The organism is Moorena sp. SIO1F2, assembly GCF_010672755.1.
Lineage (GTDB): Bacteria > Cyanobacteriota > Cyanobacteriia > Cyanobacteriales > Coleofasciculaceae > Moorena.
In genome coordinates this window covers 1-43,921 of the sequence record NZ_JAAHFV010000026.1, presented here as the reverse complement: position 1 = coordinate 43,921, position 43,921 = coordinate 1, and the positions used below count along the sequence as shown (strand labels likewise).

Below are 43,921 nucleotides of genomic sequence, written 5' to 3'. Positions count from 1 at the left end.
GGCCATGCCTGGTGTTGGATACCACGACAAGTAGCATACAAGGACAAGTAGCACAGATGGGAAGCCAGTCAGCTGATCATAAGTGAGTTAATCGCCCAGGCTTAAAAGCATTGGCGGTGTCAGGGAGCAAACTGATCCCGTTCTAGTTGAACTTGGGAATCCTCTAAACAGGGTGAACATCCCCCAGCAAGAAGAAGCTACCAGTTGCTAAAAACCACTCGAAATCAAAAGAAATAGAAGGATAGATTGTCAACAAGGGACAACATTTTTCAAAGAAGTTGTTACCTGATTCTATTTACCGAAAATAGTTACGGAAAACAGTTATTATCGTCAGTTTTCCTGATTCTTGTTGTCCTCACCTAAGGAGTATTTGTCACCCATGACCAAAAGCTATGTTAGGAGATACGGTGGCCTTAGCCCCTGAAAGTGGCTGGTCTGGACATCCTTTGCCTGATGCCTCTAGACCCACCTTAGTGATCAATGAATTTTCCGTCGTTATTCCATTTAGACAACTGAAGGAGAGTCAATGACCCTAGCCATTCCCAAAGAGGCTGAAACGTCAGATTTACAGCCAACCAAAACTCGCATGAAGGTTGGTATCCCGAAAGAAATTTACCCAGGTGAATGCCGGGTAGCTGCTACACCGGATACAGCGAAGGTGCTCCAGAAACTTGGCTTTGATGTGCTGATTGAATCGGGAGCAGGAGAGACAGCTAATTTTCCTGACAATGCTTACGAACAAGCAGAATGCCAAATCATCCCTGATGCGAACAGCCTTTGGTCAGAGGCAGATATTGTCTTAAAAGTGCGTCCCCCTGAGATGCATCCAACTCTAAACAAGCATGAGTCTGAGTTGCTATCGGAAAATGGCACTTTAATCAGCTTTATCTGGCCAGCCCAAAACCAAGAACTGCTGGAACAACTGTCAAGCCGTAAGGCTACAGTGTTGGCTATGGATGCGGTACCCCGGATCACGAGGGCGCAAAAGATGGATGCCCTCAGTTCTATGGCCAATATTGCTGGTTACCGGGCTGTGATTGAGGCAGCCAATAACTTTGGTCGCTTCTTTACTGGGCAAATTACTGCAGCAGGGAAAGTTCCCCCAGCTAAAGTGTTGGTGATTGGTGCTGGGGTAGCTGGACTAGCTGCTATTGGTACCGCTAAAGGTCTGGGTGCTGTTGTGCGCGCCTTCGATACCCGCCCCGTGGTTAAGGAACAAGTGGAAAGCATGGGGGGAGAGTTCCTGGAACTGGACTTCAAAGAAGACGGTACAGGATCTGGGGGCTATGCCAAGGTGATGAGTAAAGAGTTCATCGAGGCGGAGATGGCATTGTTCGCTGCACAGGCTAAAGAAGTGGACATCATCATCACTACTGCCCTGATCCCCGGTAAAAAAGCGCCGCTGCTGATCACTGAGGAAATGGTAGCGAGTATGAAAGAAGGCTCAGTGGTTGTAGATATGGCAGCTGAGCAAGGGGGTAACTGTGAGGTGAGCAAAGCCAATGAGGTCTACAAATACAAAGGTGTGACCATCATTGGATTGACTGACTTACCCAGCCGTATGGCTACTCAATCTAGCCAACTCTATGGCACCAACCTTTGTCATCTCCTCAAGGACATGGGTGGTAGTGAAAATTACCGTGTCGATATGGAGGATGAAGTGGTTCGGGGAGCCTTAGTGCTACACGCTGGGGATGTAACCTGGCCCCCACCCAAGCGGCCTACACCTCCAGCACCTCCCAAACCCGCACCGGAACCCCAGACTGCGGTAACTAAAGAGGAGTCTGTGCCAGAGACTAAGAAATCAAAGGGTATCATGGGCTTGCTCTGGCCAGTGTTAGTGGGACTGGCTCTAATTGGCTTGGGAATCGGAGCACCACCTTCTTTCCTCTCCCACTTCACAGTATTTATCCTGGCCTGCTTCGTAGGCTGGCAAGTGATCTGGAACGTAAAACCAGCCCTGCACACACCCTTGATGAGTGTTACTAATGCCATTAGCGGCATCATCATCATTGGTGGAATGCTGCAAATTTCCGGCGCAGCCACCTCACCTACTACTATTCTGGGTGCGATCGCAATTTTAGTTGGAACCATCAACATCTCCGGTGGCTTCCTAGTAACCCAACGCATGCTCAAGATGTTTCAGAAATAGGTTAGACCCTTGAAGGTTTGAAGGTTGAAGGTTTTGAGGTTGAAGGTTTTGAGAAGGTTTGAAGGTTTGAAGGTTTGAAGGTTGAAGGTTGAAGGTTGAAGGTTTGAAGGTTTTGAGAAGGTTGAAGGTTGAAGGTTTGAAGGTTGAAGGTTGAAGGTTACAGGTTGAAGGTTACAGGTTGAAGGTTACAGGTTGAAGGTTACAGGTTGAAGGTTACAGGTTATCTTATGAACCTACCCTTCACCGAAGGCCAAAGGCCAACAACCAAACCACCTACCCTACACCGAACGCCAAAGGCCAACAACCAACTAACCTTGGCCTATTGGCCACGCTACGCGAACATTCAACATTCAACATTCAACATTCAACATTCAACATTCAACATTCAACATTCAACATTCAACATTCAACATTCAACATTCAACATTCAACATTCAACATTCAACCAACTAACCTTGGCCTATTGGCCACGCTACGCGAACAACATTCAAGTTGAACACCATAAAACTAAGGAGACTATGTCAAATAATCTGTTGACAGTTGCCTATATTGCAGCTAGTGCTTTGTTCATTCTCAGCCTGGGGGGATTATCTAACCAGGAAAGCGCCCGTAAAGGTAATATTTACGGGATTCTTGGGATGCTGATTGCCTTTGTTGCCACTGCCCTAAGTAGCAATGTAACCGCATACCTCACTCTGGGAGGGATGATTTTGCCAGGAGTGATAATTGGTGCGATCGTGGCATCTCGGGTAGCCATGACCTCCATGCCAGAACTGGTAGCAATTCTCCATAGTTTTGTCGGTCTTGCAGCTGTACTGGTGGGTATTGCCAATTACCTGCAAGGGGGGGAATCCCTAACGGGTGCAGAAGTAACTATTCACCAGTTAGAAATTTATATTGGTGTGTTCATTGCGGCAATTACCTTCACCGGTTCAGTGATAGCCTTTGGGAAACTACGAGCTATCATCAGCAGCAAACCCCTAATGTTACCAGCACGCCACGTACTCAATCTGGCTATGCTTGGGGCTGTGATCGGGCTGGGTTACCAGTTCATGACAGCAGAGGGGACGGCTGGTCTGCAACCCCTGTTGATTATGGCTGCGATCGCATCAGTGTTAGGCATCCACCTAGTAGCTGCGATTGGGGGTGCTGATATGCCAGTGGTCATCTCCATGCTCAATAGTTATTCCGGATGGGCGGCTGCTGCTGCAGGCTTTATGCTGTCCAATGACCTGCTAATTATCACTGGTGCGCTGGTAGGTAGTAGTGGTGCTATCCTCAGCTACATCATGTGTCGAGCCATGAATCGCTCCTTCTTCAGCGTGATTTTAGGAGGCTTCGGCGAAGGTGCAGGAACTACAGCTAAAGCGAAAGCTGGTGATCAGCCCGAAGGTCAAGTCACCGAGACCACAGTAGAAGATACCGTAGAGCTGCTACAAGGGGCCAAGAGTGTTATGATTGTTCCCGGTTACGGCATGGCAGTAGCTCAGGCTCAGCATCCGGTGTCCGATATTACCAAGATTTTGAGGAATGCTGGTATCAATGTTCGCTTTGGCATTCATCCAGTTGCTGGACGACTACCAGGACACATGAACGTGCTGCTAGCTGAGGCAAATGTGCCTTATGATATCGTTCTAGAAATGGATGAGATTAACGAGGACTTCCCAGAAACCGATGTAGTACTCGTGATTGGTGCTAATGATACCGTTAACCCTAGTGCCATGGAAGACCCCAGTAGCCCAATTGCTGGGATGCCAGTCTTAGAGGTTTGGAAAGCTGGTACCGTGGTGGTTATGAAACGGGGAATGTCCAGTGGCTATGCTGGTGTTGGCAATCCCTTGTTCTTCAAAGAAAACACCAATATGCTCTTCGGTGATGCCAAGACTAACGTTAGCGCTATCCTAGGCAAGCTCGTAGAATCTAGCCGGGACAGTGCAGCATCTAGCTCAGGAAAAGTCTTAGCTACATCCTCTGCGGGCTGAGTAAGGGTTAGAGGGGAATGACACCCTCGTTAAGGCTCAAACCTTGACTTGATGTCGAGTGTGGCGGAAGGTAGGAGTGTGGAAAGGGGATATTTTATGGTAAAAATTCCCTGCGATTCTCTCCTCCTTCTTCTTCCTCTTCCCTATCTTCGTAAGCATTAGCTGTTGGCGTAGCCTGCGCGTAGCGCATATGCTTACATTTTATCTTTGATTTCAACAGCAAGATAACGGAAATAATTGATATGGGTTTTTCTGTAGACGTTACTAGCAGCAACTACGCCACTGAAGTTTTAGAAAAGTCTTTTGAGAAGCCTGTATTAGTAGACTTCTTTGCTACGTGGTGTGGCCCTTGTCAACTCCTAAAACCAACCTTAGAAAAACTAGCTAAAGAATACGACTTTGTTTTAGCCAAAGTTGATATTGACCGCAACCAAGATTTAGCAAATAACTTTCAAATTGAGGGAGTACCCGATGTCCGAATTGTCACCAATGGTGATATGATTCCTGGTTTTGTGGGGGTTTTACCAGAGATTCAGTTGCGGGAAATGTTAGCTAGGTTAAATCTGAAGTCTGAGCTAGACATTGGACTAGAAGAAGCTCGGGTTGCCATGGCAACTGAGGATATATCCCGAGCCAAACAGCTGTTTGAACAGCTAATTGCCAAGTATCCAGAGAATCAAAGTTTAGTCATTGAAGTGGCCAATTTTTTGGTTCACATTAATGAGCCAGAAGAGGCAACCATACTCTTAGAAACCATTCAATACAATGATCGAGAATATTTCCCCAGAGCTCAGGCAATCAGAGCATTGATTCAATTTAAGCAGCAGGCGAATCCTATTGGGGAAAGTGAATTAGATCAGTTATTTGCTCAGGCATCTCGGTTAGTTGTAGAGGGAGACTATGAAGCAGCACTCAAAATCTTTTTAGAAATTGTCAGTAAACATCGTAACTATAGAGATGATGGTGCAAGAAAATCCATGATTGCGGTGTTTGATGTGCTGGGTAATGACCATCCCCTGACGAAAAAGTATCAGCGGGAGTTGATGCTATCCCTATATTAGTTTTGGCTAAGGGTTTAATAGGGAAAATCGAAAATAAGAATGCTCTTCCGTAATTGTTATGCTAAATAAACAGTCTGTAATAGGGAACAGGGAACAGGGAATAGGGAACAGTGGGAAGAGGCTGTATTCAGTAACTTTTGTTAGTTGAATAGCATAATTTTCCTTGTACAGTAAGCTTTATGAGTTTTTTTAACTGGAACTTTAGCATAAAAGGTACTGAAGAACCAATAAAAAAAATAAATCTCTTATCAAGTAACAAGTTACCAGTAACTTGTTGCATGTAACTTGTTTTAACCTGAAATATCAGTAGGGTAATCTGTATGAGCAGCTTCTAACTTCATCAAAATCTTTGGCTTCAGCTTTTCAAACTCTTGCTTAAGTATGCGTTTGCTCAACATTGCTTGATTAGTTGAGTTTATTGTCTTAGACGAATTCGCCCAATCAATGAATAGCTGGCGTTGGGCAGGAGCAATGGTTGAGGTCATGACATTAGCACACTTTTCTGGTTTTGATTGATCAAAAAACAAAATACTGTAATATCCAGTATCTCCCAAAAGTCTGATTATGTTCTGACCCTGATTTGTTTTGAGGTCTAAGTAGCAAGGAAGCCAACAAGCACCGTGGTAGCGATTATGCACTGCGGTAATCCATAGCACCATTGGATGAGGTAGAATAAGATACAAGAATTGGTTGTAGCGTGTACTAACCTGACGGTTCTCAATCTCTTCTTTAGTCAGCATCACCCAGAGGGTAGGAAAGGTTTGGCTTGTGGTACGAATTATCTTAGAAAAGACAATAGATGCTTTAGGCTTGTCATCGGGCCAGGAGGTTTGCCGACAAATATCATTCCCTGATACGGGAAGTATTTGTGTTACCTTACTCAGAGGCTTCTCGGATAGTATTGTTTGAATCCGATGACCCAGATAGCGACCGCGATCATGACCTTCGTTTAATGAATCCAATGTTCGTAGGATAATCCCGACATTTTGAGGACGATCAGATACCTCTTTCGCTATACAGGTCATGATTAGCTTCTCTAGGGACTTCGGCAGCTTTAGCTTGGGGTTAATCGATGCAAATGATTTAGGTGGGCTGAAGTGATGAGCTTTGTACCAACTACCAAAGGAATGATCTTCTGGAAGAATGGGCATGTGACCAGTTAACATCTCAAACATCATCACCCCTAGACTATAGATATCAGAGCGTTTATCCAGTTCCTTTCCCTCCATTTGTTCCGGTGAACAATAGGCTAGGGTACCCATAAAAGAATGGGTTTGAGCACCATCAAACTGAAGAAGCTTAGCAATGCCAAAGTCAAGGATTTTGATCAGTTCACCGAAGGAGGAATCTTCGACAACGATAATGTTACTGGGTTTAATATCACGATGCACAATTGGAGTGAGTGTGCCTTTAAATACAATGCCTTGGTGAGCACATTGTAATCCCAGACAAATTTGACGGGCAATATGCAAAAATCGGGGTAAGGATAGGGTTTTAGTGTGAATTATTGCGCTTAAATTTCCCCCTGCCAAGTATTCCATGACGTAGAAGGAAATATCGTTTTCATCTATGCCATAGTCCCTAACTCGCACGATGTGATTGCTTTTCTCACCAAGCAAAGCGCAAATCGTTGCTTCCCGCTCAAAGCGATCGCGCATTTTTTGGTTCAATAATGTATGGGAGAGAAACTTGACAGCAACGGTTACACCTCCGAGGAGCATATCTTTGGCTTGATACACTTGACCCATAGCACCTTTGCCGATCAACTTGACCAGTTGATAGCGATTGGCGAGTAGACGACCTTTGTTAGGGTCTGTGATCATAAGTTCCTTGGTGAAATCTGGAAAATAACGTGTTCATGAATCATTAGTCTCTAGTCATCGCTCATTGGTCATTGGTCATTGGTCATTGGTCATTGGTCTTTTGTAAATACCAGCAGACTTAATGTGGATCACAAAAAACTAAGGACTAAAGACTAAGGACTAAACTGACTAAGGACTAAGGAAGATGAACTAAATAGCAACGGTCACAGGTGTACTGCTATTAAAACTCCCTTAATTCCAGAATACTTCTATTGTGGCTGACGTTCCAAAGTTGCTTCCATTGTGCTACTCAGATAATGACCTGCCATAATGCTACTGGAGAGGTAGTATATATTTTCATTACGTTGATACCGGGTTTCAAAACCACTGCGTCGTTGGGGATCCCCTAATACCCAATACCGTTGCACAATGGATTCTCGAGCCACCCAGCCTTCTCCCTCGACACGACCTAGGAGGCTATGCTGTAAGACAAAGGTATACTTCTGGTCGCCAGTATCGAGACGCCCTAGATACTGGCAAGAGATATCCTCCCGTTCACGATTGGGAAAAACCAGTCTTGTGACCATGGTAAACCAGTTTTCCCGACTCCAGGTAACCATCGTCCCACCTCTGACTACAATTAATTTTCCATTGCGTTCCAGCCAATTGCCCCGAAGTCTCCAGCATCCTGCCTCCAATAAAAAGGTGTGAGCCACGGTGTTACTCTTTATCTGTTACTGAATATTACCCTCTGACGTTCCCCACTCATTTTAGCTGCTATCCTTAAGGTTGTGGGGTTTACCCCCTCAGGTTATCCCATTGGCAAACTTCCGGGAGTAGCCCGACTCCTACGGAGTAACAGACAAACTAGTTGAACTCTCCCACAGTCTCAGCCAACGGGGATTCTAAGCTGATATGGCAAGAGCAGCTTATTAACTGCATTTGACAACGCATAGGAACCCTAAAATACCCAGTTTTAGGATGAGTGGTGTTGCGATCTCGGAGAATACAGGTTTCCTAGACATACAGCCTCTGAAGCACCGGTTACTTGAGGGAGATTGCCGGGAATACCCAGGTTACGCCAATGAGCCAAAACAGCAAATGCGATCGCTTCTTTAAAATCCCGACTTAACCCAACCTGGTCAGTGGTTAATACTGGCACCGAATCTAGTCTAATTTGCAACCGTTGCTTCAAGTATAAATTGCTTGCCCCTCCACCACACAATAGTACTTGATCTGGCATTTGAGGCAAGAAGTTGCGATAGCTCTCAACAATAGAGGCAACAGTGAGTTCTGTGAGTGTTGCCAGGAAATCAGCAGGAGCAAGGTTATAGGCTTCACTTTCTACCAAACACTGCTTGAGATAATCTCGACTAAACAACTCTCGTCCGGTAGATTTTGGGGGCGGTATCTTGAAGAACTCTTGAGAAAGCCACTGTTCGACGAGAGCCTCACAGGGAGTGCCACTTGCTGCCCACTCTCCATTGTAATCATAGGTTTTTCTACCGTTGGTAAAATACTCGACAGCCAGATCTAACAGGGCATTCCCCGGACCAGTATCCCAGCCATATACCTGTTCCAACCAGTTCCCTTCACTAACTGGCAAGTAAGTAACATTACCAATACCACCAATATTTTGGATACATCGGTTATGGGTAGATGACCGGAGCAAACAGGCATCTATCTTAGGAACCAGAGGCGCACCTTCTCCCCCAGCAGCAATGTCAGCCACACGGAAATTGCTGATGGTCTTGATACCGGTAATCTCAGCAATCACCTCTCCCCGTCCCAGTTGAAGGCTATATCCCAGAGTCGTTAGAGGTTGAAGGTTAGCAGGTTGAAGGTTAGCAGGTTGAAGGTTAGCAGGTTGAAGGTTATCAGGTTGAAGGTTAGCAGGTTGAAGGTTAGCAGGTTGAAGGTTAGCAGGTTGAAGGTTAGTAGGTTGAAGGTTATCAGGTTGAAGGTTAGCAGGTTGAAGGTTAGCAGGTTGAAGGTTATCAGGTTGAAGGTTATCAGGTTGTTCGCGTAGCGTGGCCTTTTGGCCAAGGTTAGTTTCCGTTGCAGGTTGTTCGCCTTTGGCGTTCGAGAAGGGTAGGTTACCAGCTTGAAGGTTATCAGGTTGCAGGTTGTCTGGAAAACCTTGGCCAAAAGGCCACGCTTTCGGCAAAGCCGTTCGCGTAGCGTGGCCTTCGGCCTCCGCTGCGCGAACGCGAACAACATTCAACCGGCCAACTTTCAACTCGGAAGAACTTTCAACATTCAACCTGTCAACTTTCAACTCGGAAAAACCTTGGCCAAAAGGCCACGCTACGCGAACACCCTTGACCCCTAATGGTCGATGGTATACTGTTTGACCATGGGAACCAATTAACTCAGCGGGGGGTAACCCAGTCCCAATTGCCAATGCTGCTTGGGCAAATTGAAATGCGATCGCATCATCCAATGCTGCCAATTCTGCCATGGATAGGGGAGTTCCAGCACAGACGGCTAGAATTTTCTCCCTGAGTTCAGTGGGGTAGCCATAGGTAGCACCAGCCAGTAGCTCAATCTTTAAATCTAAGTCTGAGCCAGAAATTTCTACTAGTGCAGCATCGATGCCATCTACAGATGTACCGCTCATTAAGCCAATTACACGGGTCATCTTAAAATTGTGTTGGGTTAAGGTAAGCTAAAAGTACCAATATAGGATAAATACTGCAACTGATGGGTAACGGATGTAACGGATAGGAGGAGAGGGAAAATAAAAACAGGTTTATTTTTAGCCTTATGTTAGCTACTGACTAGTAATTAATGTTTAGTTAGTCTATCGCTAACTATTTATTGTTCATTTCTAATATTACCACCTAACAATAACAAAACCCCTAAGACTTTAAGCGCAGGAATCAAAATAAGTTGCTAATAACTTTAGCTGAGCTATTTTAAGATTTGGGTAATCGTTGGATTTTGGCGGAAAGTGCAGCAAAAAAACCCTAAGCCCGAAGGAACGGCTCAGGGTGGTAATTAAATTTCATCTACTTCTTTTAACTCCACCATTTCTGCCACTGTATCCGGAAAACAGAAACTCAAATAGTCCTTTTCCTATTCCCGTCCTACCCTGCACCGAAGCGCTAGCGCGTCTATGGGCTTTTGGAGTTTCATCAAAAACTATTAGCCCCATAAAGCACACGAGCATTATCACACAAAATCCCCATAGCAACTGACTCCGCCTCCTTAGCAGTCAAATCCCCATCCTGAATCGCTCCCTCCAAAACCTGTGCCAATACTATCCGTGCCCACTTGGCTCCCAAGTAATATAATTCCGGGATATTGTGAGCATCAGAAGAATACATCAGTTTACTGGTTGGCACAAATTCCAATTAGCAGCAGCTTCAGGAGTTAGCAGGTTGTGAGCGTGTTGGTCAATAGCGGTGATAGTCCACAGCTTAATCATTTCACATTATTAGATGCTAGAGATAATTGTCTGGTAGTTAACGTAAAAAAAAGTTTATTGAACTACGAAGGCAGGAAGTACCCGAAGACCCCTAGGGTCTGTTTGGAGGATTGGTAGCGATCGCTTTAGTTGTTGGTGGGGTAAACCATTTGGATGGTGATACCTCTAACTGTGTATTTGGTAACTGTGTCTTTGCTAAGATTGCTGGTAATATTATGACAGTAATCCCTAATTTTAATTCAACTAGAATACTGCTTAACCACCAAAGATGAAAAATTTCCCGTTTAAAGTAGTAGTATCCCTAGCTACTTTGCTCACGACAAGTATGGCTAGTGGTAATGCTCAAACTGTCGTTGCTCAGATGGATTTTGACCGCCGTAACGCCTCGACAGAGAAACTTGTGGCACAAGGGAGAATAATCAATGAGTTGTGGCAACAAGCCAGTCAGTTACGAGGAATTGGTAAGTATAGTGAAGAGATAACGATACGGTCGCAGATTGTAAAACTTCAGCCAGACTCTTTCTTAGCTTGGTATTGGCGAGGGGATACGTTGAGTAGCTTGGGCAAGTACGAAGCCGCGATCGCTTCCTATGATCAAGCGATTAAAATTAAGCCCAATTACCTTTTAGCGTGGTTTGAGAAAGGCAAGGCAAACCATGAACTCAAACGATACGATGCGGTGATTACTGCCTGGAAGCAAGCACTTTCAATTCAAGCCACATCAGAATTTGAACAGCAGTTGGTACAGACAATTATTCCTAAAAAAATTGCCAGTGTGCTGCTTTATGATTTAAAACGGTATTCTGAGGCGATCGCATTCTACAACCAAGTACTGGAACTGGATGCCAAGGCTGCTTCAATTTGGATTGACCGAGGCACGGCTTTTTACAAACTTGGTCGATATGAAAAAGCAATCACGGATTTTGACAAGGCGATTCAACTTGATGCTCGAAACTCTTTGGCTTGGAAACAGCGAGGATTTGCCCTCTATCGCATCGGTCACTACGAACATGCGATCGCTTCCTTTAAAAAAGCAGCAAAATACGAGCCTGACGATGTGGAAGTAGCTGGATTACTGACAGTTTTACAAACTTCAGGAGAATCTCAAAGGGAGTTACAAACCTCACAGCAAAGACTCGTTGCGGTTCGCACTGAGATCAGCACGGCTGAAGAAAAACTCCTTCTCCTTAGCAGTGAAACCCAGGCAGCAACAGCACAGCTTGAATCTTCTCAAGCCCAAGTGCGTCAATCTCAGCAGCAGTTAGTGGCTCTCAGAGACAAAATTAAAACCGCACAGTCACAACTAGAATCTTCTCAAGCCCAAGTGCGTCAATCTCAGCAGCAGTTAGTCGCTTTCAGAGGCAAAATTAAAACCGCACAGTCACAACTAGAATCCTCTCAAGTAAAAGTGCGTCAATCTCAGCAACAGTTAGTGGCTCTCAGAGGCGAAATTAAAACTACCCAAGAACGGTTTAAATCCTTCAAGGCAGAACGCCAAAGTTTAGACCAGAAACTAGTGGGTATGCGAGGGGAAATCAAAACTTCCCAAGAACGGCTAGAAGCCTCTCGCCGTGAACAACGAAGCTTAGACCAGAAACTAGTGGCTGTGGGAGGGGCAATCAAAACTTCCCAAGAACGGCTAGAAGCCTCTCGCCGTGAACAACGAGGTTTAGACCAGAAACTAGTGGCTGTGGGAGGGGAAATCAAAACTTCCCAAGAACGGCTAGAAGCCTCTCGCCGTGAACAACGAGGTTTAGACCAGAAACTAGTGGCTGTGGGAAGGGAAATCAAAACTTCCCAAGAACGGCTAGAAGCCTCTCGCCGTGAACAACGAGGTTTAGACCAGAAACTAGTGGCTGTGGGAGGGGAAATCAAAACTTCCCAAGAACGGCTAGAAGCCTCTCGCCGTGAACAACGAGGTTTAGACCAGAAACTAGTGGCTGTGCGAGGGGAAATCAAAACCCTACAACAACAACGAAACACTTTCCGCACTGAAGTACAGACATCACAAGAACGTTTCGTTGCTCTTCGAGGAGAAATACGCAGTTTGGAAGAGAAAATAAATGTATCTCAGGGAAAATTACGTCAATTAAACGATAAAAAGCAAGTTGCAGCCGAGAATCTACGTGTTGCAGAAATTCAGTACTGTGGTTTACAAAAAAAGCTGAGTGAATTGGAGTTAGGAATAAGCGGAATCAGGGGGACACAACAGGCATCATACAAAGTGAAACGTTACCCTCTTGCCAATTAAAGATAGGGACGGTTGCGATTAGATCAAGTGTAAGCATTCAGCCGTCAGCTATCAGCGTGTCGCGTATCAGCTAATGGGCTACGCCCACGCTACACCGAACAGCTAAAGGTCTGTGGCCACGCTACGCGAACAGTTTATGCCCATAGCTTAGGCTACTAATGGTGCTTGTGAATAAAATAAGCTGACAGCTGACGGCTGATAGCTGAATGCTTACGATCAAGTGGGATTTTTTATCCTATCACGTCCCCTTTCTAATTTAAAATATAAACAAGTATGCCTAAGCATTCAGCTATCAGCTTTAAGCTTCTGCTAGCTGTTCGGTGTAGCGTGCGCGTAGCGCATTAGCTGACGGCTGAATGCTTACCAATATCAATTGATTCAATATCGCTCTAATAAAAGCTCTACTTCCTCCTCCAACTCAAAATCTTTCATTGCCTCCCACTCGGCTTTCCTTACCGCTAGATAGGCTTGAGCCAATTCTACTCCTAAGGCATCCAAAAGTACTTGATCAGCACTTAAGTTACCAATCGCTTCCCCTAAATTAGTTGGCAATAACTCAATACCCCTCTGACTACGTTCTAATTCTGTCAAATGTCCTGGATCTACCGCTACGGCTTCTCCCAATTCCAAACTGTTACGAATTCCATCCAAGCCAGCCGCAATTACTGCTCCCAAGGCTAGATAAGGATTAGAAGAAGCATCAACAGTTTTCAGTTCAAAATTGGTTGGACTCTCACCGTCTGGGTTACTCGGTACCCTGACCGCAGCCTCTCGGTTATCGATTCCCCAACAACGGAACGCGCCACTCCAACAATGAGGGCGAATCCGTCGATAGGAATTAGTACTGGGTGTGGTTAGTGCCATTAAAGCAGGTAAATGGTGTAAAATTCCAGCAATAAACTGACAGGCGACTTGGGAAAGTCCCCCATCCCCTTCTGGATTGAGTAACAGGTTTTTGCCATCCCGCCATAGGCTGAGGTGGAGGTGACAACCATTACCAGCTTGGTCAGCTAGGATTTTGGGCAGAAATGAGGCAACCAGGTGATGTTGAAATGCGATCGCTTTTACTGTCTCCCGAAAGGCTATTTGTTGATCTGCCGCTGGTAGGGCTTGGGTGTATAGTATAGAAATTTCCTGTTGACCAGGACCACATTCTGGGTAATACTGCTCTACGGGCATGCCTTGCTCGACCAAGGCTTCAGCAATGTGGTCAATCACCTGCTGATGTTGATCCATTGCCAGCGTCGAGGCAAATACGGTATTGTCTACCGGTAGAATACCCTCAGGGGTTGGCTGCAGCAGGTAAAACTCATTTTCATATGCAGCAACCACTTGTAAGCCCTCACTTTCCGCTTCTGCTACCATCCTTTTGAGGAAGTTTCGGGGACAATACGGCCATGGGCTACCATTGTTGACCATATCCCCAAACACACGGGCATGACCAGGAGCATAGGGTAAGGGGGTTAAGGTTTCCCAATCCGGTACTAAGCGGATTTCACCGATGGGTCCCAAGCCACTGCCTGGGACTGGGACATCATACATCACCGGTAGAGCTTGCTGGGCTGCTGAAATGCCCACACCGTGCTTGAGGTAGTCTGGTAAGGTTTTCCAGTGGACTGCTTTACCACGGATGATGTTAGCATTGTCGCACCAGAGGATACGCACAAATCGAATACCTAGTTCATCTATAGTGTTCAGGATTTTATTTTTCATTAAAAATTTTTTTTAAGTTATTAGTTTTTGTGGTTTTTAACTAGTAGCAAATATCCTCTCCAAAATCTAGACTCAGTATAGAATAATTAATAATTAATGGTTACTATTGTTACTAGTTAATGGTTACAGGACTTAAGCATAAACCCGGTTTCTTAATATAATTACTGGATATCAGCCTTTGATTTATAACCAGAAACCCGGTTTGAAGGGTCTTGGTGCGTTAGTGCTGATTACTGATACTACTGATAATGAGGTGCATTGATGACATAGCACTTTCTTGCCCCTCATCCTACTAATACCACTATTACCCATCATCCCCCTATTCTTGACCTCCTTACTACCAAGGTCAAGACGTATCGGTCAGGGATAAGGCTGAGATGGGAATGCTCAAACTGCTATCTTGGAATGTGTCAACTTGTGCATCCTGGAACGACTGAAGACTATGACACGAAAGATTATCCGTACCCCCAATGCCCCAGCACCCGTAGGACCATACAATCAAGCGATCGCAGTCAGCGGTCAAATGATTTTTGTCGCTGGTCAAATTCCCCTTGACCCTAGCACCGGTGAGATTGTTGGTGGTAATGATGTCGCCAAGCAGACAGAACAGGTAATGGCTAATCTTGAAGCTATCCTAGTCGCTGCTGGAGCTAAAATCCCGGACATAGTCAAAACCACGGTATTTCTGGCAGATATGAATGATTTTGCGACAGTAAATCAGATCTATGCCAAATACTTTAACGAGGAAGAGGCTCCAGCTCGTGCTTGTGTTGAGGTTTCCCGACTACCTAAGGATGTTTTAGTCGAGATTGAATGCATTGCTGTGATTTAGGGCTTGTCTGTCTTAATCTATACAGAAAAATCAATGGTATTTATCTAATCGATTCGATATTGAATTTGGAATTTGGCGATCGCTCAGTAATCATGCCTATAATCATGCCCATTTGCGAAACGAGCTCTCTGGGAGATCGCTACCCAAATACCTTGGAGAATTTACTTTGCAGACAAGCCCTATTCTCTATGCAGTTTCCTTCATTATGGAGAGATTTTATAGTCCGAATTGCAATTGTAAAAACTTAGTTTTGTCAAGTACAATTTATACCAAATCACTGGGATTACCCTAACATTTATAACCGTCGCAGTGATCCCATAACTATCTCTTTCTATAACTACAGAGCCTACCCCATCACCCTTAGCGAAAGTGGACTGAGGGCTTTCAGAGAAATAAATTGACGGATTAGAAGAAGTCGTTAAACCTCAAGGGGTGGAAATCACAGGTACGATTTTTGACATCAAAAATGACAAGAGTAAGTTTGTGTCGAAAAATCAACCATGGTTGATTTTTTTTGCTCATGATTCTTATTTTAATGTATGTAACTCTTAATACTACATATGGAAGTGGGTAATGTGGGTTATCACAATCAACAATTCTGGATTACAATACAATCCATACACAGGATGGAAACCATGAGATATTTCATTTTGATTTGGCTCGGGCAATTAGTTTCCCTAATAGGCTCTGGGCTAACGCGCTTCGCCTTAGGAGTCTGGGTTTATCAAAGTACGCAGTCTGTCACATTGTTTACCCTAATCACTCTATGCAATACACTTCCGTTGATTGTAATTACTCCTCTAGCAGGCTCTCTTGTAGATCGCTGGCCCCGCCGTTGGGTGATGATTCTCAGCGATTCTGGTAATTGTATTTGTACCTTAGGAATTGCAATTCTGCTTGTAAACAACAGCTTGAGCATTTATTATGTTTACCTTTTAACAGCAATAAACTGTGTACTCAATACATTTCAGTGGCCTGCCTATGCGGCAGCCACAACTCTTTTGGTTCCCCACGATCAGCTCAGTCGAGCCAGCGGTATGACCCAGGTAGCAGAAGCGATCGGACAGCTGTTTTGCCCTGTATTAGCTGCGGTATTGCTGGTTAGTATTGGACTACAGGGGATTATTGCCATTGACTTGATTACGTTTAGTTTTGCTTTGCTAACGTTGCTGCTGGTTCGCTTTCCAGAACCCAAGAACGTCGATTTGAGTTTAAATATTAGCATTAAAGCTTTGCTTGGGTAATTTTTTAATGGCTGGAATTATATAGCCATGCGACCAGGGTTATTAAGCCTGCTTGTTTTTTTTGCCACCTGTAATTTTTTGATTGGCTTTATTGCAGTTTTGTTTGCGCCTCTAGTTTTATCCTTGTTCTCAACGGTCGCCTTTGGTTGGATCGAATCCATTGGGGGAATGGGAATGGTGTTAGGTAGTTTGACATTGATTGTCTGGTCGGGAACAAAACGATATATCGATACTATGTTCGTGCTATTTTTGGCGCTCGCTTTATCTGTAATTGTAACGGGATGCCATAGTTCAATTCTTTTGCTGGCGATCGCGAATTTTGCGCTTTATTTCTGTGCGCCAATTATCTTTAGTTGCAGTCAGGTCATTTGGCAACAAAAGGTTCCCCCTGAACTCCAGGGAAGGGTATTTGCGCTAAGACGTATGGTAGCCCGTTCCTGTATTCCTCTGGCCGCCCTTATAGCAGGTCCTTTAGACGAACTTGTCTTTGAACCCCTTATGGCGGTTAATGGACAATTAGCCAATAGCCTCGGTAAAATTATAGGTACTGGAACTGGCCGAGGTATTGACTTGATTTTTATTGTGGTGGGGATCTTGATTGTGATGATAACCATTGGCGCTTATCAGTATCCGCGATTGCGGTTTATTGAAGATGAACTTCCCGATGCGATCCCCACCCCCGAATCCGCTACTGGTTCAGCCTAATTAACTTGAATCAGCTCAATCCCTTACCAATTAAAGGCTTGAATGATTTTTACCCCATCGTATCAAACCCTGACGGTGTAAAGCTTTTGAGCTTCCATTGAACTGGATGCTCTCCAGTGCCCCGAATCCTCACTTTTCTGATAAACAAGCATCTGGCTGAGCAATCATTTGTTGGAGTACCTGCTGGAATTTGCTGATGATTTGTTCGACCATCACCGAATCAAAACGCGCACTGCCGTAAAAAAAGGTTCCACTCAGTCCCCCATGCTCCGCTGATGTTGAGGAGAGATGGGTTTTGGTATTTTCCCAGAGGTGCAGTCCTAGTTCGTAGCGACTGGTTTTGATGGGGTACTTCAATGACTCCATCTCTAAATTGGGGAAGGCGAGGGGTTTGAGGCTAAATCCGTGGTACGCCAGCAGGAAGTGGGCAAGGGGATTGCGGGCATCGGGTTCTGGAAACGGCAGATCGGGGAGCAGTTGGTTAAAAGGAACCTGGGGGTGGGCATAGGCTTGAACAGTCACCGCTCGAATTCGGGACAAAATAGTGCGGTAGGTTGGGTTTCCTCGCAAATCAATGGGGAGTACAAGAACGTTTACTAAAAGTCCCATCAAGCCCTCCAGGTCGCTCCGATCCCGATTGGCTGTTGGTGTGGCAATTACCAGCTTCTCAACTTGAAAATAACGATGAAGACAAATGCTAAATACTGCTAACAGCACCATAAATAGCGTTACCCGTTGGCTTTGGGCGAAGGTTTGGAGAGCGATTGTTTGAGTCCTATCAATGCGAACATCAAGGCTACCTCCATTATGACTGTTGTTAAGGTCTCGATTCCGCACAGGAGGCAAGGTCAAATCAGGCAGATTCTGAAACGTCCGCCGCCAATAAGCTGTAGCTTCAGCCAGACGAGTACCCTTGAACTCAGAGGTCAGTTCCCGAACAAAGTCCTGATAGCGCAGCCGCAATGGCGATAAAGGAGCTGGAAGCCCCTTACAAAATGCATCATAAACTTGACTCAACTCCTCGTAAAAAATTCCCATGGACCACCCATCAACAATAATGTTATGTAGATTGAATAAAACAATCCAGTCATGGGAAGATAGCCGCAATAATAGCGTCCGAAATAACGGACCGCAGGACAAATCAAAAGGAGTTTCCAGTTCCTGTACCAAATAATTTTGGGACAAAGATTGGCGCTGTGAAGGCGGAAAAGATTCTAAGTCCAGAACCGTCAGCGCCGCCTTCATAGAAGTGAGCACCTGCAAAACCTGCTGCTGTACCACAGTAAAAGTTATCCTCAGAACTTCCTGTCGCTCCACCAGATAATCCAAAGAACGGCGAAAAGCCACAAGATTCAGTTCACCACGAAATCGAATCGCCCCAGGGATAATATATACAGGTCGCCCCTTGCAGCCCTGTTCCATCCGCCACAATCTTTCCTGTGCCGGAGTAAGGGGCAAAAATTTTTTCTGTTCTCGTTTCAATAAGTTGAGCAACCGTTCTCTTTTATCATCCATAATTAAGCTAACACGCATCTAAATTGAAGGCTACCAACTTAAGCCGGGACAGCCAATGGTGCAAGGCTTCCAGCTCTCAGGGATAGAGGCCATTCCCTAGGCCGAATTTGTCCCTGGTTACGTTGGTAGCCTGACAGCTTACCACCGCTTCCCCTAACTCAACCGACCGAGCATGGCTTCCACTTCCTCATCGCTGAGGTTGTCAACCTGCTGACGCAGAAACATTTCCTCAACATCCTGGCTCTGGTTTGGAGGTTGATCAATTACGGGCTTATTCTGGGTTTGAATGGCCTTCGCTAATTCTGCGGCTGTGGAATAGTCAAACAGAGCATCGGGACCCAAATCGACACCAAAAATATCTCGAATGCGGGACGTCACCATAATTGCTTGCAAAGAATCACCATTGAGTTCGAAGAAGTCGTCCTCAAGTCCAATATTCTTCACCCCAAGCACTTGACAAAATATCTCAACCACTTTTGCTCCGGTATCCCCTGAAATCCCTTGTTGGGATTCAAACGAACCTTGAACCCTCTCAGTTGCCTCCACTCTTTTAGATTGCCATTGGGCTGCCGTAAATTCCCGCAGTTCAGGCAAAGCGCTTTCTTTGAAACGCACCATTGTCTTCGCTTCGTTCCGGGCCCGAACCCCGGCAAAATCCTGGGTAGACACTAGAACCTGGGGTAAGGATTGGTTGAGGATGCGTCGGAAGGCTTCAGCTCCTTCAACTCCACTCATCCCCTGACGCAGCTCAGGATGAAGATCTGGAGGGGCAACGGGACTTGATGAAGTCTCGTAAACTTCAGCGGTCACCTTCTTCAAGGTAAAACTTTCAATGCTGGCACAAGTCGCACCCGTAGAATCTAGCAACAAAATGTCCAGAGAGAGAGTTGCCGCACCCGATTTGCCCTTATCTAAATAACGGGCATAGGCTGTTATTTGCTGGGGCAGGGGGTGATAGAGTCGCAGTTTCTTATAGCAAATAAAAAGCCTCAGGAGTCGAAGCAAAGCTCGTCGCCACATCTAACATGGCCGGATGGAGATGGTAATGCTCCAAATCCTTTTTATATTCGTCGGGCAAGATAACTTCTGTCAAGGCTTGGTTCTGCCCAACAAAGATATTCGACATTGATTTGTACCAACGCGGACCCACACAAACATCACCAAAACATTTTAGTTCCTTTATGCTTGCCGCAACTCCCATCTCTCTAGGCCGCTCCTGAGTAAGAGACCGCTTTAAAGCTTCCAGATTATATGCTATGGTTTTGTTATCCTCTGGCAATAGGGTAACCAGATTTCCCCGAGCATTTTCATACCAACCTGTCTCAGGCTCCAAACTAAAGATAGTGAAGTCGCAAGCCGTTTCCCTTTCTTCAAGGACAATTCTTACTTCCTTGTGGGTAGATTCGGGAACTAATAGGGGTTCCAGGAAATAAACCCCCCGCAGCTCCACGCTGGTGCAGGGTTGCCAATCCTGATAAGCTGCCCGAGCAAGCTCCAGAAAACCGGTACCCGGCACTAGGGGGCGATCGCGCAATCGGTGTTCGGCCACAATCCAATGGCGTTGGGTGGAAAGCCGAGCATGATATACTCTTCGCCCCGGTCCAGCATCTACGCAATATTCAAAGAGGGGATGGTTAACCCAGGTTTGGCGAGCTGCCGCAATGCTCGAATCCATCAGCAGACGCATGGCAGCCCCCGCTTCGCTCCAAATCCCCCAGTTTATAGAACAAACAAAGGTATCGCTCTGTGAGTTCATTCGATGGGCAAAAACATCCTGAAAAGCATTAGCTGCACAGTAGTCTGCTTGCGCATAAAGCCCAATGGTAGAAGCAAGAGAAGAACTCATGACGAAGAAATCTCGCTGGGGATTATCGGTCAATTCAAACAGAAACTGAGTTCCCCATACCTTAGGTTGAAACACCCGATGGGTCTTTTCCGGGGTTTCCAGCTGCATCAAGCCATCGTCCAGAACCATAGCGCAATTGATGACTCCATTGATGGCCCCGAAGTGAGTTTAAACTGTGGCAATTTGGGTTTGGAGAGCATCGCGATCGCCGATATCGGCGGTCAAAACCTGCACCTGGCCTCCAAGCTGCTCGATCTCCAGAAGGCGACGTATGCGATGGCGGGTAATTTCTTCTGGATCTGCCTCCCTATCCCAAGCTTCCCCAGCTCGCGCCGGAAACTGGGCTATAATCAGGGCTGTATCCGTTGCGGCTTGGTTCTTGGAATCTTGAGGTAAGCTTTCCACCAGAGCGAATCCTTGCTCCCTCAAAAGAGTTTCCCAAGTGGATTGGCTTAAGAGAGGCGAACGCTGACGAAGATGCCGATCTTCAAACTGCCACCAGCCTTTGGACAAACCCCAAACCATATCTACCCAAGGTGGGGTGTGAGTGGCCTCCACTAGTACGAGGGTTCCACTAGGAACCAGGAGGGACTGGAGATTGAAGAGGGTACTCTCAATCTGAGGGGTTGCATGAACCACATTGAGGGCCAAAATTATGTCAAAATGACCTAATTTAAAGCCCCAATCCAGAGGATTGTCAGAAATATCAAACACCTTAGTTTCGATGAAATCAAATCCCCATTCTTGGCTGCGTTGTTTGAGCTGTTCTACGAAGGTAGGACTGATATCCGTAGCCCAGTACTCGCACTCAACCCCCTCTAACTGCTTCAAAGCTGAGGCTACTACCTCGGTAAGCAAGCCATTGCCTGCACCCACTTCGAGAATGCGTAGAGGACGCCCTTGCTGCTGGGAAGCCAGCTTGGCTACCAATTCTGCTGCCACCTGACGATAGATGGGTTCCCTACTGTGTTCAATGGTGTTTTCCATGGTTTTGGCTAAAAAGTCGGAGCGTCCTTCAGGGTAAAGCACGCTAATAGCCGGAATCTTTCCAGTCAAGGCAGCAGAGTAATGGATCGCACAATGGTCTAAGAGTTCAACCAAACCCCGAAAATCTGGATAATGACGACGCAGGTTTGCACTTAGCTCTTCGGGTTCCTTGACCCGATCTGCCTTAGCTCCGAGGTAATAGAGACCATCCTTATAGCTAATAATTTCTGCTGCCATTAGTAAGTCGAGGATATAAAGAACGCATCCCTCTAACTCCGGCAAAACCCTTAGGCTTTCCAAAATAGCTTTATACGAAAGACTTTGGGAAGAATCGGTTTGTACAAAGGCAGTCTTTACATAATTGAACCCATGGGCGCAGCACAAGTCCGTTAATTTTTCGGTCAATCCTGGATAATCGGAGATTGCTGCAATAGCTAGTTGATCAGAAAGCTTAGCTTCAACCTTTCGCAATTCCTCAATCGAGGAACTTAAATCCGGCAACCGCTTCTGCTTCAAAATTCCTTCCCAGGAATCCCGATCAGGAAATGACGAGCGGGTGAGGAGAGCAATTTTCCCTGCGTAGTACTTTGCCAGGAAGGTAGCCAGGGTAAGTCCAACTCCCCCTAGTCCTCCTGCAATCAGGTAAACCCCACCCTGTCTCAGTCGGGGTTCGGTTCGATCGTTGCTGCTCTCTGGGAGCTGCAGCGATTTGTAGGTTCGTGCCAACCGAGTTTCTTCCCGATAGGCAATGACTGCATCCTCCTCAGGGGCAACCGCTTCCGCCAAAATCCGATCGAGAAGGTTTTGTTTCTGAAGTTCGTTTTTTGGTAGCTCTATATCAAGACTGCGGCAGTTGATTTTGGCATATTCTTGGGGAATGACTAGGGCAGGACCGAGAACAAGTGCTTTAGCTGGACAAGGTAGATCGCTCGGTTCAATTCCATGAAGATTTGTAGATATAATAATTAAGTTTGCTGTTGCTTGGGGACCTAATGCTTGTACCAAAAAAAGGAGGGAGTTAAAGACAACCTCTGGGTTGGGTTCTGTTTCAGGAGCAGTAACAGACCCAAAGTGGCAAATCTGTTGAGGGGTGCTATGACGTTGCTCCAAAATTTGGAACAGATCCCGATAGTGTTGGGCTCTATCGGGGTTCAGGCAATAGTCCCAATCTGAGAGGGCTTTAAATTCAGCACCTGGTTGAAGTTTTACCGTAGCCACCCCGATTTCAGCTTCCCGCAGATATCGGGCGAAACCATCTCCAATGCTGCAATCATCCAAAAACAGCAACCAGAACTCTCCCCGTTGGGCGATGGTAGCAGGGCTAACAGGGGCTAAGGGCAGCTTCTGCTCCCAGTGAGGCCGATAGAACCATCCTCCCAGATCAGGCTGTTTGGATAGGGGCAAAGGGGTAATCGGTTTTGCTATGGGAGTATGAACCGATTTAGCAACAATCGGACCAGCCGGTTTAGCCCAATAGCGTTGGCGATCGAAGGGATAGGTGGGAAGAGGCACTCGCCTTGGGGCTGCGTCACCCTGGAAAGCAGCCCAATCAATGGAACTGCCTCCACACCAAGCCTGAGCCAGAATATGACCGATGACTTCTTCACTGTCCTGAGGAAGGCATCCGACGCTGAAAACCTCAATTCCAGGAGAGTCATCCACAAGAACCGTCGGTCCGAGATAAATCGGTAATTGTTCCGGGGTCAGGGAAAATTGGGAAGTTGCCTGAGAGGATGGCTGTTGACTCCAAGAGTTCAGTCCTCCTCTTGAGCCATAATGATTGCTTGAGATCGGTCGAGGCAAACTAGCTCTGGTGCCACGTTGTTCAATTTTGCAGGCAGCAGTTGCGAGGTTTTACTGTCAGTAATAATGATCTCAAGCTCTGTATCTTGCACGATAAAACGGATTCGGGCTGCTGGATCTTCTGGGTTGAGAGGAACATAGCATGCACCAGCCTTAAGAATTGCAAGTTGGGCAATAATGCTGTCGATTCCACGTTCGAGGTAGATCCCGATCGGCATTTCTGGTTTCACACCCAGGGTTTTCAAATATCGAGCCAGCTGATTGGCCTTGACGTTCAGTGCCTCGTAGGAAAGTATCTGTTGGCCATATATTAGTGCAACTGCTTCTGCTTTTTCTTTAGCTTTGATTTCAAATAATTCGTGGACTGTCTTCTCGCGTGGGTATGGAATCTGGAAATTGTTAAGCCCCGCACCTATCAGTTCCATCTGTTCAGACGCCTCTAGGATTGGCACCTGCTGAATACTTTGACTCGAATCGATGCTTAGAGATTGCAGCAGAGTTACAAAGTTATTTGTTAATCCCTCGATTGTTGATGACTTAAACAGATCGGTGTTGTAAACTATATAGCCAGTTAATCCATCTTCAACCTGGAACAAATGTATCTCCAGATCAAAGCGTGCAGTGTATTCTTCAAAGGTTTCCAATGCGACATTGAGACCTGGCAAGATTGGTGGCTCCATTGGCGCGTTCTGAAGAGCAAAAATTACTTGCACTAGGGGATTTTGGCTGCTGTCTCTTTCTGGGGCAAGAGCCTCAACCACTTGCTCAAAAGGAAAGTCCTGGCGTGCATAAGCTGAAAGCGAGACCTGGCGTACCTGTTGCAACAAATCTGTGAAAGTCATGTCTCCAGAAACGTGGCAACGAAGTATTAGCGTGTTGACGAAGAAGCCAATGAGATGCTCGATTTCACGGCGGTTGCGGTTGGCAATTGGTGTTGCAATGGCTAGGTCTTCCTGACCTGAGTATCGATAGAGCAGAAGGAAAAAGGCCGCTACCAAAGTCATGAAGAGAGTTACACCGTGATCGCGACTTAGCCTTTGGAGAGATGTTGTTATCTCGGGCTTAAGGCCAAACTGCACCGCTTTACCAACAAAGCTTTGAACCGCTGGACGTGGATAATCTTTAGGCAATTGTAAGGGAACAAGTCCTGCTAATTGGTCTTTCCAGTAAGCCAGCTGAATCTCCCGTACCTTACCCTGTAGCCAGGCCTGCTGACCTACAGTGAAATCAGTGTAACGAATTGGCAGTTCAGGAAGGTGCAACGCCTCTGCTGTTGTAGCTGCATGGTAGTACTGACCAAGTTCGCGGTTAAACACCCCAATCGACCACCCGTCGGCTATGATATGATGCAGATTGACGAAGAAAATGCGTTCCTCATCTGTGAGTCGAACCAGTGTAAAGCGAAAAAGTGGTCCGTTGTTGAGATCGAAATGCCAGAGATATTCGGTCTTCGCTATCTCTACAATTTTTGTTTGGGTCTCACTATCCCCCATACCTGTGAGGTCAATAATGTTAAGCCCTACTTCCACCGATGTCTCTATCCTTTGCACTGGATAGCCATTGACAACAGGGAAACTGGTACGTAGCGATTCTTGACGCTCAACAATGGTATTTAGGGCATTTGCTAAGATCTCCTCATTAAGGAATCCTTCAATGCGATAGGCGATCGGAATGTTGTAAGCTGGGTTGCCCGGAGCGAAATTGTTAAGAAACCAAAGACGTCCTTGAGCAAAGGAGAGGGGTACATCGCCCTCTCGCGAAACGGGAAAAATCTGGGGTAGGACCTCGGCAGGAGCACGGCGCATAGCTGCGATCCGGTCACTCAGTTGTGCTATTGTTCGAGCTTCAAACAGAGCTGATAATTGCAGTTCGACCGAGAATACTTTACGAATACGAAAGATAGCTTGGGTTGCTCGGAGGGAGTGCCCGCCGATTTCAAAGAAGTCCTCATGCAAACTGACCGACTCTAACCCAAGCACTTCGCACCAGATCGCCTGAAGAATTTCCTGTTCAGGAGTGTTCAGTTTTGTTGCTAGAGGCTCTTGAGTTAACAGCATTTCGGCCTGTGAATCCTCTAAGATATTACCGATAGGGTTGCTGGGATAATCTGGGTCTAACGGTACGTAACCTCCATTTGCTTCGGGGGTGCGCTTGTCCTGGTGCTCAAACAACTGGTGGATGGACATATCCTGGGCATAGTCGGCATATGCGTCATTCCACTCCTTCAGCAATTCTCGACCTTCTGGTTCTGTGGAGAGAGGCAACTGTGACAGTGGTGCCTCTGGATTTGCGGCTGCGCCCAATAATAAAGTTTGGAAATGACCCAGCCAGAGCCGAATTGTTTGGGAGTCGAATAGATCGCTATTGTAATCGCACATCACAATCAGCTCGCTGTTTGTCTGAAAAATATCGAAAACCAGATCAAACTTAGCTCCCTTCCCATGATTCGGTGCCAATTCAACTTCCAGACCCCAAAATTCTGGATCGGCGCTAATTTTGTTTAAATTAAATGTAGTTCCAATTAGGGTAGTTCGACTCAGAACGCGCGGTAGCTGTAACTTTTGACTTAAGTCGATAAAAGGATAAATTTGATGGTCGTAACCATTCAAAAACACCTTTTTGACCGTACTAGCATAGTCTTTAAACTTCGGATCGGAACCCACCTTCACGCGCAATGGCAAGAGATCGGCACAGTGACCCACCATATATTCACAACCTGCAGACAGTTGTCCTGCTGTGGGAATGCCTACAACAATGTCGTTCTGATCGCTCAACCGATGTAGCAACAAGATAAATCCAGCTAGCAGCGTTGTAAACAGGGTGCATTGACATTGCCCACTCAGGCTTTTGAGGCGATCGCACAGAGATTTACCCAGTTTCAGAGTTTTGCGATCGCCCCTGTATCGATTGACCAATGGTCTCTGGCGATCGGTGGGCAAATCCAGTACAGGAACGGAATCAGCAAATTGCTGCAACCAATAAGCCTCCGCAGAGGCCATTTCCGGACTTTGCCGCCGAGCCTCAATCCGTCGAACGTACTTGCTATATTGCATGGGTTCCGGCAGATCGTAGGAAACCCCTTGGCACTGCGCTGAATAAATTACACCCAGTTCTCGAAACAAAATTTCCATGGACCAACCATCAACAACCAGGTGATGAAAAGTTAGAACCAAAATATGGTGTTCTTCCGAGAGCTTTACAACCAAAGGGCGGAACAAAGGACCGACTTCAAAATCAAAAGTTTTTCCGGCTTCTTGCACCAAAAACTGGGATACTTCTGGATCGCGCAAGTCATTATCTAAACCAGAAAAGTCCACCAGAGGAATATCTAAGCCCCCGCTCGGAGCAATCCGCTGGTAATCTCCCGTTGGGCTAAAAGTGCTTCTGAGGGCTTCGTGACGATTGACCAATTCCCTGACTGCCTTGCCCATCACCTCCAAATTCAACTGGCCCCGCAAGTGAATCACCATCGATTCGTTGTAAGCTTTGGATGCTCCCTCTGCTATTTTAGAGGCCATCCAGACTGCTTTTTGGGGTTCTGTAAGGGGTAGCTGAACCTCTTTTTTGTCTTCATCACTCGGCTTACTTAGCTTAGATGGCGAACTCGGTAAAAATCCCCCTGCTTGCATATCTTCTATACTTGCTTTTACCGCCCGAATAATCTGTTCGATATCTTCATCGGTATGAGCCGTAGACAAAAGCAGGTTGCGCACTTCCGCCACGTAAATCCCTCGCTCCAGCAAATGATAAAAAAGCAAATTCATCCAGAGGTGCTCCGGGTAAGTAAACCGGAACAATGACCCGAAATGAACTACCTGAATTGGCAACTGCTTTTCCCTGAAGTAATCATTGAGATGGTTGGCTAATTTCGTGGTTTTCTTTGTTAACTCCGCTTGCAGTTGGGGTCCTTGGTCTTTGATGTGGTTGAGAACTGCCCATACAACACTCATTACAAGGGGATTCTTGAAAAAGGTGCCTGCAAAAAACGTGACGTCTGGGGAGGGAGAAGACTGATCTCCATAACTCCAAAATCCACCGTCCAATGCGTCCATAAAACTAGCCTTACCAGCTACTGCTCCAATGGGCAGTCCAGCTCCCAAGGCCTTGCCATAGGCAGTAATATCAGCTTTAATCCCCCACAATGCCTGGATGCCGCCGGGGTGCATCCGAAAACCTGTAATTACCTCATCTATAATCAATGCAACTCCCGTTGAGAGGGTTAATTCTCTGAGCTGGTGCAGGAACTCTCGGGGTTGTAAATCCGGCTTACGACTCTGTACTGGCTCTACTAAAACAGCTGCCAACTCGTGGGCATGAGCTTTGATAATATCCAGAGATTTGGGATTTCCGTAGTCAAGCATTATGACTTGTTCTGCCTTATGCTTTGGAACTCCTAGAAAAGCTGGAATGGTACGGGATGTTCCGTCTTGATTATCTATTTTGCCGACCAACAGCTCGTCTGAATGTCCGTGATAAGAATTAGCAAAAAAAGCAATTTTAGTGCGTCCTGTAGTGGCTCTGGCTATCCTGATTGCTCCCATCACTGCTTCGGTGCCTGAGTTGCAAAAGCAAACCCGCTCTTGACCAGTTAGCTCGCACATTAACTCGGCAACTTTGCTTATAAGATGCGGTTGCGGACCATTTTGGAGCCCTCGTTGAATGTGCTCTTGGATAGCCTCGATAACAAAAGGTGGCGAATGACCAAATAAGAGCGGACCAAACCCCATGGTCAGGTCTATATACTCATTGCCATCAACATCCCAGATTCTCGCACCAGCTCCGCGCTGAATGTGGAGGGGATATATCATCTCCTTGATAGAGCTATCGAACCATTTGGCTGCCCTAGGATTAGCTAATACTTTACGAGCAGCTTGGGTCAATTGTTTTGATTCTTGGGTGCGTTGGACTACTCGAGCTATTAAGCCATCCAAATGTTGTTGCTGCTGGACAGTGAAGCCTGCACCTTCTGATTTCTTGGTTCCCTGTTTAGACACCAGCTTGGAGGAACTAGACCCACTTACTTGAGCCAGTATCACCACCTGTCCCAGGTTATCGTCTGCTTCAACATCTGGCAGTATCGCTACCGAACTAAAACCACTCTCCTGCAAAAGCTGCAGCCATTGCCTTTTATCGATCAGGGGGTGATCCGATCGCAGATCCACATCCGCAAATCGCCACCATCCCTTTAACAACCCAAATGTTAGGTCAACCCACCGTTGTCGATGGGTTCCCTCTAAAAGCACTAAGACTCCCCCTGGTGCTAACAACTGCCTCACATTCGCCAAGGTCTGCCTCATGTTCTGCGTGGCATGCAACACATTTGCTGCTATCACCACATCTTGGCAATGAGGCTCAAATCCCTGCAAGCTGGGGTCTTGTTCAATATCGAGAGCTTGATACTCCACAAACCGATAGTCCCCAAAACGCTCCTGAGCCAATGCAGTGAACAGATCTCCCACATCGGTAAAACAATATTGAGTTCGATCCTCTGGCAGATGGGGTAAGAGGTAACTGGTGGTGCCCCCTGTCCCAGCACCAATTTCCAAGATCCGCAGTTCCCTTTGCTGGGGAGCCCCTGCCACTGCCGTGGTTACCACCTGCTGCACTAGCTTGTTGAACACCTGAGCCCTTGGAGAATCTTGATACAGTTGGGTAGCGGTGCTCGTGTCCCAAGCAGGAAACATCAATTTCACCGGATCCACTGCTCCTCGCAACACTGAACTGAGCTGGGAGCCACAGCGATACAATAACTGCCATTCTGGCAGCTGCTGCAGAGCAGGACTATTCTGTAGGGCAGGGTCATCACACGTCGGCAACGGTTGCAGTACCTGCCATTGACCCTGATGTGGTTTGAGGATTCCTTCCGATGATAAAATCTGCAGCAATCGAACCAACAACCGCTGATGTTGGGGCACAACTCCCAACCGTTGAGCCACCGTAGCTAAACTAATAGACTCTCCCACCTGATAAGACCAACCCAGATTCCTTAGTGCTTGGATTATAAAGGTCAGACTCACCTGTTCCAGTTGTGGTACCAGTTGGGTGATGTAATGGTGTAACTTTTTGTTTTCCACCACCAGTTCCTGCACCTCGGGTTGCAAGCGAGTCGCTATAAAGGCTGGATTAGGTATAAAGTCAGGCGCTTCGACTAACCCTGCACCTTCTGATTTCTCGGTTTTTGGGGACAGTTTTATGCTCTCTGGACGACCCGTTTCCAACTCTAGGCTCTGCTTCTGTAGGCTCTTTTGTTTGTTGCTAGAGGGTTGGGAAGGCAGTCGTGCCTGAGTTGGGGTATTCCCCGAAGAACCGTTGCGTAGCAATTCTAGCTGTTTGGACATCAGCTGAAGCTGCTGGCTCACAACCCGTTCGATCGCCGTTTGAGAAGTTAATGGTCCGTGAGAAGTTAATGGCTCCGATATCTGTTTCGCTAGAGCCCTGCTAGCAGCACCGCCATTTTTACTTGGCTTCTCTTGTTTTTCTAAAGATAAAGACTCGGGTTTTGTCCGTGCCCAGGATAATCGCGTGGCTTCGGGCATTTTTTCGGCGATGTACTCAGACAAGTCATTGATAGTGGAATTATTCTCCAACATCGAGCGAAGTGAAATATTCACTCCTAGTTTTGCTTTAATTGCTCCTGCGATTTCTACAAAGGCAATCGACTCCAGTCCCATCTGGAAAATGTTGGCATGGGAGTCTAATTCCTCTGCGCTTTTACCCACAATTAAGGGGGCAAAAATTTCCTTAAGTATTGCCTGAATATCGCTTTTGAGATGTTGTTCTGACATGGCTTTAACTATTATGGCGATTAAAAAAAAATAAATAAATAAATAAATTAAATTTATTTATTTATATTAAGCAGGTGCACAAAATTAATTACACATTTTCCAAAACTCAAAGCCTTACGATGTAAGGGTTACAGAGATTGGTAGTAGGAAATTAATTTTGTTTAGGTGCTTATGAAATTACCTGATACTCGTTGAGCAAAATTTTTCCTTTGAGATAGGTTGTAGTTCCCAACCCAAATAATGGCTTTATTCTGCGTGCAATAAATCTAGATGTTGATACATAATCTCTATCTGTTGGGTGATAATTTTTTTTATTTCTGTTTCTGGACATCCGTTATCATCATATTCATCCTGGATGATAATTTCCTCTATTTCTGTTTCTGAACATCCGTTATTATATTCTTCCTGTTGGGTGATGATTTGCTCTATTTCTATTTCTGAAGATTCGTTATTAGATTCCTCTAGCAGATGTGGTCTATCAAAGCGAGTCTCATCTACCCAGTAGCGTTGTCGCTGGAAAGGATAGGTGGGGAGAGAGACTTTGCGCCGCCCTAGATAGTCTTTGTCAAAACCAAACCAATCAACCTTCACCCCTCGCACGTATAGTTCACCGAGACTCGATAGCATCTGCTGCCATTCATCCATACCCGGACGCAATGAAGGCAACCACACTCCTACACCTTCCGGCAAACATCGCCTTCCCATACCCAATAATATTGGTTTGGGTCCTATTTCCAGGAATAGATCCATTTGCCTCAAAGCTTCCATACTTTGCGAAAACCTGACTGGTTGGCGCACGTGATTTACCCAATATTTACTCGTAGCAATGCTATTGTCTGCTTTACCTCCCGTGACGTTAGATATTATTGGGATCCGCCCTTGACTGTAGGTTATTTGCTTCGCCACTGCTTCAAACTCGGCCAACATGGGTTCCATTAACGGTGAATGAAAAGCGTGGGATACTTGCAGTTGCTTTGTTTGGATTCCTCCAGCTTCTAATGTTTGTAGTAAATACTTTACTTTCTCTGCCTCCCCAGATATTACCACACTTTGGGGTCCGTTGATCGCTGCGATTGAAACACTAAAGTGTTTACTACCAACAGAAGCACTAACAGAAGCACTAAAGTGCTTACTACAAAATGCGATCGCTTCTCGCACCTGGGACTCTGACGCCATGACTGCAACCATCACGCCACCTGGGGGCAACTGTTGCATCAACCGTCCCCTGGTTGCAATGAGTTTGAGACCATCATCCAAACTCCAAATTCCCGCCACAGTTGCAGCTACATATTCACCCACGCTGTGACCCATGACTGCATCCGGTTCGATACCCCAAGATTGCCATAGTTTGCATAGAGCGTATTCTATAACAAATAGAGCTGGTTGAGTGTAAGCCGTCTGTTCCAAAACCGACTCGTCTGTTTCCGATCCGTAGAGAACTTCCAATATTGGTCTGTCCATGTAGGATGAAAGCTTTTCGGCACACTGGTCTACAGTCTTTTTAAATAACGGCTGCGTCTCGTACAATTGCCTGCCCATGTTGACATATTGAGCACCTTGACCGGTGAATAAAAAGGCTATTTTTGGTGCTGCCTCGCCGGAAAATTCCCCCGACGATATTCCCGCTACTTCCTGTCCCTTTTGGTACTCTCCCAGTTTGGCCGCTAATTCTCGTTCGTTAGAGGCTATGACTGCTAGTCTGTGGTTGAAATGGGCGCGTCCTGCGTTCGCTGTATAGCAAATGTTATCCAACTCTTCTTTCTCAGCATTGCTTCGTTCTGCTAGATATTTTTGATAACGAAGGACTAACTCCCGAAGTGCTGTTGACTTTTTCCCCGACAGCGTTAATAGATGGAAAGAGCGTTCTGTTATGTCTTCGCTACTTTTGCCTTTTGACTTTTGCCTTTCGAGTAGCGGTGCTTCTTCCAAGACTACATGAGCATTTGTGCCGCTAAAACCAAAGGAACTAACACCGGCAATGCGAGTTCCATTCGTTTGCCAAGGCATGATCTGGATCGGTACTTTTACTGGTAATTCTGACCAATTAATATAAGGATTCAGCTTTTTCAGATGCAGTAAAGGCGCTATTTTTTGATGTTGTAATTGCAGGACTACTTTAATCAAACCTGCTACGCCTGCAGCCCCCTCCAAGTGACCAATGTTCGTCTTAACTGCACCGACGAGCAAAGGTCGTTCTTGAGAGTGGTTTTTTTCAAATACGGTTCCGATCGCTCCTATTTCAATGGGGTCTCCCAAGGAAGTTCCTGTACCATGAGCTTCGATATAACTGACATTTCCCGGGTCTACTCCCCCATTTTCCAAAGCTTGACGAATAACTGCTTGCTGAGAAGGACCTTTAGGTACCGTCAAACCACTGCTATAACCATCTTGATTAATAGCTGTTCCGCGAATAACCGCCAGGATATTATCATCATCAGCTACTGCTTCTGACAAACGTTTGAGTACAATCATCCCGCATCCTTCACCACGGACGAACCCATTGGCAGAAGCATCAAAAGTCTTGGACCGACCATCTGGCGATAGCATCTGAGCCTTAGAAAAGTTAATACTCAACTCTGGAGAAACCAATTGATTCACTCCCCCAGCCAATGCTAGATTGCACTCTTTATTTCTCAAACTAGCGCAGGCTAAATGAATGGCTACCAAAGAAGATGAACAAGCTGTATTTACGGCAAAACAAGGTCCAACCAGGTCTAAAGTATAGGAAATTCGCCCAGCTGCTGCGCTGTTGATATTCCCGGTACCCATATAGGCATCAATTTTTTCCTTACCTTGACTGACTACACGTTGCATGTATTCATTACTACATATACCAATAAATACGCCCGCTTTGCTCCCCTTCAATTCTTCGGGATTTTTCCCATAATTTTCTATAGCTTCCCAAGTTACTTCTAATAATATTCTTTGTTGAGGGTCTAGACTTATCGTTTCCTTAGGAGTCAGGCTAAAAAAATCAGCATCAAACTCCTGCACGCCATCGATAAACCCTCCATAACGAGTACATATTTTGCCAGGAGTTGTCGGATCCGGGTCGTACAGATCGTCAACATTCCATCTGTCTTTTGGCACTTCAGTGATGGCATCTACTCCGTTTTCCAATAGTTCCCAGAATTTCTTTGGAGTCGATGCACCTCCGGGGAAGCGACAACCTATCCCAACAATCGCGATCGGTTCTGCTTTGTCCCTACCTTTTACTGCCTCTAGTTCGGCTTCTAACTTAGCAATCTTCTTAGAGGCCATTTCCATTAGCTTGGCGTAGCCTTGTTCCTGGTTATTGCTCATGTCATATCCTCCCAATCTGCACCTAATTGTTCTGCCAATTTTTTAGCAGTCTGTTCCAATTTTATAACCAAATCTCCCTTGTCCTCCTCTGAGACTTCGCCATCATCTAATCCCAGATCTCTTTCAACCAGTACATGCTTAAGCAAATAATCTACTAGCTTATTAACTGTCGGATAGTCGAAAGATAGCGTTGATGGCAGACCACATTCCAAACTTGTTTGCAACCTATTCCTCAACTCTACCGATGTCAATGAATCCATTCCCATACTAAAAAAGCCTTTTTCTAATGAAATTGATTCTGGATGCTTTATTCCTAGCACTCGGCCTACTTGACTGCGCACAAGCTCTACTAACATCTCTCTTCGTTGGCTGGAAACCACCTCTTTCAACTGCTGTATCAACCCTAATTTCACGGTCTCGGCAGTTGTCATAGCTGTTTGTTTCCAATCTGCCAAAAACGGCCATTGTGCCATTCGGTCTTGCCAAGCAGACCAGTCCATCTGCACTACCGCTACTTCCACACTGGCACCACTCATTAGTAACTCTAGTGACTCTAGAACCCGTTGTGGCGCGATTGGTTGGATACCTTGCTGCTGAAAACTTATATCTGCACCGCGTTCTGCTGCTTTTCCTATTTGAGAAATCGTACCCCAATGTATACTCAACCCCGGTAACCCCATACTACGACGATAATGGGCTAAACCATCTAGAAACGAATTCGCTGCCGAATGATTTCCTTGACCGGTTGAACCTAAAAGAGATGCTGTAGAAGAAAATAGTACAAAAAAGTCCAATGGTTGGTGTTGGGTCAATTTATGCAAATGCCAACTCCCTTGCACTTTCGGAGCCATCACCTTAGCAAAACTCTGCCAAGTCTGGTTTTGAAGAACTCCATCTGATAAAATCCCTGGCGCATGGATCACCCCTGCTAAAGGAATCTTTGACTGCTCTATATTGTAGAGCACTCTTGTCATAGATTCTAAATCTGACACGTCTGCTTTTTCTACTACCACCGATGCTCCTGCTTTTTCTAACTCAGTTATTTTCTTCCTCGCAGCAGCATCCGGTGTCCTGCGTCCTACCAATACTAAATGCTTGGCTCCCTTGGACACCATCCAACGGGAAACCAGTAAACCTAAACCGCCCATACCTCCTGTAATCAAGTAGCTTGCATCTCCACGGAAAGTTAAAGGCTTTTCCTTGGTGTCTACCCCTGGTTGTTCTGTTTGAGTTACCACAATCTTGCCAATATGTTTGGCTTGTTGCATGTAACGGAATGCTTCGAGGGCAGACTCTATGGGGAATAACTTTAATGGTGGTGGTTTTAGCCAACTTCGCTCGAACTTTTCTATTAACTGCTGGAACATTGATTGGATTAACTCTGGTTGTTCCCGAGCTATTTGGGTGAGATCCACTGGAAAGTATGAAATGTCTGACTTATTCCGTGTCATTTGCTCTGCTTCCCAAATATCTCGAACCGCCAGTTCCACAAACCGACCTTGGGAACTTAATACTGAGAGGCTTTTGCTAATAAATTCCCCTGATGTCAAAGAGTTTAGTACGATGTTTACTCCTTTTCCTTGAGTGCTTTCTATTATTTTGTCCGCAAACTCTACTGTGCGAGAGTTCATGACATGTTTGACACCCATTTGTCGTAGGGTTTCCCACTTGGGTGGACTAGCAGTGGCAAATACTTCCGCTCCTGCATTCTGGGCAATTTGCACTGCAGCCATCCCAGTTCCTCCTGCAGCGGCATGGATCAAAACCCGATCACCTGCTGAAATCTTAGCTAAATGATGCAAAGCATAATATGCTGTTAAAAAATTAACCGGAATCGATGCCGCTTCTGCAAAGCTGATTTTTTCTGGTTTGAGGGCGACTAAGCTCGCCTTAACGGTGATGTATTGACTAAAGCTTCCCAGAGCCATTGCCATCACCGCGTCTCCCACCTTAAACTCTTTTACCCCTGCTCCCACAGCTACTATTTCCCCTGCACAATCTCCGCCCATTATCGGAGTTCCCGGATATATATTCAAAGCTATCAGCACGTCTCGGAAATTTAGCCCCGTGACCTTAACTTTAATTTCTACTTCCCCTGCTGCTGGAGCACGCCTGGTTAATGGCTCTAAAGTTAAGTTGTCTAAACTTCCCCTCTCTGACATTACCAGTCTGAAAGGTTCTGATGGAATTTTCAGTTGTCGTGCTGCTGCTTGACGATGATGACTTGCAACTAACCGAGGTACGTAACGTTTGTCTCCTCGTAATGCCACCTGGTTTTCTATATCCTCTGACCAAATTTCATGGAACAGTACATCTGCTTGATGCTCTACTGTCTGGTTTGGGTCTAAATCTATCAGCGTGCAGTGTAAATCTGGGTGTTCCAAGCCGATCGCTTTCCCCATTCCCCAGACTGAAGATTGGCTCACTCCTGGGATTATCCCTCGATCTCCCGATAGTGTTTGAGAGCCTGACGTCGTTAACCACAACCGTGGTGTTTGGACCCATTTCCTTTTTACCAATGCTTGAACCAAAAACAAGGTGGTGCCGCACCCCAGTAAGGATAAATTAGCCAATTCCTCAGCATTCATATTTTCTGCCATTCCCGTTTCCGCTGTCCAACATTGAACCACTCCATAGAGGAACGGGTTTTTGTCGGTTATCTGAGCAATGGCTTGCTCTATATCTTCTGGGTTATTGGGGTTAATGGTAAATTCTTCTGCTGTTATTTGTTTGTATTGCTCATCTGCAAATACTAACGTACAAGAGTCTCCTACTGCTCGCAGTTGCTTTGCTAACTTTTGGGCTATCCCTTGTTTATCTGCTAGCAGCAACCAACCTTTGCGTTCTGATGCTGTTTGTGAAAACCTGGTTTTCGACCCTTGAGCCACTATCACCGTTTGTTGAGACAATATTTCCGGCATTCCCTCTATTTCCGGCATGGTGACTACTTGAGTAAAACCCATTTCACCAAGTAATTGCTTCCATGTAGTTCTACTCAACAGCGGATAGTCCGGTCGCAATTCACTATCTTGGAATCTCCACCATCCTTCCAATAATCCGAATACTAAATCCAGCCATCGTTGACAACTTGTTATTTCCAGTAATACCAACATGCCCCCTGGTGCCAGCATTTTCCGCACGTTTGTTAATGTCTGCTTCATACTCCTGGTTGCATGAAGAACATTGGCTGCAATAATCACGTCGTATTGATGAGCGTCAAATCCTTGAGTTGTCGGATCCTCCTCAATATCTAATGCTGCATAGCGCAGGAATCGATATTCCTTGAATTTCTCTTGAGCCTTACTTGTAAATAATTTCCCTATATCCGTAAACAGATATTCTGTTTGATTTGGATTTAGATGGGGCAATATATAGCTTGTCGTCCCTCCCGTTCCCGCTCCTATTTCTAACAACCTTATCCCTCGTTGTTGCGGGATCTTCTCTATTGACTTGACGATCACCTGCTGCACGATCGCGTTCATCACTTTAGCTATGGGGGTATCTTGATACAGTTGTGTTGCTGTAGTAAAATCTCCTGATGGGAATACCAGCTGCACTGGATCTTGCGTTCCCCGCAAAACCTCACTTAGTTGAGATGCACAACGATTCAGTAGAGTCAATTCTGCTACTGCATCCGGATATTGACTGATTAGAGTCTCAATTTTTTCTCCCGGCTGGACTGGGTCTAAGGTCTGTTGCATTTGCCACTCCTGCTGGGAATACTGCACTATTCCCTCAGAAGCCATTATTTCTAGCATTCGCTTGAATAGTCGTCTTTGGCTGGGAACTATACCTAACCTTTGGCTAACTGCCTCTGTAGAAAAGCAATCGCCTACCGAGTACGGCCAGTCCAGCTCCAGCAATGCTTGCACTATGTACTCTACACTTAATTCTTCTAAACTAGCAGCGCTTTGGGAGGATCTTTTCTGGTCTACTGTTGCTACTAATTCTGTCAGACTCTGACTCAACTGCTCCTCTATTTCTACCGGTTCCAGCATATCCGAGGTTGGGAGCAGTCTACCCAAACGCCCTTTTGCTCTCCATTCTACTTCGTACAAACAGTCATCAATAGATTTCGCTTCTGTTCCCAGTAGCGTTTGAGGGGTTGCCTGTTTTACTCGCAACCCTTCTACTTTCGCAACTATCTCTCCCTCTTGACTGACCAGGGTCACTTGCGTGCTGATACTTTCTGCACTTTTGACCTCAGACTCCGTTAGGGACGCGATCGCCCACAGCTCTACTCCCGAACGAGTATGTATTTCTAACTTGTCTATCCCTATTGGCAAGTAAGTTTTGTCATTGTTTGTCTCAGGCAGTAGGTGATAGGTTATCTGCAACGCTGCATCTAACAGTGCCGGATGAAACTGATACTGTCTTGCTTCTCCTTCTAGCTCTTCGGGTAATTTTATCTGCGCTAGCACTTGGTTTGGGCCAGCACTCAAACTTTTAATGCCTTGGAAACTGCTGCCGTAGTTAAGCCCTATTTCCCGACATTTTTGATAATGTTGTTTTACTTCTATGGCTTGGTTACAATCAGCCAAGTACTTTTCTATGTCTACTTTCGCTTTGCTTGTCTCTGGCGGCAGGGGTTTTATTTTCCCTGTTCCGTGGAGGTGCCATACTTCCCCTTCTTTGCTTGCACTTGACTTCTGACTGAATATTTGCCATTTGTATGTTTCTTGATCTAATGGTGTCAGTATTGTCTGAACTGAAAACTGTTCCCCTTGAGACCAACTCAATCCACGTCCAATTACTAGATCTTCTACCACGACCCTGGGAGTCTTAAATCGGTAATGAGCTGCTGACGCTGCCATTTCCAAGTAGGCTGTTGTCGGAAATAGGGCTTTATTGAATACTCTGTGGTGGCTCAGGTAGCTTGGATAGTTTTCCTCGATGTACGATTCAAAAATTTGTTGTTCCCCTGCACAATTTAATCTTTCACCTAACAGAGGGTGGCTTTTTTTCGACACATACCGTTTTTTATGGGATTTATTTAAATTTTCTATCCAATAACTTTCCCTCTGGAACGGATAAGTAGGAACTACGACTTTCCGACGCCCGTACTCTGTGTCAAACCCAAACCAATCTATTTGGGATCCCTGCACATATAGCTGTCCCAAACTTTCAAGTATCTGCTGCCATTCTGTTTTTGGGGGACGCAGCGTTGGCAACCATACTGCCTTATCTTCCCCCAAGCACTGACGCCCCATCCCCAACAGAATGGGTTTGGGTCCTATTTCTAGGAATAACTCATATCCTTGCTCCAGCAAAGTTTGCATACTGTCAGCAAACCGTACTGGTTGTCGAACATGACCGGTCCAATATGCAGCTTCCGTGATTTCATCTTCCACTTGACGTCCGCTGACATTAGATATCAGTTTTATCTGAGGCTTGCTATAGGTTACTGCTTTAGCTGCGGCTTCAAACTCACCCAGCATTGGTTCCATCATCGGGGAATGGAAAGCGTGGGACACCTGTAGTTGTTTGCTTTTGATTCCTTGTGATTCTAGGGTACTGAGGATCTGGTTTACTGCTTCCAACTCCCCAGAAATTACTATGCTTTTCGGTCCGTTGATGGCTGCGATCGCTACTCGCTCTACGTAGGGCGCGATCGCCTCTCGTACCTTGGACTCAGAAGCCATCAGGGAAACCATCGCGCCTCCACCAGGCAACTGCTGCATCAACCTGCCCCGTGCCGCAATTAATTTCAGACCATCTTCGAGACTGAAAACCCCTGCCACACAAGCTGCCACATATTCTCCCACACTGTGACCCATCACCACATCCGGTTTTATGCCCCAGGATTCCCATAACTTAGCCAAGGCATACTCAATGGCAAACAAAGCTGGTTGGGTGTAAGCAGTTTGATGCAGTACCGACTCATCCTGACTATCATCGGTTAATACTTCCAGCAGCGGGCATTCCAACTCGCCTCGCAACAGTACCTCGCAGCGATCGAGTTCCTGACGGAATACCGGTGCTGTTTCGTACAGTTCCCGTCCCATGCCAACATACTGGGACCCCTGTCCCGTAAACAGAAACGCCACTTTTGGAACCCGTTCCTCTGCTTGACCTACGATCGCCCCTGTCTCCGAGTGCAAGTCCTGCAACTGTTCCATCACTTCCGCCGATGATTCTCCCACTACAGCCAGGCGATGCTTTAGGTGCGATCGACCTGTATTTGCGGTAAAGCAAATGTCCGACAAAGCCAGTTCCGGGTTTTCCTCTAAGAAGGTTGCATATTTGCCCGCCAACTCTCCCAGGACTGTTTCTTCCTTTGCCGAAACTGTGAGTATATGCCAAGGGCGATCGGGTCTGGCCTCCTGCTTCGGTGCTAACACTGGTGCTTCTTGGACGATCGCATGCGCATTAGTGCCGCTAAATCCAAAGGAACTGACTCCTGCCAAGCGGGGCTTTTCTCGATCAATCTGTTTCCAGTCCAAGAGAGAAGTAGGTATCGCCAAAGGCAACCCATCTCCCGTGATATGGGGATTGAGCTTGTTAAAGTGCAAGTGCGGGGGTATCTGCTGGTGTTGGAGTGACAAAACCACTTTTATCAATCCAGCCATACCTGCGGCTGCCTCTGCATGCCCGATATTCGTCTTCACCGAGCCAATCATTAGGGGGTTATTTTGCGATCGCCCTTGGCCGAAAACCCCTTCTAAAGCTTTGACCTCGATCGGGTCGCCTAAAGAAGTTCCCGTACCATGAGCTTCGACATAGCTCACTTCGTGGGGTGAAACCCGCGCTTCAGACAAAGCCCTTTTGATCAGACTTTCCTGAGCCTGTCTGTTAGGTGCCGTCAAACCATTACTTGCCCCATCCTGGTTGACAGCCGAACCCCGCACTATTGCTAAGATATTGTCCCCATCTTTTATTGCTTGTTTTAAGCGCTTGAGAACCACTACCCCACAGCCCTCACTGCGGACATAGCCATCTGCGGAAGCATCAAAAGTTTTGCAACGACCATCTTGAGAAAGCATGCTGGCTTGGGAGTAAGTTATGCTCAATTCCGGAGAAAGCAGCAGATTAACACCCCCTGCCAAAGCCAGGTGACACTCATTATGCAGCAGATTTTGACAAGCCAGATGAACCGCTACTAACGAAGACGAGCAAGCCGTATCCACCGACATAGTCGTTCCTTGCAGTCCGTAGAAATAAGCTATACGACCCGCTGCCACCGATGCCGAGTTGCCAGTACTAAAGTATGCCCCAAAATCAGCAGGTTGAGTTTGCTTGACAAAGAGCAGTTCGTAGTCATGGGACATTATTCCCACAAACACCCCCACTCGCTTACCGACCAGAGATTCGGGAGCTATTCCCGCATACTCTAGCGCATGCCAACTTTCCTCAAGCAAGCAACGGTGTTGTGGGTCTGTATAGGTTGCTTCTCGCGGTGCTATATGAAAGAAACCCGCATCAAAAGAGTCCACCCGGTCTATAAAACCTCCAAACCGACTTACCATTTTGCCTGGTTTTTGCGGTTCGGGGTCAAAGTAACTGTTAACATCCCACCGACTTTGAGGCACTTCCGATATCCCGTCCTTGCCCAACCGAAGTAGCTGCCAATAATCCTCGGGACTATTTACCCCTCCAGGCAACCTACAAGCCATGCCAATTATTGCCACACCGTCCTCTGGAAGAATAGCACCGCTTTTCCTCTCCGATTTCCTCCCAGTCTTGACTTTTTGGCCAATCGCCTCTTCCTTCCCGTCTCTTCCACGAGGTCTTGTCGGTGTTAATACTTCATCTGGCAACGAAATCTCACGTCCTAACTGGTTGAAGTAACCCGCGATCGCTGCTGGCGTGCCGTAGTCGAAGAAAAATGTCGAATCCAACGAAGTTTCTAACTTCTTCTCCAGTAGACTTTTTATCTCTAGTAAATCCAAAGAGTCGAGACCCATCTCCCTGAGGGGTCGCTTATATGAGAAAGCCTCCATCCGTTTTTTCCCCAACACAGTTTTAATAGAGCGCTCTATTAAAACCCTGACATCCCCAAGCTTTTCGGTATCGTCAAGCTTATCCAGAGACTCAACTGCCGTCCACTCCGCCTTTGGAGCTTCTAGCTTCTCCTGTAGTTCGTATTTGATCAGTACCCCAAACCCTTGATTGTCCACATCCTCTGGGCGGTAGTTAGGGACAATACTAACTACTGTTGCGCCACCTTCTATATGGAACCGAGGTATTGGATCGAATATTTGACCTCTTTCATTGCGTTTTTCAATATATTCCCTGATTGAAATATGAGAATGATTTGCATAGTCCTTGCAACGAGTCACGCCTGCTACGCACTCAATCCCCTCCTTTAACTCTGCCCATTGAAGGGTGAATTGACGTAGCATATCCCCCAACCCCAAGCCTTGCCTTTCTGGATTTACATTCAAGCTCAGAAGTTGAAGCACTGGACCATCCTTTACGTGTAGTTCTGGCAAAGTTTTGAAATTTGCAGATTTTAAGCTTTCAACGCTTTTTATTCTTTGGGTGTAAATTACACCGACAACTTCTCTGTCTATTTCCAGGACCAGATGGTTACTATATCCCTCTTCTAGTCGTTGCTGAATTTCGCCAACCGACAATTGCAAATGCTCCGGCCAGCATTTTTTCTCAATATTTACCAATGCTGCAATATCTTCAGCATAGGGATGTCTAATTTTATAGGCTCTTTTCTCAAAGCAGTTTAAGGAAATACGGGTAAATGGTAAAATCTTTGGATATCTTCTCAAATATTTTGCTTTCGGAAATAGACCTACCTCAGCCGCTGCCATTAGAAAAACATCTGCTTCTACCAAATGTTGTTTTGAAAAAGCTTGACACGCATCGAAATGTAGAGATTCGCTTTCATCTAGGAATTTTTGTACCACTGAAGCAGTTAAACTGTGAACTTCTAACAGCAATAATCCATGTCTGGTCACAATGTTCGACCATCTTCCTAAATGCTCCACTAAACTTTGTACGGCAATGTGAGGAGCTATCAGTTTTCCCTCTTCGTCTACATCCACAACTTGATAATCCAACCGGGAACGCGATCCCGCCGTTTCCGTGTCTGTCGGAGGAATAAATGGGCGATCGTGATCTAAAAATGAGCGGACATGTAAAACCTTTTCTGGATCTATCCCCTCTGCCTTCAAGTCTGCTAATAATCGTTCGGGATTTCCAATATCTCCTTGAATAACCCGATGAGGAATCTCAGCTAAATTTTTATCTGTTACATTCAATGATTCCTGATTGTAATCTACTCCCACGATATAAACTGGATACTTTGTTAATACTTCCCCACGAGCAGATTTCCCTATAATTACATTGTAAATTCGCTTGAGAAGCGTTCCATCGCCGCAACCCATGTCAACTACATAGCTAGGTTGCTCTTCAAAAGGTCGTTGATTAAATATAGATATAATAATTTCTTCTGTATCCGCAAAAAATTTCTCGTGTTGAAAACCACTACCCACTACGTTTAACGTTCTATCGACATGTATTTCATGTCCCCCATCATCTCTCTGAAACACCTTATGAGGATTCCCAAATAGCAGATCGTCTATCTGTAACAACATCGGAGTATAGGATGCTGTTACCCCTAAGTTCATAGACCTCTGTGACATGAAACGACCGACGTTCGTTAAATTTATACCTTCCTTTTCCGCGATCGCCCATCCTAAATTAACAAACAGAGTCGTCAATTCTTGCTTTACCGAATCCTTCAAATCCGAAAACAGCGAACCAGACTTACCCGCAATTAACTTCTCTTTTTTCAAGGCTAACAGTATAGGAACAACTAATACTCCATCTATCAAATCACTTAACCTGGCATCATTAATATACCATCGTCGTTCCGAACGCTCAATCCAGCTTCCTATTCCCTTTTTATGTTCTCCTTTCAAATACAAATCAAAGGGGAATTTATAGAGGCTGACCATATCGTTAGGTATTTTTTTATGAATTTGACCTCTATCCCCAAACGAGTAAGCCCCCACATCATTTTTTTCTAGGATTTTTAGTGACTGTAGAAGTCTAAGGGCTACCTGCAGATGCCCGCTATTTGCCTGGAAATGCTCTACTATCTCCTCTAAATACAGTGACTGTTTCTGAGCCAGTAACTCAAATATTCCTCGTTCTCTACATGCCCAAATAACTGGTATAGCCACAAATCCATGAGCATAGCGGTTAATTAGATCTAACATTTGCTTCTCTAGCTTCCCCCAAGTCAAGTACAATTCACTTTTTCCATCTCTTCCCTTTTGCCTACTTTACTTCTACTCTCCTGCTATCCTCCTTACTCTTCCCTTTCCCTGTTTACCCCTAACGTTTACTGCTGTAACCTGCAAGACACTTGGGTTAAATCGGGAGCATGTCACAATTGCAGAACATTTGAACTAAATCTCATGCCCCCTCGTGGGTGTAAGCTTGCTCTGATGGTAGATAGTTCATTTGTTCAGCAACTTTGACCTGTTCCCACAGCAACAGATTGGTTAGTACGTGCTAGACATGCTTGGGCATGAGTTTTTTTGTAAGA

20 protein-coding genes and 1 pseudogene are annotated in these 43,921 nt (G+C 45.9%); 8 read left to right on the top strand and 13 right to left on the bottom strand.

The genetic code is table 11. The annotated features are described in order from the left end of the window. Window positions 1-392 precede the first annotated feature (392 nt). The 4 genes from F6J94_RS05765 to F6J94_RS05750 all read left to right on the top strand — a co-directional run bounded on the left by F6J94_RS05765 (window position 393) and on the right by F6J94_RS05750 (window position 5,195). On the top strand, window positions 393-530 hold the full coding sequence (locus F6J94_RS05765; RefSeq protein ID WP_229423957.1) for a hypothetical protein: 138 nt from the start codon (window positions 393-395) through the stop codon (window positions 528-530). Continuing rightward, a complete protein-coding gene (gene pntA / locus F6J94_RS05760) occupies window positions 527-2,152 on the top strand; it encodes a Re/Si-specific NAD(P)(+) transhydrogenase subunit alpha (protein WP_367142168.1) in 1,626 nt (541 codons plus the stop codon). Before F6J94_RS05765 ends, pntA begins: the two co-directional genes overlap by 4 nt. Window positions 2,153-2,670: 518 nt before the next feature. Further along, window positions 2,671-4,134, top strand: coding sequence for a Re/Si-specific NAD(P)(+) transhydrogenase subunit beta (gene pntB, locus F6J94_RS05755; RefSeq protein WP_367142170.1), 1,464 nt, complete (start codon window positions 2,671-2,673; stop codon window positions 4,132-4,134). Window positions 4,135-4,376: 242 nt separating this feature from the next. Next, window positions 4,377-5,195, top strand: a complete 819-nt coding sequence (locus F6J94_RS05750) for a tetratricopeptide repeat protein (protein WP_293017291.1) — start codon at window positions 4,377-4,379, stop codon at window positions 5,193-5,195. 290 nt (window positions 5,196-5,485) lie between these two features. On the opposite strand, the gene F6J94_RS05745 is transcribed toward F6J94_RS05750, so the two are convergent. From F6J94_RS05745 to F6J94_RS05730, 5 genes and pseudogenes are all read right to left on the bottom strand, one after another. Further along, window positions 5,486-7,018: a serine/threonine-protein kinase gene (locus F6J94_RS05745; RefSeq protein WP_293037931.1), complete on the bottom strand. Its 1,533-nt coding sequence runs from the start codon at window positions 7,016-7,018 to the stop codon at window positions 5,486-5,488. A gap of 248 nt (window positions 7,019-7,266) precedes the next feature. Further along, the gene (locus F6J94_RS05740; protein WP_293017293.1) at window positions 7,267-7,713 is read right to left on the bottom strand and encodes a hypothetical protein; all 447 of its coding nucleotides are present in this window, start codon (window positions 7,711-7,713) and stop codon (window positions 7,267-7,269) included. Window positions 7,714-7,973: 260 nt separating this feature from the next. After that, the gene (locus F6J94_RS05735; RefSeq protein WP_367142169.1) at window positions 7,974-9,164 is read right to left on the bottom strand and encodes an anhydro-N-acetylmuramic acid kinase; all 1,191 of its coding nucleotides are present in this window, start codon (window positions 9,162-9,164) and stop codon (window positions 7,974-7,976) included. Window positions 9,165-9,329: 165 nt separating this feature from the next. Continuing rightward, window positions 9,330-9,638: pseudogene (locus F6J94_RS34160) on the bottom strand (anhydro-N-acetylmuramic acid kinase); the annotation flags it as partial. Between the two features lie 496 nt (window positions 9,639-10,134). Beyond that, window positions 10,135-10,353: a hypothetical protein gene (locus tag F6J94_RS05730; protein WP_293037924.1), complete on the bottom strand. Its 219-nt coding sequence runs from the start codon at window positions 10,351-10,353 to the stop codon at window positions 10,135-10,137. A 342-nt stretch (window positions 10,354-10,695) separates the two neighbouring features. On the opposite strand from F6J94_RS05730, the gene F6J94_RS05725 reads away from it, so the two are divergent. Next, window positions 10,696-12,678, top strand: a complete 1,983-nt coding sequence (locus tag F6J94_RS05725) for a tetratricopeptide repeat protein (RefSeq protein WP_293037921.1) — start codon at window positions 10,696-10,698, stop codon at window positions 12,676-12,678. 378 nt (window positions 12,679-13,056) lie between these two features. Here F6J94_RS05725 and F6J94_RS05720 read toward each other — a convergent pair whose 3' ends face one another. Further along, complete coding sequence (locus tag F6J94_RS05720) at window positions 13,057-14,391, bottom strand: glutamine synthetase family protein (protein ID WP_293037918.1); 1,335 nt, start codon at window positions 14,389-14,391, stop codon at window positions 13,057-13,059. A gap of 442 nt (window positions 14,392-14,833) precedes the next feature. Between F6J94_RS05720 and F6J94_RS05715 the strand changes: the two genes are divergently transcribed. The 3 genes from F6J94_RS05715 (at window position 14,834) to F6J94_RS05705 (ending at window position 17,172) form a co-directional block, all read left to right on the top strand. Beyond that, complete coding sequence (locus tag F6J94_RS05715; RefSeq protein WP_293037915.1) at window positions 14,834-15,223, top strand: RidA family protein; 390 nt, start codon at window positions 14,834-14,836, stop codon at window positions 15,221-15,223. 635 nt (window positions 15,224-15,858) lie between these two features. After that, window positions 15,859-16,467 carry an MFS transporter gene (locus F6J94_RS05710; RefSeq protein WP_293017299.1) on the top strand — a complete coding sequence of 203 codons (609 nt, stop codon included), beginning with the start codon at window positions 15,859-15,861 and terminating at the stop codon, window positions 16,465-16,467. A gap of 27 nt (window positions 16,468-16,494) precedes the next feature. After that, on the top strand, window positions 16,495-17,172 hold the full coding sequence (locus F6J94_RS05705; protein WP_293037912.1) for a hypothetical protein: 678 nt from the start codon (window positions 16,495-16,497) through the stop codon (window positions 17,170-17,172). Window positions 17,173-17,301: 129 nt separating this feature from the next. On the opposite strand, the gene F6J94_RS05700 is transcribed toward F6J94_RS05705, so the two are convergent. From F6J94_RS05700 to F6J94_RS05670, 7 genes are all read right to left on the bottom strand, one after another. Beyond that, window positions 17,302-18,687 (bottom strand): condensation domain-containing protein, encoded by a 1,386-nt coding sequence (locus tag F6J94_RS05700; RefSeq protein ID WP_293037909.1) that lies wholly within the window; start codon window positions 18,685-18,687, stop codon window positions 17,302-17,304. Between the two features lie 153 nt (window positions 18,688-18,840). Continuing rightward, window positions 18,841-19,707, bottom strand: coding sequence for an acyl carrier protein (locus F6J94_RS05695; protein WP_293037906.1), 867 nt, complete (start codon window positions 19,705-19,707; stop codon window positions 18,841-18,843). After that, complete coding sequence (locus tag F6J94_RS05690; RefSeq protein WP_293037942.1) at window positions 19,658-20,686, bottom strand: KR domain-containing protein; 1,029 nt, start codon at window positions 20,684-20,686, stop codon at window positions 19,658-19,660. Before F6J94_RS05690 ends, F6J94_RS05695 begins: the two co-directional genes overlap by 50 nt. A 15-nt stretch (window positions 20,687-20,701) precedes the next feature. Beyond that, a complete protein-coding gene (locus F6J94_RS05685) occupies window positions 20,702-23,323 on the bottom strand; it encodes a methyltransferase (protein WP_293037903.1) in 2,622 nt (873 codons plus the stop codon). Next, window positions 23,275-30,108, bottom strand: coding sequence for an aminotransferase class III-fold pyridoxal phosphate-dependent enzyme (locus tag F6J94_RS05680; RefSeq protein WP_293037900.1), 6,834 nt, complete (start codon window positions 30,106-30,108; stop codon window positions 23,275-23,277). The genes F6J94_RS05685 and F6J94_RS05680 overlap by 49 nt, the downstream gene beginning before the upstream one ends. A gap of 246 nt (window positions 30,109-30,354) precedes the next feature. Further along, the gene (locus F6J94_RS05675; protein ID WP_293017304.1) at window positions 30,355-33,411 is read right to left on the bottom strand and encodes a type I polyketide synthase; all 3,057 of its coding nucleotides are present in this window, start codon (window positions 33,409-33,411) and stop codon (window positions 30,355-30,357) included. Continuing rightward, the gene (locus F6J94_RS05670; protein WP_293037897.1) at window positions 33,408-43,589 is read right to left on the bottom strand and encodes a type I polyketide synthase; all 10,182 of its coding nucleotides are present in this window, start codon (window positions 43,587-43,589) and stop codon (window positions 33,408-33,410) included. Before F6J94_RS05670 ends, F6J94_RS05675 begins: the two co-directional genes overlap by 4 nt. Window positions 43,590-43,921: the final 332 nt, after the last annotated feature.

Coding starts and splice junctions, on each gene's coding strand:
- F6J94_RS05710 (WP_293017299.1), top strand. CDS start 15,859: ATGAGATATTTCATTTTGATTTGGCTCGGGCAATTAGTTTCCCTAATA.
- pntB (WP_367142170.1), top strand. CDS start 2,671: ATGTCAAATAATCTGTTGACAGTTGCCTATATTGCAGCTAGTGCTTTG.
- F6J94_RS05675 (WP_293017304.1), bottom strand. CDS start 33,411: ATGAGCAATAACCAGGAACAAGGCTACGCCAAGCTAATGGAAATGGCC.
- F6J94_RS05670 (WP_293037897.1), bottom strand. CDS start 43,589: ATGTTAGATCTAATTAACCGCTATGCTCATGGATTTGTGGCTATACCA.
- F6J94_RS05720 (WP_293037918.1), bottom strand. CDS start 14,391: ATGAAAAATAAAATCCTGAACACTATAGATGAACTAGGTATTCGATTT.
- F6J94_RS05705 (WP_293037912.1), top strand. CDS start 16,495: ATGCGACCAGGGTTATTAAGCCTGCTTGTTTTTTTTGCCACCTGTAAT.
- F6J94_RS05715 (WP_293037915.1), top strand. CDS start 14,834: ATGACACGAAAGATTATCCGTACCCCCAATGCCCCAGCACCCGTAGGA.
- F6J94_RS05680 (WP_293037900.1), bottom strand. CDS start 30,108: ATGTCAGAACAACATCTCAAAAGCGATATTCAGGCAATACTTAAGGAA.
- F6J94_RS05745 (WP_293037931.1), bottom strand. CDS start 7,018: ATGATCACAGACCCTAACAAAGGTCGTCTACTCGCCAATCGCTATCAA.
- F6J94_RS05700 (WP_293037909.1), bottom strand. CDS start 18,687: ATGGATGATAAAAGAGAACGGTTGCTCAACTTATTGAAACGAGAACAG.
- F6J94_RS05765 (WP_229423957.1), top strand. CDS start 393: ATGTTAGGAGATACGGTGGCCTTAGCCCCTGAAAGTGGCTGGTCTGGA.
- pntA (WP_367142168.1), top strand. CDS start 527: ATGACCCTAGCCATTCCCAAAGAGGCTGAAACGTCAGATTTACAGCCA.
- F6J94_RS05725 (WP_293037921.1), top strand. CDS start 10,696: ATGAAAAATTTCCCGTTTAAAGTAGTAGTATCCCTAGCTACTTTGCTC.
- F6J94_RS05695 (WP_293037906.1), bottom strand. CDS start 19,707: ATGTGGCGACGAGCTTTGCTTCGACTCCTGAGGCTTTTTATTTGCTAT.
- F6J94_RS05750 (WP_293017291.1), top strand. CDS start 4,377: ATGGGTTTTTCTGTAGACGTTACTAGCAGCAACTACGCCACTGAAGTT.